This is a genomic window from Tardiphaga sp. 862_B3_N4_1 (genome assembly GCF_051811085.1).
GTDB lineage: Bacteria > Pseudomonadota > Alphaproteobacteria > Rhizobiales > Xanthobacteraceae > Tardiphaga > Tardiphaga robiniae.
Genome location: NZ_JBPWQB010000002.1, coordinates 2082402 through 2138803, shown reverse-complemented (window position 1 = coordinate 2138803; position 56402 = coordinate 2082402). Strand labels below are relative to the sequence as shown.

Below are 56402 nucleotides of genomic sequence, written 5' to 3'. Positions count from 1 at the left end.
GCCTGCCACTGCGCACCAAGGCGCTGGCAGCGGAGTAATCCTCTCACGGCCGTCATTGCGAGCGCAGCGAAGCAATCCAGAGGCCCGAAGCGAAGACTGGATTGCTTCGTCGCTATGCTCCTCGCAATGACGCGGAGAGAACGGCGCCCGCCTCAAACGAGTCACCATTATGGACATCATCTGGAAAGGTATTCTCGGCGGACTGCTCACCGCCCTGATTGCCTGGTTGTCCAAACGGGGCAACACGCTGCCCGGCATTCTGCCGTTGTTTCCGACCTTTGCGATCATTGCGCTCCTCATCGTCGGCGCAAAAGGCGACAGCGCAGGCTTCCGGGAAGCCTGCATGGCCGGCGCGAAGACCATTCCGGCCTATCTCGCTTTTCTCGGCATCTGCTATCTCACGGTCGGCACGTTCGATTACCGCCTCGCTCTGCTGGCCGGCGTGACCGCGTGGCTGTTCATTATCCTGATCGCCTTTTTCGGCCCGCGCTGGATTTAACGACAATCCGGCATTCCCCGGCGTCCGGCCAAATCCCTGTCGCCTGCACCGGCGCAACCGGCTAGATTTTCGCCTGACGGACGGGCTTGCGCCCGCCAAAGGGAGCACGCACGATGCTGCACGACTGGGGCGTGATTGTTGCCGCCCTCTGCTACATCGGATTTCTGTTTTGCGTCGCCAGCTATGGCGACCGGATCGCGCTGTTCCAGAGCGGCCGCGCCAAGGCCGTCATCTATCCGCTGTCGCTGGCGATCTATTGCACGTCATGGACGTTCTTCGGCTCGGTCGGCGTGGCCAGCCGGACCAGCGTGGATTTCCTCGCGATCTATGTCGGCCCGATCCTGTTCTTTGCCTTCTTCTCGCCCGTGCTGCGGCGTGTAATCCATCTCGCCAAGACCCAGAACATCACCTCGATCGCCGACTTTATCGCCGCACGTTACGGCAAGAGCCAGGCCGTCGCCGCCACCGTCGCCGTGATCGCCATCATCGGCTCGGTTCCGTACATTGCGCTGCAGCTGAAAGCCGTCGCATCGTCGCTGGAAACGATCCTCGGCGAGGACAAGGCCATTGCCGGCGTTCCCATCGTCGGCGATATGGCGCTGGTCGTGACTCTTGCCATGGCGATGTTCGCTGTCCTGTTCGGCACAAGGCAGACCAACGCGACCGAGCATCAGCACGGCCTGATGCTCGCCGTGGCTACCGAATCCATCGTCAAGCTGGTGGTGTTCATCATCGCCGGCGCCTTCGTGACATTCTGGATGTTCGGCCCCTCGGAGCTGGTCGAGCGCGCGATGAAGACACCGGAGGCGATGCGCGCCATCAACTATGTGCCGTCGTTCGGCAATTTCCTCACGATGGTGCTGCTGTCGTTCTGCGCCATCATGTTGCTGCCCCGGCAGTTCCACGTCAGCGTCGTCGAGAATTCCAGCGACTCCGAAGTGAGCCGCGCGCGCTGGCTGTTTCCCACCTATCTAATCGCCATCAACCTGTTCGTCATTCCGATCGCCCTGGCGGGCCTCGTGACCTTTCCGTTCGGCGCCGTCGACAGCGACATGTATGTACTGGCGCTGCCGATCGAGGCCGGCTCCAGCGCGCTCAGCATGGCTGTGTTCATCGGCGGCTTGTCGGCTGCCACCGCGATGGTGATCGTCGAATGCGTTGCGCTGGCCATTATGGTGTCCAACGATATCGTGTTGCCACTGGTCTTGCGGCGCGGGCCACAGACTCAGAATGAGCAGACCGACTTCGGCAACTTCCTGCTCAAGGCAAGACGGTTTTCGATCTTCGCCATCATGGTGATGGCCTATTTCTATTTCCGCGCACTCGGCAATACGCAACTGGCCGCCATCGGCCTGCTGTCATTTGCCGCCATTGCGCAACTAGCTCCAGCTTTCTTTGGCGGGCTGATCTGGCGGCGCGCGACCGCCCGCGGCGCCATGGGCGGCATGGTGGTCGGCTTCTTCGTGTGGGCCTATACGCTGTTCATCCCGAGCTTCCTTGAAGGCAGCACCGCAGGCGTCCTGTTCCTGCAGCACGGCCCGTTCGGCATCGAGGCGTTGCGGCCGCAGGATCTGCTCGGCACTGAATTGCCGCCGCTGCTGCACGGCACACTCTGGAGCCTGTCGCTCAATATCCTGACCTATATCGTGCTGTCGCTGATGCGGGCGCCGTCGTCGATCGAACGGCTGCAGGCCGATGTCTTCGTGCCGAATACGCTGGCGCCGATCACACCGGCATTCCGGCGCTGGCGGACCACAGTCACGGTGCAGGATATCCTCAGCACCGTGACCCAATATCTCGGCCCGGACCGCGCGCGCGAATCCTTCGATGCTTTCGCCACGCGTCGCCGTGTCGATCTCGATCCGGCCGCACCTGCGGATTTCGAACTGCTGCAGCATGCAGAATATCTGATCGCGTCATCGATCGGCGCAGCCTCGTCCCGGGTGGTGATGTCGCTGCTGCTGCGCAAGCGCACGGTGTCGGCCAAGGCGGCGCTGAAGCTGCTCGACGATTCGCATGCGGCGCTGCATTTCAATCGCGAGATCCTGCAGACTGCGCTCAATCACGTCCGCCAGGGCATCGCCGTCTTCAACCCCGACCTGCAGCTGATCGTCTCCAACCGGCAGTTCGGCGAACTGCTCGGCCTCCCACCGCAGATCGTGCAGATCGGCATTCCGCTCCGGGAGATTCTGGAATTCATCGGCATCCAGAGCGCGTCGCCTTATGGCGACAACGAAACCCTGACACAGGCGCGGCTGGCTGCCTACACCACCGAGGGCGAGCCTTATCTTGAACGTCTTCAGGATCGCCAGATCGTCATCGAAGTACGTACCAATAAAATGCCCGACGGCGGGCTCGTGCTCACCTTCTCCGACGTCACGCCCAGCTTCGAGGCAGCGGAAGCGCTGGAGCGCGCCAATGCTACGCTGGAAAAACGAGTCCGCGACCGCACCGAGGAACTGACACGGTTGAACTCCGAACTGGCGCTCGCCAAGAGCACTGCGGAAGACGCCAATATCTCCAAGACTCGCTTTCTGGCCGCCGCCAGCCACGACATTCTGCAGCCGCTCAACGCCGCAAGGCTCTATGTCACCAGCCTGGTCGAACGAAAGAGCGGCGGCGAGGATGCCCGGCTGGTCGAGAATATCGACGACTCGCTGGAGGCCATCGAGGAAATCCTCGGAGCGCTGCTCGACATCTCGCGCCTCGATGCCGGCGCCATGAGTCCCGCGATTTCCAGTTTCCGCATCGGCGACCTGATGCGCTCGCTTGAGATCGAATATGCACCGATTGCACACGCCCGCGGCGTCAAGCTCACATTCGTGCCGTGCTCATTGCCCGTGGAATCCGATCGCCTGATGCTGCGGCGTCTGCTGCAGAACCTGATCTCGAACGCGATCAAATACACGCCGCATGGCCGCGTCCTGGTCGGCTGCCGGCGCCGCGGCAAGGCCTTGCAGATCGGCATCTACGATACCGGCGTCGGCATTCCGATCCTCAAGCGCGGCGAGATTTTCAAGGAATTTCACCGGCTCGAACAGGGTGCGCGGATCGCGCGTGGCCTCGGGCTCGGCCTGTCGATCGTCAAGCGCCTCGCGCATGTGCTCAATCACGGCATCGCGCTGGACTCCAATCGCAGCGGCGGCTCGTTCTTCTCGGTGACGGTGCCGGTGGCCAAGGCGATCAATCACACCACCGCGGTCACCAGCGCGACGCCGCTGTCGAAGTCACCGATGTCGGGCACGCTCGTTGTCTGTATCGAGAACGACATGGCGATTCTCGATGGCATGAAGACGCTACTTCAGGCCTGGGGAGCCGAGGTCGTCGCAGTCCCTGATCCGGAAGCCGCGATGAACGCGATTGCCGAAATCCAGGGCTCGGGCCGCCGCCTCACGGGCCTCCTCGTCGATTATCATCTCGACCGCGGCAACGGCGTCGCCGCGATCCGGGAAATCCGCAACCGCTTCGGCAAGGAAATTCCGGCCATCCTGATCACTGCTGACCGCAGCCCGCATGTGCAGTCCGCCGCGCGCCAGGACAAGATCGCGGTGCTGAACAAGCCGGTCAAACCGGCGTCGCTGCGCGCACTGCTCGGGCAGTGGCGCACGCAGCAGATGATCGCGGCGGAATAGGGCTCTGCCCTCATCCTGAGGAGCGACATCTTCGTCGCGTCTCGAAGGATGGTGTCTTAGCATTTCATGGTTCGAGACGGCGCAAGTGCGCCTCCTCACCATGAGGCCGGAGCGATGTCGCTACTGCTGCGGCGTCTGTTCGCCCTGGCGCCACTGGCCGCCGGCTATTTTTGCCGCGGCGATCACCGCCTGGGTGCGGCTCTCGACGCCGAGCTTCTGCAGGATCGCCGAGACATGCGCCTTGATGGTCGCCTCGGACACGCCGAGCTCATAGGCGATCTGCTTGTTGAGCAGTCCTTGCGACAGCATCATCAGCACGCGGACCTGCTGCGGCGTCAGCGTCACCAGCCGATCGCGCAGTTTGCTCATTTCCGGATCGGCCGCTGCGGACATGTCGACGTCCGGTGGAACCCAGACGTCGCCATCCATCACGCGCACGATGGCATCGCGCAGCGTATCGACGCCGAAGCGCTTTGGAATGAAGCCTGACGCGCCAAAGTCCAGCGATTGGCGGATCGTACCGACGTCATCGCTGGCGGAGACGATAACCACCGGAATCGCGGGATACTGTGCTCGGAGGTAAATCAGTCCCGAGAATCCTGATATCCCGGGCATCGACAGATCGAGCAGGATCAGATCGACGTCGGAATCCTGTTCCAGCAGTTTGGTCAGATCCTCGAACGTACCGGCTTCCTCGACCGTGGTCGTCGGCAGCACACTACTGACCGCCTGCCGCAATGCACCGCGGAACAACGGATGATCGTCGGCAATAATGAGGCGCGAGGGAGCGATAACGGTCATCAAAATCCATGCAAAAATCTTGCGGCGAACCAGCGACCGCGTTGAGACGACGCGCAAAAGCGCATTTCGCCACAAGTGTCCCCCGCGCGACAACGTCTTGCAAGCATCTAATGCTGCCACGCGGTAAATTGGTGAACGCGGGCCATTGTGCGCCGCAATATTTCATATGCACGCGCACGTCCGGAAGGACGTTTTCGCCACTGCGACGTCTGCGCGCAGCCCCTTGCGCACGGCCTAAAGTCGTATTGGGTCGCATTTCCCCGCAATGCTACCTTTTGCATCGAAGTTCTCTGCAATGAGCCGACAGAAGTTCGGCGCAGCGAGCGAGAAGCCACAATAAATTTTGCAACGGATTTGGGGAGCGATTCAAACATGTCCACCATCGCAGCAACATCGGCGAAAGCCCAAGGGATGACGAAGGACGAACGCTTCGTCATCTTCGCGTCATCGCTCGGCACTGTTTTCGAATGGTATGACTTCTACCTGTTCGGCTCGCTTGCCGGCATCATCGGCGCGCAGTTCTTCGGCGTGATCGATCCCGCCACCAAGCTGCCGATGTTCAATCAGGCCACGCGCGACATCTTCGCGCTGCTGGCCTTCGCCGCGGGCTTTATCGTTCGTCCGTTTGGCGCCATCGTGTTCGGACGCGTCGGCGACATCGTCGGCCGCAAGTATACGTTCCTCGTCACTATCCTCATCATGGGCCTGTCGACCTTCATCGTCGGCATTCTGCCTAATGCAGCGACCATCGGCATCGCGGCTCCGATCATCCTGATCGGCCTGCGCCTGCTGCAGGGCCTTGCGCTCGGCGGCGAATATGGCGGCGCGGCAACTTATGTGGCGGAACACTCGCCGGCCGGCAAGCGCGGCTACTACACGTCGTTCATTCAGACCACGGCCACGCTCGGCCTGTTCCTGTCGCTGCTCGTGATCCTGTTCACGCGGTCGGCGCTAGGCGAGCCTGAATTCGCAGCCTGGGGCTGGCGCATTCCGTTCCTGGTCTCGGTGGTTCTGCTCGGCATCTCGGTCTGGATCCGTCTGCGCCTGAATGAATCGCCCGTGTTCCAGAAGATGAAGGACGAGGGCAAGGGCTCCAAGGCTCCGCTCACCGAAGCCTTCGGCAACTGGAGCAACGCCAAGATCGTGCTGATCGCACTGTTCGGCGGCGTGATGGGCCAGGGCGTGGTCTGGTACACCGGCCAGTTCTACGCGCTGTTCTTCATGCAATCGATCCTCAAGGTCGACGGTTACACCGCGAATCTCCTGATCGCGTGGTCGCTGCTGCTCGGCACCGGCTTCTTCGTGTTCTGGGGCGCCCTGTCCGACAAGATCGGCCGCAAGCCGATCATTCTGGCAGGCTGCCTGATCGCAGCGCTGACCTTCTTCCCGATCTTCCGGATGATCACCACCAACGCCAACCCGACTCTGGAAAAGGCGATCGAGACCGTGAAGGTGGAAGTCGTTTCAGATCCCGCGCTTTGCGGCGATCTGTTCAACCCGGTCGGCACCCGCGTGTTCTCCACGCCTTGCGATACGGCCCGCGCCTATCTGGCCCAGTCGTCGGTCAAGTACTCGACCGCGTACGGTGCAGCGGGCTCGGGCGTGAAGGTCGTCGTCAACGGCAAGGACGTGCCCTACACCGCGGCTGCAGCGTCGAACCCGCAGGTTCTCGCAGCGGTTCAGGCGGCGGGCTATCCCAAGGCGGGCGACGCGCAGATCGTGAAGATGGCGCATCCGTTCGATATCTTCCGTCCGCAGGTCGCGGCGGTGATCGGACTGCTGTTCGTCCTGGTGCTGTTCGTGACCATGGTCTACGGGCCGATCGCGGCAATGCTGGTCGAACTGTTCCCGACCAAGATCCGCTACACCTCGATGTCGCTGCCCTACCACATCGGCAACGGCTGGTTCGGCGGACTTCTCCCGGCGACCGCCTTCGCCATCGTGGCCTCGACCGGCGATATCTATGCCGGCTTGTGGTACCCGATCATCTTCGCGGCAATCACCGTGGTCGTCGGCTTCTTCTTCCTGCCGGAGACCAAGGACGTCGATATCAGCGCGAACTAATCTCGCCCAACCGGCAGCCTGGCTGCCGGCTGACACGACGACGACAAACCGGCCGCGGAGCAATCCGCGGCCTTTTTTTTGTTTCGGCAGATCTGCGAGCGTCAGGTCGCGCCGACGAACTGCAGCACCACCTCGCGGCGATGCGGGCGGGCGCGGTGTTCGATCAGATAGATCCCCTGCCAGGTTCCAAGCGCGAGCTTGCCTGACAGAACCGGGATGTGCAGCGAGGTTGCGGTCAGCATGGTACGAACATGCGCCGGCATATCGTCGGGACCCTCTGTATCGTGCGTCCAGTTAAAATCCTGAGGCGCAAGACGATCGAGCGTTGTCATGAGATCGACCAGCACGGAAGGATCGGCGTTTTCCTGGATGGTGAGCGACGCTGAGGTATGGCGGACGAACAGCGTCAACGCACCTTCACGGGCCCCGATCTCGCTCAGGAATTTGCCGGCCTCGCGGGTCAGATCGACGAAACCCGCACCGGATGTCTGCACCGTCAGTAGCGACGACACGACGGATTCGATGCGAACTGCAGACAGCGCGCTGTGCGTGATGGATCTGGCTGATGTCACGACGCGAACCTTTCGACTGGTGGATCTTCTGATGAACCAAAACGCCGAGATGGCGTTCCCACTTCAATCAGGATGGACAAGGGAAAACGCCATGAAGCTTAAAACATCAAGGGACATTCCGGGGCCGGGGCCACGCAAGGACGAACAGCGCGCGCAGGAGAAAGCGGTGATTAAGGACGCAGACAAGACCGATCAAGCCGACCGCGACGCCATCCATGGCGATGGCGACGATATCGGGCTCGACCGCAAATAAGAGCTGCGCACTGCGTTAATCGTCAGAGCTAACCACATCTGCGCGGTGAATTTCCTCGCCCTCTTCGTTGCGGACGGAAATGGCGAAGTGCTTGCCGCGGAGCTCGGGCCTGATCTTGTAAATATCGCCTGCGAGCTTGTCGGCGACCTCAGCGGCCAGCAATTCATTGCGCAAAATCTGCCCGGAAGCGTCGGGCACGGTCGTCCCATCGACGAGATCAAAATAAAATCTCGGCATCAAAGTGCTCCCTTAAGTCGAAAAACGTACGATTTGGCTCCTCTCTGCTAGTACCGAATTATTCTCGATATCGCGGCAAAAGGCGCTGCGCATCATACCAATCAACAATGTGAGCACTGCCATCCGGCGCGAAACTCGCAGCGCTCAGATTTTCCCGCTGGAATCGCGCTGGATGCGGCTTGCCATATCGACAAGGCGTCGCCACGCGTTTTCGACAAAGGCCATCACCCGATCGACATCGCGTTCGCTCGGCAGCGGAATCTCGATCTTCCTCTCGCCGTCCGCACTCCCTGGTTTTCCGGGCTTCAGCGAATCCTGCTTAGGGAGCGCTTCATCGGTCTTGCCGGCGACGGCTGGACCACGCTGGGCAAGCTCCGCCTTCAGTCTGTCGTTGTCCCTCTGCAGCCGCCCTATCTCGGTATCGAGCGCGGCACGTTCATCCGGCAAGACATAGCAGGCCCAGCCGGATCCCTTATCCGTGCATGTCGAAACCGTGCCGGTGCGGGTATCCAGGCGGATGACGCCTTCAGCGATCGGCGACAGCGAATAACGGCCATTCTCGATGTCCGGGAGGGCCTGCGCAGACGCACTGACGATCCCAGCCATCAGCACCGCGCCAACCCGCGCAGCGTACCGCATGGGCTGTCCGGGGGAGGCAAAACGCACCACAGCATTCTTCATGGAGATGCTCCGCGTTGCGAGTTCGGGGCGATAGCCGCCTTTACTCTCAGATGTGCTCAGATTTGAGATTTGAAAGGCGCTCGCTTCGTCTTCAACGCATCAGCCAGCAATTCGAGCCGGTCCTGGCCCCAAAATACTTCACCGTTGAGCACATAGGCCGGCGAGCCGAACACGTCAGCCGCAATCGCCTCCTGACGGTTCTGTTCGTATATCGCAGCCACATCGCTGGACGCTGCGCGCTCTAGCAGTTTCGCGCCCGGCAGCCCCGAATCATCCGCCAGCCTGGTCAGCACGGCCGTGTCGCCGAGATTGAGCTGACCTTCCCAGACCGCGGGAAATGCACGGCGCAGGAACGGGTCCGGATCGTGTCCAGCCTCGAGCGCCGCGATCACCAGACCATCAGCGAGTCGGCCATCGAATGGCCAGTTTTTCGGCTGCAGATGAAAATCGAGACCGCGTTTGTCGCGCCAGCGCTGCAATTCAAGCATCCGGTAGCGCTGCCGCACCGGATGACGCTTGCCGAGTGGAAGGCCGCCGGTTTCCGAAAACAGATCACCGAGAAATACCGGTTTATGATTCACCTTGAGATCATAAGTACTTACGAGATCGCGAAAGAGCGTGTGGCCGATATAGGCCCAGGGCGATGGCAGCGAAAAATAGTAGTCGATCTCTTGAGACATTCCGGGCTCCGGCGGGGCGTTTTCAAACTCTGCGGTACTCCAACAGAGCGCCCTGCGCCGTGCAAGATAGATCACCTCGAAAGTCATTCTTGCGCTGCGGCGATCCCGCGCAGCGGGATTCGAATTTCGTCAATAAAATCAAATGAATCAAAGCACTAACAGGCGATCAGCGAATCTTGACTTGGCAAGATGCGCTAAGTATGGTCCGCCCGGCTTTGAAGGGTGACGGGGCGTTATTTCCAGCATTTGCAGCGTTATTTCGAGTGTCGCAAGCATGACGAACGGCACACGGGACGATGACAGTGAACGCGGAAACGATGGCAAATCGTCTCCCGATGAGGCTGCGCTTTCCGCAAGGCTCGGAAGTCTGAATCAGCGTCTGTCCAAACTTCAGGATGAGCGCAAACTCCAGACTGACCAATCCGAAACTGGAAGCGGAAACGCGCAGTCCAGGGCATCGGCCATGGCAGTGGGTCTCCGTCTTTCTTCGGAACTGGTCGCGGGCGTCGTCGTCGGAACGATTCTGGGCTGGGGCTTCGATCGTTTGCTGTCGACATCGCCGTGGGGGCTGATCGTTCTCATGCTGCTCGGCTTCGTCGCCGGCGTGATGAACGTGATGCGCTCGGCTGGGGTCGGAAAAAAAGCGGAATAAGAAATTCGCGCCCAAGACCTCTGCGTCGTTGGCGCAGCATTTGAGTGCCGGCTGTCCGGCAAGGAAACGCCGGACGTTCCGGCCGAATTGAAAGACCGACGTGGATGGCCGATCCGATCCATCAATTTGAGATCCACAAGATCTTCACCCTGGGCCATATCGGCAATCAGGAAATCGCCTTCACCAACTCATCGGCCTATATGTTCGGCGCCGTCGCCGTCGTGTCGCTGCTGATGATCGGCGGCAGCGCCGGACGTGCGCTGATCCCGAGCCGCTTCCAGTCGGTCGCCGAGCTGTCCTTCGAATTCGTGTCGAATACGGTGCGCAGTAGCATCGGCGAAGAAGGCATGAAGTTCTTCCCGTTCGTGTTCTCGCTGTTCATGTTCATCCTCACGGCGAATCTGATCGGCATCATCCCCTATACCTTCACCGTCACCAGCCATCTGATCGTCGCCGTCGCGCTGGCATTGATGGTGTTCCTGACCGTGCTGCTCTACGGCCTCTACAAAAACGGTCTCGGCTTCTTCAAGCTGTTCGTGCCGCACGGTATTCCGATTTACATCCTGCCGCTGGTTACGGTGATCGAGGTGATCTCGTTCCTGTCCCGCCCGGTGTCGCATTCGGTCCGTCTGTTCGCCAACATGCTGGCCGGCCACATCACGCTGAAGGTTTTTGCCGGCTTCGTGACCTCGCTGAGCGCACTCGGCGCACTCGGCATTTTCGGTTCGGTGCTGCCGCTGGCCATGACCACGGCGCTGACCGCGCTGGAACTGCTGGTCGCCTTCCTGCAGGCCTATGTGTTCACGATCCTGACCTGCATCTATCTCAACGACGCACTTCATCCGGGCCACTAACCGCGTTTTAGTGTTCTGGCGGAATTCCACCCCTCAACTGTCTTAATCCCCTATCCCAAGAAGGAGTTTTACTATGGATCCCATCGCAGCGAAGTACATCGGCGCCGGCATTGCTTGTCTCGGCATGGGTGGCGCTGGCATCGGCGTCGGCATGATCTTCAGCCAGTTCCTCAACGGTGCGCTCCGCAACCCGTCGGCTTCCCAGGGCCAGTTCGCTAACCTGATCTTCGGCTTCGCCGTGACCGAAGCGCTCGGCATCTTCTCGCTGCTGATCGCGCTGCTGCTGCTGTTCGCCGTCTAAGCTGAAAACGGATCCGGTTGCCGCTCCGTCCTGGAGCGCTTCCGATCGATAAGGAGACTGCTGTGGCTGAAGGTCAGGGCAAATCCAAGGGCGCCGATCACGGGACTGCCGCACACACTGCGGCAGACGGTGGTCACAAGGCGTCGTTTCCGCCGTTCGAGAGCAACACCTTCGCTTCACAGCTGGTGTCGTTCGCGATCGCGTTCGGCTTGCTCTATCTGATCGTGTCGCGTCTGGCGCTGCCCCGCGTCGGCGGCGTGCTTGCGGCCCGTCAGCAGGTTCTCGATACGGACCTGAACGAAGCCGCCAAGCTCAAGGGCGATTCCGACGCTGCATTGAAGGCTTACGAAACCGAACTCGCCAATGCTCGCGCCAAGGCGCAGGCGATGGCGACCGAAGTTCGTGAGAAGCTCAATGCAGAACAGGAGCAGGCCAAGGCGAAGCTCGAAGAGAGCCTTGCCAGCAAGCTTGCTGCAGCGGAGCAGACCATTGCCACCACCCGCGCAACGGCGATGGGCAATGTGCGCAGCATTGCTGCGGACACGGCCTCGGCGATCGTCGAACGCCTGACGGGCATCAGCCCGGATGCAGGCGCCGTCAACGCCGCGCTCGACGCGTCGCTGAAAGGATAAACGGATGTTCGGACTTCAAGCTGAATTCTGGGTCGCCGTCGCTTTTGTCCTTCTGATGGCGGTGTTCGGCTGGTTCGGTATTCACCGCACCATCCTGACGGCGCTCGATCACCGCAGCGTCCGCATCAAGCAGGAACTCGACGACGCCCGTCGCCTGCGCGATGAAGCCGCCGCGCTGCTCGCAGACTACAAGAAGCGTCATGCAGCGGCCGAGCGCGAAGCGCAGGACATCATCACGTCCGCCAAGGAAGAGGCCGAGCGCATTGCCGCGGAAGCCAAGACCAAGATGGAAGATTTTGTCGCTCGCCGCACCAAGAGCGCAGAGGGCAAGATCGCGATGGCGGAAGCCCAGGCTATCGCAGATGTTCGCGCAGCCGCAGCCGAAGCCGCAGTGAATGCCGCAGCCTCGGTACTGTCGCAGTCGGTAAAGGGCTCGGTGGCCGACGACCTGATCGCCAAGGGTATCGGCGAAGTTCGCTCCAAGCTGAACTAAGCGAAAGACTTCAAACTAAAAAAGCCGGCGCGAGATGATCGCGCCGGCTTTTTTTGTTGGCTCGGATAACCCCTTAGCGCCGCTTGCGTGCGGGCGTCTGCGATTTCAGGGCCTGCGGATCGAAGCCGATATAGAAGATGTAGGAATCGCCTGCAGTGCCCGTCGGCACGGGATAGACGAGATCTTCGCCGACCAGGCTGAACGGCACGCTGGTCTCGCTGCCTATCTGCACATTGGTCTGGAACACCTTGGTGGCAATGGTCTTCGGCGTCACGCCTTCCTGCACCACGGCGACACGCAGCGGCACATCGACCACTGCTGGCGCGCCGGCCGGCCCGACGATGACGCGGCCCTGGATGCCGATCTTGACCGAGATCTGACCGCCATTGAGATCGCAGGAGCGCGCTGTCCGGGTGATGGTGGCCTGGAAAGCCAAATCGTTGCCGACCGCAGGCTTGCCCGCAGCGCCGACCGCATAGGTCGAGGCGCCCGGCCGGATGCTGACGCTCGGGCAGGTCAGATCGTTCTCATCGGTCTGCGGCGATTGCGGCGCGCCGACCTCGGTGGACTTGCCCGAAAACAACTGGGTGAAGCGATCGGTCATCGACGGGCTGCCGCCGCCGCTGCTGCTGCTCGGCGAACCGCCGCCGAACATGCTGCCGCCGCCGCAACCGGCCAGCGTCAGGCTTGCTGCAGTGATCACCAGCAGGCCGCGGAGCGCGCCGGTGCGGCCGCTGATCGGCATCGAACGAATGTTGCGCATTGTGAAGATATCCCCGGAAATTCAGTCGTTTGCGCTGCCCCGCCCAAGGCGTGCGCAGGGCCTTATAACAGCGCAATGGCGGCGAACCCAAGGCGCTTGAGACAGGACAGATGCGCGCCATTGCGCCACATCCGGACATCGCGTTGCAACACGACTACCCGCGGAAGTCCTCATGCAGCATGCCGTAAAGCAGGTGATCCTGCCAGATGCCATTGATGCAGAGATAACGCCGCGCCAGTCCCTCGCGCGAGAAGCCACACTTCTCCAGCACCCGCACCGACGGCAGGTTGCTGGGAATACAGGCCGCCTCGATGCGGTGCAGGTTCAACTCGCCAAACAAGGTCGGCAATAGCACCCGCAGCGCCGCGGTCATGACGCCCTGCCCGGTATAGGGCTGGCCGACCCAGTAGCCGATGGTGCCGGCCTGGACGATGCCCCGGCGCACGTTGGCGAGCGTCACGCCGCCCAGCAGCGTGCCATCGGACTCGCGAAACACCAGAAACGGATAGGCGCGATCGGCGGACGCATCGTCGGCATAGCGGCGCAGCCGGCGGCGAAAGCCGGAGCGCGTCAGGTCGTCTGACGGCCAGATCGGCTCCCACGGCGTGAGATAACCCCGGCTCAGCTCACGCAGATCGGCCCATTGCGGAAAATCGCTCATCACGGGCGCGCGCAATGCAACGCCGTAGCCGCGCGGCGCCAGCGCCGCCGGCATGCTTGATGGCAAACGAAACAGGGCCATAGGCTCGCTCCCTGATGCCTCGGACCTCACCTGCCTAGTGGAGCAGGCTCTTGTCCTTGGCGCGGGTCAATCCTTCCGCAAAAGCCACCGCCGTGTCCAGCCCCCGGCCGCTGCCGAGCGCCGCCACGGCCGGACGGCTGCGCGTCAGCAGGCCACGGGCGACGTTGCGGGTCGATTCCACGCTGACATCATCGATGCGCTGGACGAGCTCTTCCACGGTGAGCGGACGGCCATAGGCCAGCATGTGCCGCGCCAATTGCTCGGCGCGCGAGCTGCAGCTCTCCAGCGCCATGAGCAGACCGGCCTTCATCTGCGCCTTGGCGCGCGCGATTTCGGCTTCGGTCAATGTCTCCACCGACTCGTTGATGACATCGACGATGACTTCCATCATCTCCGGCGCATCGGTGGGATCGGTGCCGGTATAGAGGCCGAAGAAGCCGGTGTCGGTATAGGGCGCGTGGAAGGTGTAGATCGAATAGCAGAGGCCGCGCTTCTCACGCACTTCCTGGAACAGCCGCGAGGACATGCCGCCGCCGAGAATGTTCGTAAAGACCTGCAGGCTGAACAGCGACAGGTCCGATTGCGGCAAGCCTTCCAGCGCCAGCGTCAGATGCGCCTGTTCAAGATCGCGATTGACCACACGCGAGCCGCCCTTGCCGAACATCGCCGGCTGCGGCTTCGGCGCAGCCGTGCCTTCGAAGCTGGAAAAGCGATCAGCGGCTTCATGCACGACCTGGCGATGATTCACGGCGCCGGCTGCAGCTACCACCATGTCCGGCCCGCGATAATGCGTGGACAGGTAGCTCTGCAGCATGTCGCGGTCGAAACCTTTCAGCGTCTTGGCGGTGCCCAGAAGCGAACGGCCCATCGGCTGGTCGGGATAGCAGAGCTCGTTGAGGTGTTCGAACACGACATCGTCCGGCGTATCCTGCGCCGCGCCGATCTCCTGCACGATCACGCTCTTCTCGCGCTCCAGCTCATCCGGCACGAATGTCGGATTGGCGAGAATGTCGGAGAGCACGTCGAGCGCGAGCGGCACATCGGCCTTCATCACGCGGGCGTAATAGGCTGTGGTTTCGGTCGAGGTCGCGGCATTGAGATCGCCGCCAACCGCCTCGATCTCCTCGACGATCTCGCGCGACGAACGCTTCTTGGTGCCCTTGAACGCCATGTGCTCAAGCAGATGCGAGATGCCGTGCTCGTTAGGCTTCTCATCGCGGCCACCGACGCCGGTCCAGACGCCGAGCGCTGCGGTTTCCAGATGCGGCATGGTATCGGTGATAACCGTCAGGCCCGAAGGCAGTTTGGTAACTTCGACGGTCATCAGGATACTCCTTGCTTCGCAGCACGGCTGACCGACAGCACGAACTGCTCAATATCGCTTTGGTCATTCTTCATGACCTTAATATGCTCGGGCTTCGTCATCAGCCCTTCCAGATAGACCGGCAATGCCGGCCGCACGCCGCACGCCGCTTCCACCGCATCAGGGAATTTCGCTGCATGCGCTGTCGACAGCACGACATTGGGCACATGCATCTCGGTGGTGTCACGATCGGCGACGGCCAATGCCACGGCGGTATGCGGATCGATCAGATCGCCGGTTTCGCGCCATGCGGTCCGGATCGCAGCCGATGTCTCGTCCTCGTCGGCGCGGCCGGATTCGAAATCGGCACGGATCGCGGTCAGCACTTTCTCGGGCAGCACGAAACGACCAGACTGCTTCAGCGAATCCATCAGGCCACGCACCAGCGCAGCATCGCGGCCGGAGGCTTCGAACAGCAGACGTTCGAAATTCGACGACACCTGAATGTCCATCGACGGGGACGACGAGGCGTGCACCTCACGCACCTCGTAGATGCCGGTCTTGAGCGTGCGATCGAGGATGTCGTTGACGTTGGCAGCGACGCGCAGCTTGCGCACCGGCAGACCCATGCGCTTGGCCACATAACCCGCAAAGATGTCGCCGAAATTGCCGGTAGGTACCGTGAAATCAACGCTGCGTGCAGGCGCACCGACGGCGACTGCCGAGGTGAAGTAGTAAACCACCTGCGCAACGATACGCGCCCAGTTGATCGAGTTCACACCTGACAACGACACGGCGTCACGAAACTTGTGATGGTTGAACAGGCCCTTCACGATCGCCTGGCAATCGTCGAAATGGCCCTCGACGGCGAGCGCATGGACGTTCGACGCGCCGGTCGTGGTCATCATGCGACGCTGCACGTCGGAAATGCGGCCGTTCGGAAACAGCACGACGAGATCGACATTGTCGCGACCGGCGAAGGCATCGACGGCAGCGCCGCCGGTGTCCCCCGAGGTCGCGACCACGATGGTGGTGCGCTGATTGCGCTTGGCGAGAACATGATCCATCAGCCGCGCGATGAGCTGCATGGCGACGTCCTTGAACGCCAGCGTCGGGCCGTGAAACAGCTCGAGCACGAACTGGTTCGACGCGGTCTGGTCGAGCGGCACCACGGCGGGATGGCGGAAGGTGGCATAGGCCTCATTGGCCATGCGCCCGAGATCCTCGTCGGAAATCTCGCCGGCCACGAACGGCCGGAGCACCTCGACGGCGACTTCCCAATAGGGCCGGCCGAACAGCGACGCGATGGTCTCGGCTGACAACTGGGGCCAGACCTCGGGAATGTAGAGGCCGCCGTCGCGGGCAAGCCCGGTCAGCATGACATCGCAAAAACCGAGTTTCGGGGCCTCTCCCCGCGTCGAGATATAGGTCGTCAAGGCGTCCTCCAAAGGCGCGGAAACCGCCAAGCCTTTGATAATAATGGGGTTAAAACTTCGCTGGCAGCTAAGTCTGAGGGCACCATAATGGGTTTCGCCGAGTGGGGAAACCGCCAATGGGGCGGTCCGACGAACCAGGCACCCGAGCGTTAAGTTTCGCCGAACGCCCTCCGGATGACCGGCAGGATCGGGCTTCCTGGCTCAACCCATAGGGCCGCTACTCGCTTCAGAAATTCAATTTGGGAAGTTGGCCAATCGTTCGAAGCAAGGATTGGCCGGCTCTCAAACAGGACGGCACCAAGGTCATCCGGACTGTAAGCGTAGATGGCTCCGGAGCCGATACAGCATTCTCCATCAGCGAATAGAAGACTCTGATGTCCGCCATCCGCGATAAGGGAACGGTAGATTGGCACGGTCAGGTGAAGGACGTTTTCAATCGTGTTGATCGGCAGGTAGCTCACCGCTTTTTGGGGCCCAAGAGCCAGATGATGCTCCAGAATTCGCTTTCCTTCGGCGGCCAAAATGATGTCCCGGCTCTTCTCCACGATTTCCTCCGGAGCTGGCTCAAACAGCCCGCTGCCCCTTGATCCACGCTCCGAAAGCAATCACCACGGCGGCCGCGAGGCCAAACCATGTGATGGCATATTGCATGTGGTCATCCTTGAGATGGATTTCGAGCGGACCGGGCTTCGGAATGACGTTGGCCGGCACGGGACTTTCCAGATCGACATAGAACGGGGCCACAGCGCCCCAGCCGAGCGCCTGCGCCATGGCACGCTGGTCGCGGTTGAACCAGAGGCGCTTGCTGACGTCGTCATGGGGCGTCAACGTGCCCGCGGTTTCGGGAAAGCGCAGATAGCCGGTCAGGGTCACGGGGGTGCCGGTGATGAGCTTCTGCACGGCGCGGTCCTGCTGCGCGCGATCCTGCATCGTGTTCTGCACGAAGCCTGCATTGATCACGACGGTCTCGCCGGATGCCAGCTGCGCCGGCAGGAAGGCCCAGGTCACCGGGCCCGGCACATCGGGCCGCACCCCGGAGCCGGAGCTGTAGACCATGCCGTCCGGCACGGGTTTGTAGGTGGCCGAGAAGCTGACGCGGCGGAATTCGTCCTTCGCCGGGGTCAGCGTGCTCCATGTGGCTGGCGCGGGCAATGTGCCGGGCGCACCTGCAAGGCGCTCCGTGAGTGCGGCGATCAACGCGTGTTTCTCGGTACGGCGCTGCAACTGCCAGAAGCCGAGGCTGAGGAGCACACCGACGATGATGAGCGTGACGATGCCGAGACCGGTGATACTGCGCCGGCGCGCTGCAACAGTGTTCATTTCGGCGCGCGATCGATGAGTTGGCCTTCGGAAGCCTTGTGGTGGAATTGCAGGGCGATCAGCAGCGACTTCATTGAGCGCAACGGCAGCAGCGTGGTCGCGAGAATCAGCGGCAGCCATAGCGCGGCATGCAGCCAGAATGGCGGCTGGTACTTAACCTCTACCACCAGCGCGCAACCGACCACGATGGCACCGGCGAGCATGATGATGAAGATTGCAGGGCCATCACCGGTGTCGATGAAAGCATAGTCCAGTTCGCAACGCTCACAGCGCGGCGCCAGATTGATGAAGCCCGCATAGAGCTTGCCCGCACCGCAGCGCGGGCATTTGCAGGTAAGGCCGCGGATGACGGTCTGGCCGAGCGTGACGGGGGCAGCGAGTTGATCGGGCATCGAGTCGAATTCTTTCACGCCGCAGAGGCCAACGAAAAAGGGCGGCCCTGCGGCCGCCCTCTTGTAGCACCGAATGCGGTCAGTGCGCGGCTGCGCCGACGATAGGGCCGCCATAGCCCCAGACATAGATCGTGACGAACAGAAACAGCCAGACCACGTCCACGAAGTGCCAGTACCAGGCGGCGAATTCGAAGCCGAGATGCTGTTTCGGCGTGAAGTGACCGGCATAGACGCGGAACAGGCAGACCAGCAGGAAGATGGTGCCGACCAGCACGTGGAAACCGTGGAAGCCGGTCGCCATGAAGAAGGTCGCACCGTAGATGTTGCCCTTGAAGCCGAAAGCAGCGTGGGCGTATTCGAAGGCCTGCACGCAGGAGAAGGCTGCTCCGAGCAACACGGTGAGGATCAGGGCGTATTTCACCGCCTTGCGGTCACCTTCCAGCAGCGCGTGATGCGCCCAGGTCACCGTGGTGCCCGAGGTCAGCAGGATCAGCGTGTTGAGCAGCGGCAGATGCCAGGGATCGAAGGTCTGGATGCCCTTCGGCGGCCAGACGCCACCGAACAGCGCCTCGCGTGTGGCGTGCACGGGATCGCCGGGGAACAGCGACGAATTGAAGTAGGCCCAGAACCAGGCGACGAAGAACATCACTTCCGAGGCGATGAACAGGATCATGCCGTAGCGATGGCTGATCTGCACCACGCGGGTGTGGTCGCCCTTGTACTGGGCTTCGCGAACCACGTCGGTCCACCAGCTTGCGAACACATAGAGCACGCCGATAGTGCCGACGCCGAACACGATGGGCGCCGCCGCATACATGTGATGCATCCAGCTGACAGCGCCGACCGCCATGATGAAGGCGAACAGCGAGCCTACCGCCGGCCACGGCGAGGGATCGACGAGGTGATAGTCGTGGTGCTTAGCTTGCGCCGTAGCCATTGCGGTTCTCTCCGTCAGCTGCGCCGGTTGAAGCCGGTGCGAGTTCTCTCAATTTTATAACTCGGAACGCTCCGGGATTTCTCTCAGAGCTTTCTCTTAGAGGTTACCCTTGCGCTTGTCAGTCTCCGTCGCCGCTAGCGGCTTCGGCGCCGGATCGCGCAGGGGGTAGAACGTGTAGGACAGTGTGATCGACTTCAGTCCGTCATTCTCGCTATCCGCGGCCAGCGCAGGATCGACATAGAATACGACGGGCATTTCGCGCTTCTCACCGGGCGCCAGGGTCTGGTCAGTGAAGCAGAAGCAATTGATCTTCTGGAAATACGCACCCACCGTCAGCGGCGCCACATTATAGGCAGCCTGTGCGGAGGTGGTGCGGGCGGACTGGTTGGTCACGGTGTAGAATACAGTCACGACCTCGCCGATCTTGACCTCGATCTCACTCTGCTCCGGGACGAATTTCCATGGCAGGCCGCCGGACACGTTGGCGTCGAAGCGGACGGCGATCTTGCGTGCGATCGGGCCCGTCGCGGGTGCCGAACTCGCCACCATCGTGGTGCCGTTGAAGCCGGTGGCGCGGCAGAACCAGTTATACAGTGGCACGGCGGCGTAGGACGCGCCGACCATGAAGGCCACGAGCAGACCGCACGCCGCAGCCACAGTCGCATCGCGACCCAGACCGCGGCGCGCATTCTTATCGCTGCGCGGGCTGCTCACTTCGACTGGCTGGATCTGCGGCTGATCGGTCATGTCACTCAGCTTTTGTCATTACATGGGCCGGATGAGAACGGCCGGCCCTTTGACCATGGTGACGGCAAAGAACAGCACGACGAGGATGCCGAGCGCCCAGGCGATGGCCAGGGAGCGTTCGCGCCGGCTCTTCTTCTGCGCCTCGGTGAGGACGATGCCCTCTGGCTCGGTAGGCTTGCGCTCATTGTCCATGGGATCATGCGCCCCTCTACCAGACCATCGGGAGGATGGCCTTCACGACCACCTCGAGCAACAGAATGGCAAACAGCGCGAACAGATAGACGATCGAGAAAGCAAACAGCTTGCGCGTCGCGCGATTGGCAGGCGTGCCTTCGCGCAGACAATAGACCTGCACGGCGAGATACATCATGCCGGCGCCGAGGATCAGCGACGCCACGCCGTAGACGGCCGAGAAATAGCCAAGCGGCCACGGGGCCACGGCGGTCGCAACCAGCACGACAGTGTAGAGCAGAATCTGCAGCCGGGTCGCATCGGGACCGGCGACCACCGGCAGCATCGGCACGCCGGCGCGGGTGTAATCGTCGTTGCGGAACAGGGCCAGCGCCCAGAAATGCGGCGGGGTCCAGAAGAAGATGATCAGGAATAGCAGGACCGGCTCCATCGAGAGCGTTCCTGACGCCGCAGCCCAGGCAACGACTGGCGGCAGCGCGCCGGCTGCACCGCCGATGACGATGTTCTGCGCGGTCCAGCGCTTCAGAGCGATGGTGTAGATCACGACATAGAAGAAGATGGTGAAAGCGAGCAGCGCGCCGGCGAGCCAGTTGACGAGGATGCCGAGCGTCATCACCGAGAAGAAGGCCAGCACCAGACCGAAGGTCAGTGCTTCCGGCCGGGTGATGCGACCGCGCGGAATCGGGCGGTTGGCGGTGCGCGACATCAGGGCGTCGATATCGGCTTCGTACCACATGTTCAGCGCGCCGGAGGCGCCGCCGCCGACAGCGATACAGAGGATCGAGGTGATCGCCAGCACCGGGTGATGATCGCCCGGCGCCAGGAAATAACCGACCATCGCCGTGAACACGACCAGCGACATCACCCGCGGCTTGAGCAGCGCGATGTAGTCGGCAACACCCGCTTCGGAGATGCGGGGGGCAGACAGGTCGATGGTATGGTGGTCGAGGACGGACAAGATCATTCTCACTTTTGTTACGAGCACTCCGCCGAAACCCTTGCGAGTTCGGCGGAGGCATTAACTCGGTGCGGCACCCAGGAGCGCCGCACGAAAACCACTTACTGAACGCGCGGCAGCACTTCGAACTGATGGAACGGCGGTGGCGAGCTCAGGGTCCATTCCAGCGTGGTCGCGCCCGAACCCCACGGATTGTTCGCAGCCTGTTCCTTGCGGACGAAAGCTTCGATCACGCCGTAGATGAAGATCAGCACGGCAAAGCCGGAGATGTAGGAGCCGATCGACGAGACCAGGTTCCAGCCGGCGAAGGCATCCGGATAGTCGACATAACGGCGCGGCATGCCCGACAGACCCAGGAAGTGCTGCGGGAAGAACACCAGATTCACGCCAATGAAGGTGACCCAGAAATGCGCCTTGGCGATGGTTTCCGAATACATGTAGCCGAACATCTTCGGGAACCAGTAATACCAGCCGGCGAAGATGGCGAACACGGCGCCCAGCGACAGCACGTAGTGGAAGTGCGCCACCACATAGTAGGTGTCCTGCAACACGCGATCGACGCCGGCATTGGCCAGCACGACGCCGGTGACGCCGCCGAGGGTGAACAGGAAGATGAAGCCCACGGCCCACAACATCGGCGCCTTGAACTCGATGGAACCGCCCCACATCGTGGCGATCCAGGAGAAGATCTTCACGCCGGTGGGCACCGCGATGACCATCGTGGCGGCAACGAAGTAGGCCTGCGTCGCCGACGACATGCCGACGGTGTACATGTGGTGCGCCCAGACGACGAAGCCGATGCCGCCGATGGCGACCATCGCATAGGCCATGCCGAGATAGCCGAACACCGGCTTCTTCGAGAAGGTCGAGATGATCTGCGAGATCATGCCGAAGCCGGGCAGGATCAGGATGTACACTTCGGGGTGACCGAAGAACCAGAACAGATGCTGGAACAGGATCGGATCACCGCCGCCGTCTGCGGCGAAGAAGGTCGTGCCGAAGTTACGGTCCGTCAGCAGCATGGTGATGGCGCCCGCCAGAACCGGCAGCGACAGCAGCAGCAGGAACACGGTGACCAGGATCGACCACACGAACAGCGGCATCTTGTGCAGGGTCATGCCCGGCGCGCGCATGTTGAAGATGGTGGTGATGAAGTTGATGGCACCGAGGATCGACGATGCACCGGCGATATGCAGTGCCAGAATCGCGAAGTCGACGGCGGGACCCGGATGGCCCGATGTCGAGAGCGGCGCATACATGGTCCAGCCGGCGCCGACGCCGTTGGCGCCGGGCTCGCCCTCCACGAAGGTCGAGATGATGAGCAGCGCGAAAGCAGCCGGCAACAGCCAGAACGACACGTTGTTCATGCGCGGGAACGCCATGTCCGGTGCGCCGATCATCAGCGGCACCATCCAGTTGCCGAAACCGCCGATCATCGCGGGCATCACCATGAAGAAGATCATGATCAGACCGTGCGAGGTGACGAAGACGTTGTAGGTGTGGCTCTCGTGGAAGATCTGGACGCCCGGATACATCAGCTCGATACGGATCAGGATCGACATGATGCCGCCGATGACGCCCGCCGCGATCGCGAAGATAAGGTACATCGTGCCGATGTCCTTATGGTTCGTCGAATAGACGTAGCGCCGCCACCCCGTCGGATGCGCATGCGCATGATCGTCGTGGGCGTGATCGTCGTGAGCCGGTGTTGCCGCGGTCGTTGCCATTTTCAAATCCTGCTTTGTCTTCTTCTGGCAGTCTTTGGACCTTGCGGTCCCCTCGCCCTAATTTCTTACAGTGCGTGCGGAGCCTCGCGGCTCCGCCACCCGCTTACTGCGCCACAGCAGTTCCGGCCGAAGCGTAGGAATTCGCCGGATTGGACGCGAACTTCTTCTTCGCGGTCTCGACCCATGCGGTGAATTCCTGATCGCTGACGACGCGGATCGCGATCGGCATGAACGCGTGATCCTTGCCGCACAGTTCCGAGCACTGACCGTAGAACATGCCGGTCTTGGTGGCCTTGAACCAGGTCTCGTTCAGACGGCCCGGAACGGCGTCGATCTTGATGCCGAAGGACGGGATCGCGAAGGAATGGATGACGTCCGCGGCGGTCGTCTGCACGCGCACGACCTTGTTCACGGGAACGACAACTTCGTTATCAACGGCAAGCAGGCGCGGCTGCTTGTCAGCGGCCATCAGCGAGTCGAATTCGAACGGGCCGTTGTCGGGATAGCTGTAGGTCCAGAACCACTGCTTGCCGGTTGCCTTGATGGTCAGGTCGGCTTTTGGAATATCGAGTTCCAGGAACAGCAGACGGAACGACGGCACCGCCACAGCGACCAGAATCAGAACCGGGATGATGGTCCACGCCACTTCGATCAGCGTGTTGTGCGTGGTCTTGGATGCGACCGGGTTGGCCTTGGAGTTGAACTTCATCACCACGATGACGAGAAGTACAAGCACGAACAATGTGATGGCGGTGATCAGCCAGAGCAGGAAATTATGAAACCAGGTGATGTTCTCCATCACCGGCGTGGCGGCTTCCTGCAGCTTGAATTCCCACGGCGCGGGCTGGCCCATCACCTCTGCGAATGCAGCACCGCCAAAAGCAAGCCCGGCCCCAACAACTGCTAACCCCAGCAACCGGCGGCCAATCTGGCCCCTCGACATCCTCATGCCGCTCGCGCTCCCATATTTACTGTCGCATTTCGGCCTGTCGCCGAATTATGCCGCCCGATCCGCACCCTGCCAATTTGCCAAAACGCCCAAGTGATTGGCCTGGAGGCAGTTGTTAGAATGCGTCGAAATCTAGCCTCTCAAACCATAATTCGCGGTCTGTCGCAATGCAGGAGTGGCGCATCCCGTAATGCATTCGGCGGTATTGAACGAAGGTCGCAATTGCTGCATGAAATCAGGCATAAACAGGCATGCGGCAGCCGAACGGCGCTTGACAGCGGAATTGTCCGATGTAGGCACAGATCAGGCGATCGGCAGGATGCTGATTCGCGCCTGCGAGCGCTTTCGTGGCTCCGTGGATGCCTTCAAGGCGCCGTCATTGCCGTATCATTCCGTGGTCTGGAAAAATCCTCCGGACAGACAGCGTCAAGCGTGCTGCCCTGGACTACGACCACCACGTCACCGCCTAAGGAATCGACCCGGATGGGGCACTCGAAGTTGCAGTATAAACCGACCCTGAACCGCCCGGCCCGCGGGATCGCAGGCTGGCGCCGGCTGGCGCTCGGTTGTCTCGCCCTGGCGGCGATCGCCGCCGTCCCGACTACCGCCAGCGCCCAGGGTGCGGTGCGCTCGGTTCATGGCGACTGGCAGATCCGCTGCGACACCCCGCCCGGTGCCCAGGCCGAACAATGTGCCCTGATCCAGAGCGTGGTGGCGGAAGACCGCTCCAATGCCGGCCTGACCGTGATCGTGCTGAAGACCGCCGACCAGAAGAGCAAGCTGATGCGCGTGGTGGCGCCGCTCGGTGTGCTGCTGCCCTCCGGCCTCGGCCTCAAGCTTGACAATCAGGACGTCGGCCGCGCCGGCTTCGTGCGCTGCCTGCCCAATGGCTGTGTTGCCGAAGTCGTGATGGACGACAAGCTGCTCGCCCAGCTCCGCACCGCCAAGACTGCCACCTTCATCATCTTCGAAACGCCCGAAGAAGGCATCGGCTTCCCGCTCAGCCTCAACGGCATCGGCGAGGGTTACGACAAGTTGCCATAGGCCTTGAACCCGGCAGCATCAGCCGGAACCGCGCCCTCTGTAATAGTCCAGCAATCGCCGGGCATCTTCAGATGTCCAGTCGGCCTCTCCTGCAAGATATCCCTCGACCTGCCCCGTCGTCCCGATCAGATACGAGATAGGCATCGCGTAGAGGCTGAACGGAGTATCCGGAGCAGCAACCTCGCCGGCACGCGCGACCAGTCCACCAGGGTCGATACCGACATCGAGGTGTCTCAGCTTCAGGTTGCGCACAAACGAAGCAACGTCTGCGCGATCGGTGGCGATCGCGATAACCTGCAGATTTGCGCGTGTCTCGATGTCCTGAAGCCGATCAAGAATCGGCAACTCGGTCTTGCAGGCCGGGCACCATGTCGCCCAGAAATTGACCAGAACGACCTTTCCTGGAAACGCGGTCAGATCAACCGGCTTGCCAACTAGGCGAGGCACCGCAACGGACGGGATCGGCCGCGCTCCCCGGATGACAGTGAACTGATGCCGGGTGGTGCCAAAGGGCGGCGGCCCATCTGGCCGCGCATCCACGGCAGCGCCCCCCGCCGCCAATGCGGCCGTCGTGGCCAATGCCCCTTTGAGCAGCGTACGTCGCGAGATTAGCGAGCGAGCGACAGCCCGTGCGCGGTGCGGTGTTGTCACGGTCCAGCCTCCGATGGGCATCAAATAGGGTAGCGAAGCGTGCCGCTCAGGATCGGATATAGGACCAACCCGCTTCCTGTAGCTCGATGATCCGTCCAGGCCCGCTCGGAACCATCTGAACGTTATCGATAAACGAAATCGGATGGCCCTCGCTGCGCTCCATACCGAGCTTAGTCGCTTCGCAGACCACAAAGCGAATGTCAGGGGTCAGAGCCTGAACGACCTTCAGCAGTTCCTTGACCGGCGACGTGTCCACTCGAAACATATGAATGCCGGCGTTGTAAGCGACGATTTCGATCGAGAAGTCCTGCTTCGTCTCCCGGTAGTATTTCGGCAGGTTCAGCGACGTCGAAATCAGCGCTCTCATGACGGTCGGGTCGTCAGTGTTGATCTGCAGTACGAGACGATGTGCCTTGGCCGCCGCAGGCTTCGTCTCCGGCGCCCACGGCTTTGAAATGGCGGACCCCGCATCCGTCAAAGCCAGCGTGACGAATAACGGTGCCGCAAACGCCAGACCGAACGCCACCATGGCCAAGGCCTTGCCGCTATAACTCCGCATTGAAATCATCACTTGCACTCGAGCACACTGAAAGTGTTCGGCTTTTTTCAACGGCAATCCGTGGATGGCCGGATGAGAGCGTGAGCGCTCGCTACCTGAGGATCATGCTGCGCTTGGCGTAAGCCACGATAGCGCTCAATGCGAGCAGCACGATCGCAGGAAGCGGTGAGCCGCCGATGACAAACACATGCGTGAAAATCGCACCGATCATGATGCAGCACAGGAGGACCGCGCCAAACGCGACCGTTGACGGAACGATGATCAGGGCCGCTCCGAAGATTTCGAGCGTGCCGGTCAGATAGCGGAACCATTGCCCAAGGCCGATATGTTCGAACTCCTCGACGAGCATCGGCACGCCGTAAAGCTTGGCAGTCCCCGCAGCGGCGAACGCAAGAGCGAGCAAGCCCCTGACGGCCCAGAGACTGATGGAGGTCCAGCGCCGCGGTGCTGAGGAGGTGACGGAAGACGATGACATGGGCAGCTCCGAAGATGGTCAAAACGGTTTCGGCGACGCGGCTGACGGCAAAGTCTGCTTCAGATCCACGGGGCGCTTTCGAAGCACAAATTTCGGCAGTAAGATGAAAAAGACAAGTAGAATGCTTTTTCTGAGATAGTATGAAAAACATGACCAATGGAAAAACAGGCGATATCGCGCTCCCCGAATGTCAGCAGGGACGGGACGTAGAAGATTTTCATCGGGCGCTGGGGATGATTACCGGCAAATGGAAATGTGAGATCCTCTGGCAACTGGTCCAGAGCAAACACCGGTTCGGAGAACTGCAGCGCGCGATTCCGAATGTGACGCAACACATGCTGACGACACAACTGCGCGATCTCGAGTCCAACGGACTCGTCAAGCGCACGGTCTTCGCCGAGATCCCTCCGAGGGTGGAATATGAAATCACGGAATCGGCGAGAGCGCTCAGGCCGGTCTTCGAGGAACTGTTCCGATGGTCGCAGGCGCATTTCTCTGCGATGCAGGCCCGATCCACGACCTCACCCGGCTCCGACGAGAGCGCAGCGCCCCTGACTCATCCTTAATCCAGAAATGGAGCGACTTACTCGCCGGGCACCAGCCCGACCGCATGACGGCGCCCGGGCTTCGATGCCGCACGCAGGCGGCGGCGCGAGAAATACAGGATGAAGCCGGTCACGGTGAACAGCGGCATCAAGGCCGCGGCCAGCAAGAACACAATGCGACCGGGCAGTCCCAGGAACGCACCGGTGTGGATGTGCAGCACCGCGGCCAAAATGCGCTCACCGAATGTCTTGTCGTTGTAGAGCTCTGCCGACACCATGCGGCCGGTCACGCCATCGATGCGGAAATCGTCGCGCGCTTCATCGAATGACGCATCCTTTGCCACCGAGCGGATACGCACGACACTGCCCGGTCCGTTCGGCACCTGCATGATCGCCATCGCATAGCGGCTGCCTTGATCAGCCAGAAACGTCGACCAGACCTTGTCGAGTGACGGAGGCGCATCGGCGGCAGGTGCTTTGGCGCCCCCCTTTGCTCCGCGCATTGCCGGCGCACTCGCAGCGGGCTTGCTCGACAGAAGCCAGGTCGCGCTGGCCTTGTACCAGTCGAACGACCACCAAAGGCCGGTGAGAATGGTCACCAGATAGACCGGCAGCAACCACGTGCCGACGACGCTGTGCAGCGACCTGTGAAACGGACGGCCGGGCATCGCCAGATTCGGCCTCAGCCAGGCCTTGATGCTGCGGACACGGCGCGGCCAGCGCAGCACTATCCCGGAGATCAGCAATACGAACAGGCCGAGCACGGCGACGCCGGTGATCAGACGGCCATAGCCATTGCCGTTGCCCGGCAGCAGCAGAAAGCGATGCAGGTTGCGCAGGGTCGCAAAGAAGCCCTCCCCCTGCATCGCCGAGACGACGCGGCCGTCATAGGGATCGACATAAACCGACGACCGCTCCCCAGTCTCGCTGCGGGCAAAGCGCATCCGCACCGCCGTGCCGGGCTCGCTCGAAAAGACAATGAGACCAACCTTGCCCGCCCCTGGCACCGCCTGAACCCGCGCCACCAGCTCATCAGGTCCGAGCACAGGTGCGGGGCGCGGATCCACCTTCGTCACATCGCGATTCAGCGCAGCGACGATTTCGTCCTCGAAGCTCAGCATGGCGCCGGTCAGACCGATCAGGCCCAGGATCAGCGAGATCGCCAGGCCGATGATGGAATGGACTTGCAGGAATGCGGATTTGGTTCGTGAGGCCATGAAAAGCGATAACTGCCAGAAGAGATTAGTCCTGCAAGGAATACCGTTCGCACAGGATGGTGCTCGGAGGTCTACCGCACCGCAGCCTGAGGCGCATCGGAGCGCAGTTTGTAATAGCTCCAAGGTAGCCCATCATGGCTGGCACGGTTGCCCCCAGAGGATCTCGCCCCGGCGATGTGCAGGCCTCCCTTTTTGTCAAAACAGCACCTATCTTGGTTTGAATCGCCTGTTTCGCCGCAGGTTACGCCATTGTAAGGCGACCCACCCCCGGGTTGTCGCTACAAATTGAAATCGTGGCCCCGCGCCTGGCGCCGGGGCCGCGCCGCTGACATTGGAGCCTGCATGACCAGCCCAGCCACTACCTCCCTGATCGACCGCGCCAATCTGGACCGCGACGAGGTTCGCCGCGAGCTGATGCGGGGGCTTCAGGGAGCTGACGATGGCGAGCTGTTTCTCGAATATAGCCAGTCCGAGGCACTCGGTTTCGACAACGGCCGGCTGAAGCAGGCGACCTATGACACCGCGCAGGGTTTCGGCCTTCGCGCCGTCAAGGACGATGCGGTCGGCTATGCGCATTCCTCCGATGTATCAATCCCGGCGCTGATCCGTGCGGCTGATGCGGTCAATGCGGTCCGTGGCGGCTATGCGGGCACCTTTGCCGCAGCGCCCTCGCACACCAATGTGCGGCTCTATAGTGACGACAATCCGCTGGACGCGCCGGGCTTCGAGGCCAAGGTCAAGCTGCTGGCCGAAATCGACGCCTATGTCCGCGACAAGGACCCGCGCGTCCGCCAGGTCTCCGTCTCTCTCGGCGCCACCTGGCAGGTGGTCGAAATCCTGCGCCCGGACGGCGAGAGCTATCGCGACATCCGTCCGCTGGTCCGCGTGAATATCTCGGTCGTCGCCGGTCAGGGCGATCGACAGGAGAGTGGTTCCAAGGGCTATGGCGGCCGCGAGGGCTATGCGCGCTTCATCGAGAGCGGTTCGTGGCGCACGGCAGCCGACGGCGCGCTGCGCGAGGCGCTGGTGAACCTGGAATCGATCCCGGCCCCTGCCGGCGAAATGGATGTGGTGCTCGGCCCCGGCTGGCCCGGCGTGATGCTGCATGAAGCCGTCGGCCACGGGCTCGAAGGCGATTTCAACCGCAAACAGACCTCGGCCTTTGCCGGCCTGATGGGCCAGCAGGTTGCCGCCAAAGGCGTGACTGTCGTCGATGACGGCACGATCTCGTCACGCCGCGGCTCGCTGTCGATCGACGACGAAGGCACGCCGACCAATCGCACCACACTGATCGAGGACGGCATCCTTGTCGGCTACATGCAGGACCGCCAGAACGCGCGCCTGATGGGCATGAAGCCGACCGGCAACGGCCGTCGTCAGGGCTATGCCCATGTGCCGATGCCGCGCATGACCAACACCTACATGCTCGCTGGCCAGCGCGATCCCGCGGAAATCCTCGCCTCGGTGAAGAACGGCATCTATGCGGTGAACTTCGGCGGCGGCCAGGTCGACATAACCTCCGGCAAATACGTGTTTCAGTGCACCGAGGCCTACAAGATCGAGAATGGCAAGATCGGTGCGCCGCTGAAGGGCGCGATGATGATCGGCAACGGTCCGACCGACCTGCACCGCATCAGCATGATCGGCAACGATCTCGCGCTCGATGACGGCATCGGCACTTGCGGCAAGCATGGCCAGGGCGTGCCGGTCGGCGTCGGCCAGCCAACTTTGCGCATGGACAAGGTGACCATCGGAGGAACGGGCCAGTGACCACGGACACGGAAACCACAACCGTCGCATCGACCGCAAAACGCTGGTCCGGTCAGCTGGCACAGATCGTCGCGATCGTCGGCATCGTCTTCGTCGCCAAGGGCGCGCTCGCCGAACCGTTCTATGTGCCGTCCGCCTCCATGGAGCCGACGCTGCTGATCGGCGATGCATTGCTGGCGACCAAGTTTCCCTACGGCTATTCGACAGCCTCGCTGCCGATCCATGTCTCCCTTCCCGAGACCGGCCGCGTCTTCGCGACCACGCCGAAGCGCGGCGATGTCGTGGTGTTTCGCTGGCCCGGCGATCGCTCCCAGGTCTGGGTCAAGCGGGTGATCGGCCTGCCCGGCGATCGCGTCGAACTGCGCGGCGGTCAGGTCTGGCTCAATGGCGTCGCGACGTCCGTGAAGGCCGACGGCATCGGTGCCGCGGAAGACGATAGCGGCGGCTCCGAACCGGCGCATCGTTATGTCGAAACCCTGCCCGGCGGCGTGTCGCATCCGATCTTCAAGCTGCGTGACAACGGCCGCCTCGACAACACGCCGGAAGTCGTCATTCCCCCTGACCATCTGTTCGTGATGGGCGACAACCGCGACAACTCCGCCGACAGCCGCGTACCGGTAAGCCAGGGCGGTGTCGGCCTGCTGCCGATGGATAATCTCGTCGGCCGCGTCGACGCCATTGTCGGTTCATGGGATCTCGGCATGCGCAGCCAGCCGGTGACCAACTGGCTATCGGGCTTCCGCATGGCGCGGTTCTTCACCGGGGTACATTGAGCGCCGCGACAGCAGCTCAGAAGTAAGCAATCGCACGGCCGCATATGGCAACCGTGAACCAGATGGCCATTGATGCCAGAGCGCCTTGCCGCGCACCCGCAGGCATCGGTGACAGCGGCGGCAACGCTGCGATCCTGGGCATGATGATCGCCTCAACCCAGACGACATTGAGCAAGCCCAGCGCGATCAGAGCCGCCTTGATCTGAAACACGCGGTTCAGCACGACATGACTCGCTTCGGCGGTAAACAGAATGCCGCCGGTGAGCACGAGGCCGAGAAATCCGGCAATGGCAAAACGGCGCGCCCTGCGCAGCAGCGGACCAGGCGCCGTTGCAGCTAACCCGCCCGCGAGCCGGACATCCATCACCGCAATGGCACCGGCGAAGAACATCAGCGCGACGATGTGACCGATATTGGCGGACATATAGAGCCAGCGCGATTGCCGGATCGCAGCGCCAATTGCGGACGCTTCCATCGCCATGAAGATCGCGGGTGCGCCCTCAGTCATGAGCCGGCGCTATCGCAATTCGTAGGTCTTGCCGTCCACGGTGATGCGTTCGGCGCGCATCTCGTCCTTGTCGACGGTGGATGGATAGCCGAAGGCCGAGACGGTCTTGCCGACAGCCACGATATCGGCAGACGCCCCGCGCGCCGTCATGCGGGAGGTCGGCGCAAGAGTGACGGTCCAGGCCTTGTCGGCCCCCTTGATCACGATCGTCGCGTGCGGGTTCTCGAATTTGCTGTTTTCGACAGGACCGTTCACGGTGACCGGATTGGCAGCGTCGTAGCTGCCCCAACCGTGATGGGCGACGGCGGCGACCGTCGTAACAGCAATCAGTAATCCAGCGAATGTTACTGCGGGCAGGAGACGCGTCATGGCTCAACTCCCTTTATTGCCGGAATGCTACCTCACAACGCCCGAGATGAAACCCGGTTTTCGCCGCGGCGGCTTGATGTCGTTCTTCAGGAAGCAGCGCGCATTCTTGCCGGCATAACCGGGCCGCGCAAAGGTCCAGGCGCGGCATTTGTTGTCGCCCTGGCAGGCATCGCGACATGCATCGCCGTGCTCGGCCTTGTCGTCGTTCTTGATCTCGAACGAACGATAGTCGCCGCCAAAACGATCTGTCGAAGTTTCCACCGGACCGGTGCGCGGCTCAATGACACCGGCGCCACGCACGCCGGAGACGCAGCAATAGCTCTCGACCCGCGGCGGGACCTTGTCTTTCAGCCAGCACACCGCGTTTTCGGAATTATCGCTCGGATAGTTGAAGCTCCAGGCGCGGCACTTCTTGTCGCGCTCGCAGATCAGCGCGCATTCCGCGGGATCGCCGGACAGCGAGACCGAGCGCGAATAGTCACCGCCGGGACGATCGAAATTGGTTTGCGCCTGAGCAGATGCAACGGCTGCGACCAACAGCATGGCGAGGGCTGTCAGACACGCTCTGAACAGGTTCCTCGGCATGCAGGATGACTTTCAGCGGTTTGCAAATGGCGTAAGAAGGACGCCATTGGAACGCCGGTCACCTGTACCGCTGATGAACAGATTTTCAGCTTCGCCAAGCCGCTGATCTAGAAGCAGTATTCCTTATAGGCCGGCGCCACCGAGCCACCCCAGGCGCCATGGAACCTGTCGAGCATCTGCTCGGCCGGAGTCTTGCCGGAATCCAGGATCCGATCGAGTGCCTCCAGATGGTGGGACTCATCGCGGCCGTGCGCGTCGAGCTTGCCGCGCCGGCGCAGGCCACCATGGGCCAACTGCAGACACTCTTTGGCGATTTCGAACAGATACCGATCCTTGATCTTCGCCTTGAAACCCAACTTCGGCACGTCGTCGCGCAGCGCCTGTCGCTCCGCCGCAGTCCAGTTCTTGACGATATCCCAAGCCGCATTGAGGGCGCTGTCGTCATAAAGCAATCCGACCCAGAACGCCGACAGCGCCGGCAAACGATCCGACGGCACGCCATCGGCGCCGCGCATTTCGAGATAACGCTTCAGGCGGACTTCCGGGAAAATCGTCGAGAGATGATTGGCCCAATCCGAGAGAGTGGGTCGCTCGCCGGGTATCTTTTCGTTCTTGCCCGCGAAGAAATCGCGGAACGACGAGCCGGACACATCGATGTAAGTGTCCCCGCGCTTGACGAAATACATGGGAACATCCAGCGCGTAATCGACCCAGCGCTCGAAGCCCATGCCGTCTTCGAACGCCCACGGGATCATGCCCGAGCGCGCATTATCGGTGTCGCGCCAGACTTCGGACCGGAACGACAGGAAGCCGTTCGGCTTGCCTTCAGTGAACGGGGAGTTCGCGAACAGCGCTGTCGCGATCGGCTGCAATGCAACGGAAACACGGAGCTTCTTGACCATGTCGGCTTCGGAGGAGAAGTCGAGATTGGTCTGCACCGTGCAGGTCCGGTACATCATGTCCAGACCGTACTGGCCAACTTTGGGCATGTAGTTGGTCATGATCTTGTAGCGGCCCTTGGGCATCACCGGAATCTGCGCGCGCGACCACGACGGCGTGAGACCGAGGCCAAGAAAGCCGATGCCGAGCGGCGTCGCCACTTCACGCACCTGCGCAAGATGCGCCATCAGTTCGGACTGCGTCTGGTGGACTGTCTCCACCGGCGCGCCCGACAATTCAAACTGGCCGCCGGGCTCAAGCGAAATCGCGCCGCCGCCGGTGACGTCATAGAGGCCGATGATATTGCCGGCTTCCATGATCGGCTCCCAGCCGAGCAGATGCTTCATACCGTCGAGTACCGCGCCGATGCCGCGCGGACCTTCGTAAGGCACGGGATTGTGACCGACGAGCGTGAACGGCGTCTTCTCGTGTTCGGTGCCGATGCGGAAGTCCGATGGCGGCTTCACGCCCGCCGCCAGCCACGCCACGAGTTCGTCGCGCGACTGCAGCGGCGTCATATCGATTTGGTCACGCGCCATGGAAATTCCGAATGAAAGGCGCTGCAATCTGTTGCGCGCGGTGTCGGGAACGCCCGCGGCCCGTGCGGGTCGCGAACGCAGGCAAAAATTTAAGGTTCATCGCGCCGGCGCGGCGTCTCTGGCGGCCGGCGATGTCACTGTCGATGCCGCTTCTTGGCACGCGCAGCCGAGCCGGTCGAGCAGGCCGCACAGTTTTGCTGCATCTGCGTCGGACAGTTTCGAGCCGACATGTTTCTCGATCGCCGTTGAATAGGCGCAGCCCATCTTCTTGTGCAACTCGCGCCCGGCCGCCGTGATCTCGACGAACAGGCCGCGCTTGTCCATCTTGCATTCGCGGCGTGCAGCCAAGCCTTCGTCGACCAGGCGGTCGATCAGCCGCGATGTCGAATATTGCGGTATCAGCATCTGCTTTTCGAGCTCGACCGGGCGCATCTCGCCGGTCGGCGAGCGCGACAGCTCGGCCAGCGCGTCGTACCATGCGAGCGGCGGAAAGCCGGCGCGCTTGAGGTCCTGCTCGACGCCGTCCAGCACCCGGCTCTGGATTCGCATCAGGCGGATCCAGGCGGCTGTCGCCTCAAGGGAAGGTTTACGTTTCATGGCTCAGTCCAAATGGTGGCGGCACCCTAGCCCACTTGATGCAGCTGCATCAATCTTGACTCTTTCATGCATATGCATTTAGTCACCCGCGTGGTTAAACCAATGTCCTCAGGGAGGAATTTTCGATGAAGCTGTATTATTCGCCAGGCGCCTGTTCGCTCTCGCCTCATATCGCACTTCTCGAAGCCGGCCTGCCTTACGATCTCGTGAAGGTCGACCTCAAAGCCAAGAAGCTGGAAAATGGCGACGACTATCTCGCCATCAACCCCAAGGGCCAGGTGCCAGCCCTCGGCCTCGACAGCGGTGAGCTCGTTACCGAAGGTCCGGTCATCGTGCAGTACATTGCCGACAAGGCTGCTGCCAAAAATCTGGCGCCGGCCAATGGCAGCGATGCGCGCCGTCAGCTGCAGGAATATCTTGGTTTCATCAACGGCGAACTGCACAAGAACTTCAGCCCGCTGTTCCAGCCGGTGTTCGATGACGAGGTAAAGGGCTTCTTCAAGACCCGTCTGATGGGCAAATTCAAATATCTCGATGGCCAGCTCGCAGGCAAAGACTACCTGCTCGGCAAGGATTTCAGCGTCGCCGACGGCTATCTTTTCGTGATGCTGAAATGGGCCGACCGGATGAGCATCGACCTCTCCGAGTTCAAGAACCTGATGGCCTACAAGGATCGCGTCGCTGCCCGCCCGCAGGTGCAGGCCGCGCTGGAAAAGGAAGGCCTGATGAAGGCGGCGTAAGCTGCGGTTTCATTGAGCGAGAATGCGAAAGGGCCGGATCATTGATCCGGCCCTTTTTGTTTGTGTTGGATGCCGCGTTGATCACGACACGATGGGCTTGCGCTGTCGTCCCCTCTCCCCTTGCGGGAGAGGGGTGGCCGCAAATCGCGACGCCCGAGTTCTGGGCACCCCTCTCCCCGGCCCTCCCCCGCAAGGGGGGAGGGGGCACTCCTGTCTGTGTTTGTGACTTACGCCGCCGCGAGCTTCTTCGGCGGAAAGCGGCCATAGAACGTCTCGCCCTTGGCGGCCATCTCTTCGAGCAGCTTCGGCGGGGTGAAGCGCGAGCCGTATTTGGCTTCAAGCTTGTGGCAGAGTTCGACGAACTTCTTGGTACCCATGAAGTCGATATAGCTCAGCGTACCGCCGGTGAACGGTGCGAAGCCGAAGCCGAGGATCGAGCCGACATCGGCCTCGCGCGGATCGACGATCACGTGATCCTCGACGGTGCGCGCGGCTTCTACCGCCTGCACCACCAGGAAGCGCTGTTTCAGCTCCTCCACATCGAGCGTATCGGGATCGACCGGTTTCGGCAGCAGCGGGGCGATACCCTTCCAGAGAGCTTTCGAGCCCTTGCCCTTCGGCGGATACTCGTAGAAGCCCTTGCCGTTCTTGCGACCGAAGCGCTCCTGCTTCTCCACCATCTCGACGATCAGCTTCTTCTGCGCCTGATCGACGGCCTGCGAACCGAGATCGGCTTCGGTGGCCTTCATGATCTTCAGCACCAGATCGAGCGCGATCTCGTCCGACAGCGACAGCGGCCCGACCGGCATGCCGGCCATCTTGGCGGTATTCTCGATCATCGCCGGTGGCACGCCCTCGAGCAGCATTTCGAGGCCTTCGGCGGTGAAGCGCAACACGCAGCGATTGGCGAAGAAGCCGCGGGAGTCATTGACGACAATGGGAGTCTTGCCGATGACGCGGACGTAATCGAGCGCGGTGGCGAGCGCGACATCGCCGGTGTTCTTGCCGACGATGATCTCCACCAGCATCATCTTCTCGACCGGCGAGAAGAAGTGGATGCCGATGAATTTGGACTGGTCCGCGAACTCTTCGGCGAGCGAGTTGATCGGCAGCGTCGAAGTGTTCGACGCGATGATCGCACCTTCCTTCAGCAGCGGCTGCACCTTCTTGTAGATCTCGGCCTTGACCGCGCGATCCTCGAACACGGCCTCGATGACGAGGTCGCATTCCCGGATCACCTCAAAGTCTGCGGTCGCGGTGATCTTCGCCATCAAAGCGGTCTTGTCGGCCTCCTTGGCGCGGCCCTTAGCGATCAGGCCATCGATTGCCGCGATGCAATGACCGAGGCCCTTATCGGCACTCGCCTGGTCGCGGTCGATCAGCACCACGTCCATGCCGCCGCGTGCAGAGACGAAGCCAACTGACGCGCCCATGAAGCCGGCGCCGATGACGGCGAGCTTCTTGACCTTGGTCGGCGGCACGTTCTGTGGACGACGCGCACCCTTGTTGAGTTCCTGCATCGACAGGAACAGGCTGCGGATCATCGCCGCCGCTTCCTTGGTCTGCAGGATATGTGCGAACTGACGGGACTCGACGCGGAGCGCCGCATCCATCGGCAGCTGCAGGCCTTCATAGACGCACTGCATGATGGCGCGGGCCGCCGGATAATTGTCGAAGGTCTCGCGGCGATAGATCGCGTTGCCCGCGGGAAACATCATCATGCCCTGCTTGGAATAGACGGGGCCACCGGGCAGCTTGAAGCCCTTCTCGTCCCAGGGCGCCACGGGTTTGCCGCCAGCCTTGATCCATTCTTTCCCCGCCGTGATGAGATCGGCTGCCGGCACCACCGCGCCGACGATGCCCATCGCCTTCGCCTTGACGAGATTGATCGCGTCGCCCTTCAGCAGCATCTGCATGGTGTCCTGCGGCTGCAGCATGCGTGCGAGGCGCTGCGTGCCGCCGCCACCGGGGAACAGGCCGACCTTGATTTCAGGCAAGCCCAGACGCGTCTTCGGATTTTCAGCCGCAACGCGATAGTGGCAGGCCAGCGTCAGTTCGAACGCGCCGCCGAGTGCGACGCCATTGATGGCCGCGACCCATGGCTTGCCCGATGTTTCAATCTTGCGCAGCGTCAGCGACAGCTTGCGGCTCTCGTCGAACAGCATCTGCTGCGCGGCTTCCTCGCCCTTGGCTGCCTTGGTCTCGGCGAAGACCTTGCCCATGCCTTCCAGCATCGACAGATCGGCACCGGCCGAGAAAGCTTCCTTGCCGGAGGTGATGACGACGCCTTTCACGGCGGCATCCGCAGTCGTCTGATCGACGATCGCGCCGAGTTCCTCGATGGTCGCCACGTCGAGCACGTTCATCGAACGGCCGGAGATGTCCCAGGTAACGAGCGCGATGCCGTCGGCGTCGGTCTCAACCTTGAAATTCTTGAAGGTCATGTTGGCCGCTCCTTACACGCGTTCGATGATGGTGGCGGTGCCCATGCCACCGCCGATGCAGAGGGTAACGAGGGCCGTCGATTTGTTGGTGCGCTCGAGTTCGTCCAGCACGGTGCCGAGAATCATTGCGCCGGTGGCGCCGAGCGGATGGCCCATGGCGATGGCGCCGCCGCAGACATTGATTTTCTCATTGTCGATATCGAAGGCCTGGATAAAGCGCAGCACCACCGAGGCGAAAGCTTCGTTGAGCTCGAACAGATCGATGTCCGACAGCTTCATGCCGGAACGCTCCAACACCTTCTTGGTGACGTCCACCGGACCGGTGAGCATCATCGCCGGCTCGGAGCCGATATTGGCGAAAGCGCGGATCTTTGCGCGCGGCTTGAGGCCAGCCTTCTTGCCGGCCGCCTCGCTGCCGAGCAGCACGGCGCCAGCGCCATCGACGATACCCGACGAGTTGCCGGCGTGATGGACGTAGTTGACGCCTTCGATTTCCGGATGCGACTGGATCGCCACAGCATCGAAGCCGCCCATCTGCGCCATCGTCACGAAGGACGGCTGCAGCGCGGCCAGCGACTGCATCGTCGTGGACGGGCGCATGTGCTCGTCCTTGGCCAGAATGGTGAGGCCGTTGATGTCCTTCACCGGAATGACCGAATTCTTGAAGCGACCTTCGTCCCAGGCCTTGGCAGCGCGCTGCTGGCTCTGCACCGAATAGGCATCGACGTCGTCGCGGGAGAACCCATATTTGGTCGCGATCAGATCGGCCGAGACGCCCTGGGGCATGAAGTAAGCAGGCACGGCGATCGAGGGATCGACCGGCCATGCGCCACCGGCGGCACCAATGCCGACGCGGCTCATGCTCTCGGCACCGCCGCCAATGGTCATTTCGTGCTGGCCAGACATGATCTGCGCTGCGGCGAAGTTCACGGCGTCGAGGCCGGAAGCGCAGAACCGGTTGATCTGAATGCCCGGCACGTCATTGCCGTAGCCGGCCGAGAGGGCCGCCATGCGTGCGATGTCGCCGCCGGCTTCGCCGACCGGATCGACCACGCCGAGGATGACGTCATCGATGGTGCCCGGCTGCAGGTTGTTGCGCTCCTTCAGCGCCTTCAGCGGCGCAGTGGCGAGCGCCAGCGCGGTCACCTCATGCAGCGAGCCATCGGCCTTGCCGCGGCCGCGCGGCGTGCGAACGTGATCGTAGATATATGCCTCGGGCATGGTGTCTCCCTCAGAGTGGTCGTGTTGTTCGAATTTCTAAAACGCCGTCATGGCCGGGGCAAAAGCGCGAAGCGCGGCTTCGCTAGATGTCCCGGCCATCCACGTCTTCTCTCGCGCGCCGCCAAGGCGTGGATGCCCGGCACAAGGCCGGGCATGACGGCGCATATAGTGACTAGAACGCTTCCGCAGGAAGCTCCATCGTCGTCGCGCTTCCCGTCTGGATGCGGGCGAGATGGAGTGCGGTTTCGGGCAACATCCGCTCCATGAAGAAGCGGCCGGTGACCAGCTTGGTGGTCAGATAGGGTGTCGCGCCATCAGTGGCAATCTTGTCCTGCGCCACCTTGGCCATCTTCGCCCACATATAGGCGAAGGCGGTGAGGCCGAACAGCTGCATGTAATCGGTGGCGCCGGCACCGGCATTATCGGGCTTCATCATGGCGTTGTTCATCAACCACATGGTCGCCTGCTGCAGATGACCGAGCGCGTTCGAGAGCGGATCGACGTAAGGCTTCATGGCTTCGTCAGCGCCATGCGCCTTCGCAAATGCGCCGACCTCGCCGAAGAACGCCATCGCAGCACGGCCACCGTCGCGCGGCAGCTTGCGGCCGACCAGATCCAGCGCCTGAATGCCGTTGGCACCTTCATAGATCATGGCAATACGCGCGTCGCGCACGAACTGCTCCATGCCCCATTCGGCGATATAGCCGTGGCCACCGAACATCTGCTGCGCCGACACCGCGTTGGCAAAACCGCCATCGGTGAGCACGCCCTTCAGCACGGGCGTCATCAGGCCCATATGATCGTCGGCAGCCTGACGCTCCTTCGGATCGTCCGAGCGATGCGCGACGTCGCTCTTCAGCGCGGTCCACACCACCATGGCACGGGCGGCTTCGTTGAAGGCGCGGATGGTGAGCAGCGTGCGGCGCACGTCCGGATGAACCATGATCGAATCGGCCGGCTTGTCCGGCGACTTCGGCCCGGTCAGCGAGCGGCCCTGCAGGCGATCCTTCGCATAGGCAACCGCGTTCTGATAGGCGACTTCGGACTGCGCGAGACCCTGCACGGCAACACCGAGACGGGCTTCGTTCATCATCACGAACATGCCCTGCATGCCCTTGTTCTCTTCGCCGATCAGCCAGCCGGTGGCGCCGTCGTAATTCATCACGCAGGTGGAATTGCCGTGGATGCCCATCTTGTGCTCGATCGAGCCACACATCACGCCGTTGCGTGCGCCGATCGATCCATCGGCATTGACCATGAACTTCGGCACGACGAACAGCGACACGCCCTTGATGCCGGCTGGTGCGCCCTCGATGCGGGCCAGCACCAGATGGATGATATTGTCGGCAAGGTCGTGCTCACCGGCCGAGATGAAGATCTTGGTGCCGGAAATCTTGTAGCTACCGTCCGCCTGCGGCGCGGCCTTGGTGCGCAGCAGACCCAGATCCGTGCCGCAATGCGGCTCGGTGAGGTTCATGGTGCCGGTCCATTCGCCGGCGACCATCTTCGGCAGGAACATCGACTTCTGCTCGGGCTTGCCGTGCACGATGAGTGCTGCGGTCGCGCCCATGGTAAGGCCGCCATACATCGAGAACGCCATATTGGCGGAGATCTGGAATTCAGCGACGGTCTGCGACAGCGTCACCGGCAGACCCTGACCGCCGAATTCAGCGGGAGCCGAGAGGCCGAGCCAGCCGCCCTCGGCGACCTGCTTATAGGCTTCCTTGAAGCCTTTCGGCGTCGTCACGCTGCCGTCGTCGTTGCGCTTGCAGCCTTCGAGATCGCCGACACGATTCAGCGGCTGCAGCACTTCTTCGCTGAGCTTGGCGGCTTCGCCCAGAATCGCTTCGCGCACATCGGCGGACGCGTCAGCAAAGCCGGGCAGATTGTTGTAGCGATCGAACTGAAACACGTCGTTGAGCAGGAAGCCGACGTCTTCGAGCGGGGCTTTGTAGCTGGGCATGGAATTCTCTCGGTTTGAATTCGATTGATCGGATGATACGGCGCCGCCGTGTCAGATTTACGCGATTGTTATCGGAGATGAAGCAGGCAGCTGGCGGCTCATTGCCGCGCCAATTCCTCGCCCATCAACCGGTGCAACAGGTTGATGGCCTTAAGCGGCCTGACCATCACCTTGAAGTGGGTAATGCGCCCATCATCGGCGAAGGTGATCATGTCGACGCCATTGATTTTGATGCCTTCGATCTCGTTCTCGAATTCGAGCACCGCGCCGTTGTCGCTGCGCCATTCGCCTTTGTAAGCGAAGCCAGCGCCACCCAGCACTTTCTCTGCAGTCGTCAGATACTTGAACACGATCTCACGGCCCCGCTGCGGCGCATGCACGACCGGGCTTTCGAACACGGCGTCCGAATGCAGCAGGTCCCACAGCATCGCCCGATCATGAGACCGCATGAAGCTGTACCATCTATCGAGGCCGCTCACGCTCATCGGCTCTCCCTCCCGCATCGGGCACTGTTCGGCCAGCGCCACTCCATACACTTCTGCATGGACGTTAACGCCAGAGCGTGGATTTCGTCAATACACATGTGTATGGTCGGGGAATGGATGACCAACTGACCAAAGACCGCCTGACGCGCTCGGCCTGGCTCGACCACGGGCTGAGGATCCTCGCGCGGCAAGGCGCCGACGCGCTGAAGGTCGGCGCACTGGCCACTGGGCTGAATGTGTCACGCGGAAGTTTCTATTGGCATTTCAAAGACATATCTGAATTTCGACTACAGCTTCTGCAGCGCTGGCAGGAGCGGACGACCGATCAGGTGATCGAGGGGATCGACGCCTCGGTCGCTGGCGCCGCACGTCTGACCCACCTGATGAAGCTCGCTTTCAACGAAGATCGCAGCCTGGACCGTGCCATCCGCGCCATGGCCTCGACCGACACAGACGTCGCCAAAATGGTCGCCTCGGTGGATGCGAGGCGGGTCGGCTATATGGCGAAATGGTTGATTGAGGCCGGGGTGGAAAGCCAGCGGGCACTGCCCCGCGCCGAGTTTCTCTATTGGGCCTATATCGGCCAGTCCGCGGTGATGGATCCGCGCCACAGCGCCATCACCGAACTGGATGTCGACGATTTGAGTGCGCTGTTTACGCGCTGACGCCAAAGCCAGAGACATCCGATCCTACCTGCAAATCGGCGCAAGTGTATCAGCGAGTTAACTTTTAAGGCTGGCCGAGCCCGATCCTTAACCCGTTATTTACCCTAACCCTGAAAAGTCCGGATCAGAGGCAGACGACCCGCGCACGTTACGATTGTCTTCACAATGGGACGCGCGGGGGAGGCTGCAGGCGCTGGTGGGCGTCAAGCTCGGAACCGGACCAAAGCATGAATTCGCGCGTATCGTGGAGTGTTGACGGGATTGAGCCATCGGTTCGCGAGCGGGCCGAAGCTGCGGCGCGCCGTGCCGGCATGTCGCTCGGCGACTGGCTGAACTCGACCATCGGCGAAGCTCCCCCGCGCTACAACTCGCCCAACGCACGCCCGCGTGACCAGGAACGCCTCCTCACCCCGCGTGCGGCGCTGCCGCAGCGCGACGCTGCCGATGTCGTCGAAATCCACGAGCGGCTCGACGCCATTGCCCGGCAGATCGAACTCTTCTCAAAGCCTGCACAGCGCAACAGCGAGCCCGGCGTCGCGCGCCAGCTCAATGACGCGATCTCGCGGCTCGATGCGCGCCTGTCGCAGATCAGCGAGCCGGTCCATCGGCAGCCTCAGATGCCGCCGCAGCAGCCGCGCATCGATATGGTCGAGCGCGCTGCCAATCAGGTCTATAGCGCCTCACCGCCGATCGATCCGTTCTCGCTGGATTTCGCCATCGCCGAGATCGCCGCCCGCCAGGGCGAACTCGACGGCACGCCGCGCATGGCCCCGCGCAACGCCCCGCCGATTGCGCCGTCCTTCGTGCAGCCTCCTTATGCGCAGCCCGCCGCGCCACCGCAGAGTTTCATGCCGGATATGTCTGGCCTGGAACGCCAGCTATTCCAGATCACGACCAAGATCGATGCGCTGCAGCGCCCGGACAATAATATCGAGCAGTCGATCGCGGCCTTCCGCAGCGAGCTTGCCGACATCCGCAACGTCATCACCGAAGCGATGCCGCGCCGCGCCATCGAGTCGATCGAGAACGAGATCCGTGAACTCGGCCGCCGCATCGACGACAACCGCCACAGCGGTATCGACGGCGACGTGCTGGCCAATCTCGAACGCGCACTGGCCGACATCCACAAGACGCTGACCACGCTGACCCCGGCCGAACAGCTCGCCGGCTTCGACGAGGCGATCCGCAATCTCGGCGGCAAGATCGACTTGATCGTGCGCTCGAGCAACGATCCCGGCACCATGGAACAGCTGCAGGGCGCGATCGCTGCGCTGCGCGCCATCGTTTCCAACGTCGCCTCCAACGAAGCGCTCGGCCGTCTCAGCGACGACCTGCAGACGCTGTCGTCGAAGGTCGATCAGCTCGCACGCGCCGACAACAGCGATTCCTTTGCCGCGCTTGAGGTGCGCATCATGACGCTGACGGCAGCGCTGGAAAATCGCGAGCGCCCGGCTGTCATGGCCAGCTCGGATCATCTGGAAACCGCATTGCGGACGCTGTCCGAGCGTCTCGACCATATGCCGGTCGGCAATGACTCGTCGTCGGCCTTCGCGCATCTCGAACAGCGCGTCTCCTATCTGCTCGAGCGGATGGAGAACATCACCGATACGCGCGGCAACAATCTCGGCCGCGTCGAGGACGGGCTGCAGGACATCCTGCGCCATCTCGAACGCCAGCAGTCGATGTTCGCCGCGCTGGACAATCCCCGCAGCAAGGCGCCATCGGTCGATCCCGGCCTGGTGGACACGATCAAGCGCGAACTGTCCGACATGCGCTTCAGCCAGTCGGAAACCGACCGCCACACGCAGGATTCGCTGGAAGTCGTTCACTCCACGCTCGGCCATGTGGTCGATCGCCTCGCAAGGATCGAGGGCGATCTGCGCGCGGTCGGCGCCGCGCCTGCCAAGCAATCCGCGCCTGTTGCAACACCCGCTCCGACCTCGCGCCCGGCGAGTGCACCAGCCGTTTCGGTGCCGGCTCCGACGCGTCCGCAGATGCCCAATCCGGTGAAGCCACAGGCTGCGCCGTCGCAGGTCGCGGTGCGTCCGCCGCAGGTTCATTTCGACGCCGCGCCGCGCGACTTCGCAGCAACCGCGATCTCTCACGAACCGGCATCGGCCTTCCCGATGCCGAAGGCGATCAGCGATATTCTCGATCCACCGCCCGCGGCAAAACCTGTCGCGCAGTCTGCACCCGCTGCCGAGCGTCCGTCGCCGCGCCCGATGGTTGACCCGGCGCTGCCGCCGGATCATCCGCTCGAACCCGGCACGCGTCCGCAAGGCCGCGGCGCATCGCCATCCGAACGCATCGCTGCGTCGGAAGACGCGATCAGCGAAATCGCCGTCGATGCCCCCGAACAGGCCACCGCGTCCAGTTTCATTGCTGCCGCGCGCCGCGCCGCACAGGCTGCCGCCGCAACCGGCAACGACAAGTCCAGGTCTGACAAATCCAGGACCGACAAATCGAAGGCCACCAGACCCGGGCCGCAGCTCGCGGATAGCGAAAAGTCATCCTCCACGATCGGCTCGAAGATCCGCTCGCTGCTGGTCGGCGCCAGCGTGGTCGTGATCGTGCTCGGCTCGTTCAAGATGGCGATGACGCTGCTGGACAGCGGCTCGCCGGCGCCAGTGGCCGAGAATATTCACTCGGCACCGCCGCTGCAGCTGAACGCGCCCGAGCCGGCCGAAATCCAGAGCAAGCCTGCTGCACCCGCGCCGGCCACGCCGTCGATGACATCGCCAACCCCGATCGGCAAGCAGTCGCTGATCGCCCCGCCGCCCGCCGCCGTCGAGCCTGCGCCGCAGCCAGTGCCACAGGCCGCGCCCGTGCCTTATGTGTCACCCGACGTGACCGGCAGCATTGCCGCGCCGCAGGCCAGCGCCACCGGGCCAGTGCTGCCGTCGAGCGGTCAGAAGATCACCACGGCCTCGATCCCCGCCGGCGAGCGCCTGCCCGAGACTATCGGCAGCACCGCGTTGCGCAACGCGGCGCTCAAGGGCGACGCCTCTGCCGCGTTCGAAATCGGCGTCCGCTATGCCGAGGGCAAGGGCGTAGCGCAGAACTACGACGAAGCCGCCAAGTGGTATGACCGCGCGGCACAGGCCAATGTCGTGCCGGCCATGTTCCGCCTGGGCGCGCTGTTCGAGAAGGGCCTCGGCGCGAAGAAGGATCTCGACGTCGCCCGCCGCTATTACGTGCTCGCCGCCGACCGTGGTAACGCCAAGGCGATGCACAATCTCGCCGTGCTCGATGCCGATGGCGGCGCCAAGGGTGCCAACTACAAGAGCGCATCGTACTGGTTCCGCAAGGCTGCCGATCGCGGCGTGGCCGACAGCCAGTTCAATCTCGGCATTCTCTATGCCCGCGGCATCGGCGTCGAACAGAACCTTGCCGAGAGCTTCAAGTGGTTCAGCCTCGCCGGAGCCCAGGGCGACGTCGATGCCGGCCGCAAGCGCGATGACATCGCCAAGCGCCTCGATCCCCAGTCGCTGGCCGCCGCCAGGCTGGCGGTCCAGACTTTCGCGCCGGAAGGCCAGCCCGAAGACGCCATTAACGTGGCCACTCCCGCGGGCGGTTGGGATGCCACGCCGGCACAGGCCGGGGCGAAAGCATCGATGGGCAAGCGGGCTGCGCGCTAGGCCAGATTTCTGGATCGCCGGATCGAACCGGCGGTCTTATTTCCTCAACAAACCTTCAGCAGACTTGCCGCGGTGAAGTGCGCGCCGAGCCGGACTGAACGACGAGGAAATTGATTTGTCTTTTCGGAATGACGACACACCGGGGGACGCGGAACGCCCATCAGGGATCCCTACGGTCAACCCCTGGGCCGCACGTCCCGCCGAGCCGCCTGCCCCATCGCAGCCCCCGCCGCCCGAGGCACCGCGCAGCAAATGGTTCAACTGGCCCTCGGTCGCATTCGCGGTCGTGATATTCGGCGGCATCGGCGCGCAGGCCTATCAGGAGCTCTCCAAACCGGAGGCCTGGGCCTATTGGAAAGACCTCTATGTCTCGCCGAGCATGGCGTCTTCGGAGGTCGCCAATCTCGATCCGGACAATTCGGGCCGCGGTCGTCCAGCGCTGGCGATCACGGGCGAGATCGGCCCGGCCACTGCGAGCTGGTTTCGCGAAAAGCTCGATGACGCCAAACTCGCGCCCGGCGATACCGTGCTGCTGTCGTCTCCGGGCGGAAATGTCGGCCAGGCCATCATCATGGGCGAGATCATCCGCGCGCGCGGGCTGACTACGGCGGTGGGCACGGTGGATTCGGCCGGCCGGATCAAACCATCCTATTGCGCCAGCGCCTGCGTGATGACCTATGCCGGCGGCAAGGCCCGCATCGGTGTCGAGGGCTCAAAGCTGGGCGTTCACCGCTTCGTGTCGCCCAAGCCGGGGGCAGATCCTGTTGCGTCCGCGCAGCGCACCATGGGCTATGTGCTCAGCTACATGACCAAGATGGGCGTGGCCTCGTCGGTCGTGGAAGCCATGTCAGCCACCGAGAAAATCCGCTGGCTCGGCACCAGCGAGGCCGCCGCCATGAACCTCGTCACCGATCCGGGCAGGAAGTCGTGACACCGCCGGCCTGCGCCTGGCCCAACAAAATTTACCACCTTGAAAGGTGCATCATCGGTGGAGGCGGAAAACCGCGCCTTTACCGAATTCTTTAATCCCATCAACGGACGATATCGTCTAAGACGGGGACGCGGCTCGCAATCCGCGCCGCCTCCAGAACCACGCCGTGAGCGGTTTCGGCCCAACTCAGGGCCAGAATTCCGAAGCGAACGCGCGTGCAACTGTATCTCCCGATCGCCGACATTCCGATCAATGTGTTGCTCATCCTGGCGATGGGCGCTGCAGTCGGCTTCGTCTCCGGCATGTTCGGGATCGGCGGCGGCTTCCTGATGACACCGCTGCTGATTTTCGTCGGCATCGCCCCCGCGGTGTCGGTCGCGTCAGTTGCAAGCCACATTGCAGCCTCGTCTTTCTCCGGCGCGCTGTCCTACTGGCGACGCCGCGCCATCGATCCCGCGCTTGCGAGTGTGCTTCTGACCGGCGGCGTGGTCGGCACGGCGCTCGGGGTGTGGGCCTTCACGCAGCTGCGCAATCTCGGCCAGCTCGACCTCACCATCTCGCTGTCCTATGTGATCCTGCTCACCGCCGTCGGCAGCTTGATGTTCTGGGAGGGCCTGCGCGCGCTGCTGCGCATCCGGCGCGGTGATCCCGTGAACTTGCGCCGGTCCGGCAGCCATAGCTGGGTTCACGGCCTGCCGCTCAAGATGCGGTTCAAGCGCTCCAAGATCTATCTCTCCGTGATCCCGGTGATCGCCGTCGGTCTCCTGATCGGCTTCATCGGCGCCGTGATGGGCATCGGCGGCAGCTTTATCCTGATCCCGATCCTGATCTACTGGCTGCGCATTCCGACTTCGACGGTCATCGGCACATCCATGGTGCTGACGCTGGTCACCATGGTGATCGCGACATTGCTGCACGCCATCACCAATCATCTGGTCGATGCGGTGCTGGCCCTCATCCTGATGGTCGGCGGCGTCACCGGCGCACAATTCGGCGCCCGCGCCGGGCAGAAGATTCGCGGCGAGCATTTGCGCCTGCTGCTGGGCCTGCTGATCCTGGCGGTCGGCGTCCGCTTCGCGGTGGAACTGGTCGTTCGCCCCGCGGATCTGTTCACGATCCGCGATACCGGAGGCGTCGCTCCATGATACGCGCGCTCCCGATCATCGCCGCACTCGGCATCGGAATGCTCGCCCCGGCCCGCGCCGAGCAACTGATCGTTTCGGTGTCGAACCATCGCGTGACCGTGACGCCGAATTATGCCGGCGAGGAACTGGTGCTGTTCGGCGCTGTCGAGAAAGACGACAAGACACCGCCCGGCCGCAACAACTACAATCTCGTCGTCACCGTCAACGGACCGCGCACCGACCTCATGACCCGGCGCAAGGAGCGCCGCTTCGGCATCTGGATCAACACGGATTCGCGCCAATTCCTGCAGGTGCCGTCCTATCTCGCCGTGTTTTCCAACCGTCCTATGGACGCCATAGCGCCTGCCGACGTACAGCGCCGCCAGCAGCTCGGAATCAATAACGTCCTGCTGACCCAGCGCGTCGGCACCGACTATGCGGACGTCGTGGCCACAGACCCGTTCCGGAGCGCCTTTGTGCGACTGCGCAAGGAACACGGACTGTATCGCGAGGAGACCTCAGCGGTGACATTCCTGACACCGACGCTGTTCCGAACCAGCATTCCGCTGCCCGCCGAAGTCCCCATCGGAACCTATGATGTCGAGATCAAATTGTTCGCCGACGGTGCGCTGATCTCGAAAGCGGAGACGGCGTTCGATATCGTCAAGGTCGGCTTCGAGCAGTTCGTCGCCAATGCCGCGCGCAATCACGGTTTCATCTACGGGCTGCTCACCGCCGCGATGGCGCTGATGTCCGGCTGGGCCGCGTCGATCGTGTTCAGGCGGGATTAAAGAAAGATTCCGGCGACCATCGCCACCACGCTGACGGCCATTGCTGCAGTCGACAGCCAACCGAGCCAGTGCAACGGCCCCTTGATCACAAAATCGCCCATCACATCCTTGCGGCGCGACATCACCATCAGCAGCACCATCACCGGCACGGCGAGCACGCCGTTGATGACCGCGCTCCAGTACAGCGCCGAGATCGGGTTGATCGAGGTGAAATTCAGCGCGATCCCGATCGCCGCGGACAGTGCCAGAACCGAGTAGAACGCCACGGCCTCGCGCGGCTTGCGATCGAGTCCGACCAGCCAGCGCTGACCTTCGCCGACAGCATAAGCAGTTGAGCCTGCGAGCACCGGGATCGCCAGCAGACCCGTGCCGACGATGCCCAGCGCAAATATCCACTCTGCGAATACTCCGGCGATCGGACGCAAGGCTTCAGCCGCCTGCGCCGAGGTCTCGATATCCGTCTTGCCGGAGGCATTGAGCGTGGCCGCAGCCGTGATGATGATCGACAGCGCGATCAGGTTCGAAAATGCCATGCCGACGATCGTGTCGGCCCGAATGCGCGAAAACTCCATCGCGGCACCAATCGGCCTCTCGATCAACGGAGCTTTGGCGGGATCGATACGTTCGTCCTCCGCCTCCTGCGAGGCCTGCCAGAAGAACAGATATGGCGAAATCGTCGTCCCGAGAATGGCGACTATGGTGGTGAGATACGAGCCGCTCCAGGTGATTTGCGGCAGCAGGATGCCTGTGAGAGCCGCGCTCCAGTCGACCTTCACGACCGCAAGCGCGGCGACATAGGAGAATAGGCAGAGCGTCAGCCACTTCAGCACCGAGACGTAGCGCTTGTAGTCGAAGAAAATCTGCGCGCCCACCGAGAGCGCGCCGAACAGAACGACATAAATGATGCCGTGACCGCCAACGAGCAGCTTGGTGGCATCGGCCATGGCGCCGAGATCGGCCGCGATGTTGATCGTGTTGGCGATGAACAGCAGCGACACGATGAGATGCAGCAGCGATGCCGGATAGTGCCGGCAGACATTTCCGGAAATGCCACGACCGGTCACGCTGCCGACGCGTCCGGAAATTTCCTGGATTGCGACCATCAGCGGAAAGGTCAGCAGCATGGTCCAGCCGATGCCGTAGCCGAGCTGCGCCCCGGCCTGGCTATAGGTGCCGATGCCGGAAGGATCGTCGTCGGAAGCGCCGGTGATCAGACCAGGACCAAGCCGTTTCAGAAAGCCTTTCGGACCAGTAGCTTCTTCCTTCTGATCATCAGGCTTCTCGCTGGACTGGTCCGACATCTGATCTCTGCCATCTCACCGCTCGGCAACGTGCCGTCGCAGCTAACGTTCCGAAGCAGGGACTGGCAATGGGCTAGATCAAGGTTCGCACACCCGGTTCGAGGATACGCAGACGGGCACCGAAGCCGAGCGTATCGAAGGATGCGCGCAGATCGCCGGCGCTCTGTTTGAAATGCGCCCATCCGTCGGTGTGCACCGGCACAATCGTCGCATCGGGAAATGCGCGCGCCGTCTCGATCGTGTCGTTGGTGTCCATGGTGAGGTGGAATGGCCCGCGGGTTTGCGCCGCGCCGGCGAAGGGCAGCACTACGCCGGCCGGAAAACGCCGCGCGACCTCGGCGACACCATCGAACCAGACCGTGTCGCCTGTAATGTAGATCGGCCTGCTCCCTGGCGCGTTCGAGCTCAGCACGAATCCGATGACATCGCCCGACAGCGGCTCGATGCCGGCCGGGCCATGACGCGCCGGGGTCGCGGTGATCGTCAGCGACTGACCATCCTTGCCTGTAAGCTCAGTGCTGTCCCATGGCGCGAGACCTTCAACATCCCCACCGAGGCGCCTGGCGCCCGCAATGGTTGTCAGCACGCGCGGCGCGTGGCGCAGGAAATCGCGCCCGGAATTATCAAGATTGTCGGAGTGCTGATCGTGACTGAGCAACACCGCATCAACCGCGCCGACTTGCGCAGCGGAGATCGCGGGGCCGACGAGTTTCTCCAGCGTGACATGCGGCAGCTTGTAGGCGCCCGGATGATCGAAGGTCGGATCGGTGAGCAACCGGAAGCCGTCGATTTCGATCAGCGCGGTGGGGCCGCCGATCAGGGTGATAGTGAGGGACATGAATTACTCCTGTCGCAAGGGTACTGGTAAAGCGGCCGGTCTGGTGACGAGATAGATACCGAGGGCGACCGGGACGATCCCCAGGAGATCACGACTTTCGACATGCTCGCCGAGCACCATCCAGGCGAACAGCATGCCGAGGGGCGGCATCAGGAAGTGATAGGCGCTGGCAGCAGTGGCGCCGCAGGTCTTCAGGAGATGAAACCACAGTAGATAACCGAGGATAGAACCGCCCAATGTCAGGAATGCAAACGAAGCGATCAATCGCGCACTCGGCACGATCGCGCCAATATCGGAAAACGTGAGCGCCACCGGGATCAGCACCACGCCGGCCACAAGATTCTGCACGCCGTTGCCGAGCCACAGGCTGCCCTTCGGAGCCAGCAGCTTGAACAGGATCGTCCCGGTCACGATGGACGCGAGCGACGCCAGCGTGAATACGATGCCCTGCGCGCTGTCGGTGCCCACCGATATGCGGTGCCAGACGATCGAGGCGACGCCGGCGATGCCGAGCAAGAGCCCGGCGACCTTGCGTCCGGTGAGCGGCTCCTTCAGCAACAGTGCTGCGAACACAGCCGTAAACACCGGGTTTGCGCTGACGACCAGGCCACCGAGACCGGCGGAGATGGTTTGCAGGCCGGTATAGCCGAGGCCGAGATACAGCGCGTTATTGGCCAGACCGATGACGGCGTAAGCCGCAACATCGCGCCAGGACAGCGACCAGGCACCGCGGCGCAGGGCGGAAATGCCAAGGATCAGAACACCAGCGAGCGAGAACCGCGCGGCGAGCAAAATGAGCGGCGGGCAATCGGTGACGGCGATCTTCCCTGCGACGAAGGAGAAACTCCAAAGCAGACAGAAGATGCCGATATAGATCGGCAGCGGATTGAAGGCGGCACGAGGAACCGCGACTGACGGCGCGAGGGACATCGGAAATCTCCTTTGCCACCGGTCTATGCGCCCGCCTTCTCATTTGGAAATTAAATGATATACTTGTTGTCAGTTGAAAAACGAATGGACAGCCGATGCTGGATCTCGAACTCCTGCGCAGCTTCGTCTCGGTGGTCGATGCCCGCGGCTTTACCCGCGCCGGCGAGCGCGTTCACCGCACCCAATCCACCGTCAGCCAGCAAATCAAGCGACTGGAAGAGGATATCGGCCAGCCGCTGCTGAACCGCGCCGGCAAGGACGTGACCCCGACCGAAGCCGGCGAGCGGCTGCTGTCCTATGCGCGACGACTGCTGGCGCTGGCGGAGGAAGCTCGCGACGTACTGGCGCGCCCGACCAATGAAGGCGCTGTCAGGCTCGGCATCCCCGAGGATTTCGCGGCCTATCGCCTGACCGAATTGCTGGCGAATTTTTCGCGGTCGCGGCCCGGCTTGCGGCTCGACGTGCGCGCCGACCAAAGCACGTATTTGCGCCGCGATCTCGAACGCGGCGAACTCGACCTGGCACTGTTCAAGCGCGCCGCCGGTGAGAAAGGTGGCATTGCGGTGTGGCCCGAGCGGATCCATTGGGTCACGAGCAAGGCGCATCCGATCGACCCCGCCATCCGGTCGGTCCCGTTGATCGGCTTTCCCGCCGGCTGCCTTTACCGGACCCGCGCGATCCATGCCATCGAGGCGGCAGGCCGCAGCTGGCATATGGCCTATACGAGCTCCGGCCTCGCCGGCATCCAGGCCGCGGTCGCCGCCGGACTTGGCCTCAGCATCCTGTCCGACATGGCTATCCAGGCCGATCATCGCATTCTGACAGCGAAGGAAGGCTTCGCGCCGATCGACCAGACTGAAGTGACGCTGATGGCCGCGCCCGACGCGAGCCCGGCAACGCTGCGGCTTGCCGACCACCTCGCCGCGTTCTGCGATAGCGTGCAGGCGAAGGCGGCGTAAGGCCGCTCTTTCTTTTAATACTCGTCGGTTTGCAGGGCCATGAAGCCATGCTTCGGACGGGAGCCTCAGGAGCCCTCCATGCCGACATCCAACGCTGTTACTGTCGAGGCTCTGAGTCCCACATCGTTCGAGCCCTTCGGGTGGGTGCTCGGCAAAACCGATCCACTCAAAAAAGACGCGGTCGGTTTTCGAAGCCCGGCGAGCGATTTCTGGCACGAACACTTCTTTGATCCCGGCACGGGAGGCAACACCGAGGTCTTGTGGGTCGAGTATCGTGACAACAATCCGCTTGTCTCAAAGCTCGAAGTCCATCACATGACCCAGCAGGCGGTCGTGCCTCTCACGAAAGAGATCGTTCAAATCCTTTGCTTGAGTGACGCAAACCAGACGCCGGACCTGTCGACCCTCCGAGCTTATCGTTTGTCTCCCGGCGTCGGAATCTGCATGCGCGCCGGCGTTTGGCACGCAACGCGCGCCGACAATGCGACCTGCCTGATGCTGACCCGAAGCTCGACGACTGAGGATCTTATCGACCATCTCGTCAACAGCCAGCCCGCAAAGGAGACTGCCATCCTGGAAATCCCGCAGGTTCGCCTTCTCCTGGACGGGTAGAACGACGATGTATGAAATGTTGCTCTAGCAGCAGCGCGAGGCAGCAATGGCGTGCATACGCCGGTCGCCGAGCACATGGGCAACAAAGCCAAGGGTCTGGAAGATCCGCGCGAATGCCGCATCGCGGATGTTGAGCCCGCCGGCATAGGCGCCGAAGGCCGGCATCACCGCGCGGGCGCCGTCGCTCGCAAAGCAACGCCGTTCGACCGCGCGACCGCGCGTGCTGACGCGCGCCTTCGGATGCAAATGACCGGCAATCTCGCCTGCAGCACCGGTCGGCTCATGACGAAAGGTGATCGGGCCGATGGCGACTTCTTCCGCGACGGTGCCGCCGAGATCCGGCGGCAATGCGGGATCGTGATTGCCTGATATCCAGATCCAGTCACGGCGCATCTGCAATGCGGACAGCACCTCGCGATTGGCCGGGGACAACCGCTCATGGGCGTCAAGGTCGTGGAAACTGTCGCCGAGCGCAATCACAATGCGCGGATCGTGACGCGCGATCACCGCACCGAGGCGACCGAGTGTTGCGATCGTATCGTAGGGCGGCAGCAGCACCCCGCGATTGGCATAGCTCGAGCCCTTTTCGAGATGCAGGTCGGACACTACGAGAAGTTTCTGCTCTTCCCAATACAAGGCGCCCGACAGGTCCGCAGCCAACGTGACGCCGGCGATGCTGACGGTGCTCATATCGGCGGTGATGATCGAATCGGCGTGCATGGTTCTTTTGTAGGATGGGTAGAGCAGTTGCGAAACCCATCAATAGCGCGGAACTGCAGCATGGGTTTCGCTTCGCTCTACCCATCCTACTGTCCAGAGGCCTCTTTCACGAGTTCCTCGGCGGCTTCCGCCAGGAGCTCGTCCGACGCTTCGCCGTATACCGCTTCACGGCCGATTTCCAGCATCACCGGCACCGCCAGCGGCGACACGCGATCGAGTTCCCGGTGAATGATACGGCCCTGGATGCGCGTCAGCATGTCGCTCAATCGCCGAATGTCCAGCAATCCCGTCGCAGCATCGGCCCGCGCGGCGCGCAACAGCACGTGATCGGGTTGATGCTTGCGCAAAACGTCGTAGATCAGGTCGGTGGAGAACAGCACCTGACGGCGCGATTTCTCCTCGCCGGTGAAACGCGTATGGATCAGCCCCGAGATCACCGCGCAGGTGCGGAACGTCCGCTTCATCAGCGCCGATTCCGCGAGCCAGGCTTCGAGATCGTCGCCGAGCATGTCGGGATCGAACAAAGCGGCGAGATCAAGCCTGTCCTGCCTGATCATGTGCGACGTGTCGCCGAGGCCCCATATGGCCAGCGCATATTCGTTGGCGACAAAACCCAGCGGCCGCGCGCGGGCGCGTTCAAGACGGCGCGTCAACAGCATGCCCAATGTTTGATGCGCGAGGCGGCCTTCGAACGGATAGCAGACGAGATAATGCTTGTCGGCGCGCGGAAAGGTCTCAACCATCAGTTCGCGCGTACCAGGCACATGCGAGACATGGGCCTGCAGCAACAACCATTCGCGCACCTGGTCGGGCAGGCCTTTCCAGGCGCGCTCATCGTCCAGCAGTTTGCGCACGCGTTCCGCGAGGTAGGTCGAGAGCGGAAACTTGCCGCCCATATAGGACGGCACTTTCGCGTCCTTGTCATGGGCGCGCGAGACATCGACCTGATCCTCGACCAGGGATTCATAGCGGACGACTTCTCCGCCGAAGACGAAGGTGTCGCCGACCACGAGGCCTTCGATGAAATATTCCTCGATCTGACCGAGCATGCGTCCCCCGCGCGCCAGCGCACCAGTGACACCCTTTTTGGCTTTTCCGCTGCCTCCGCGCACCAGCCGCACCTTCAGCATCGTGTCCTCGACGATGGTGCCGACATTCATGCGATACATCTGGCGCACCTTGGGATTGGTGACGCGCCATTTGCCCGAGGCGTCCTGCTTGATACGGGCGAAACGCTCATAGATTTTCAGCGCATAGCCGCCGGACGCCACGAACTCCACGGTATCGTCGAAGTCGACACGCGACAGTTCGGCATAGGGCGCCGCCGAGCGCACTTCGTCATAGAGATCGTCCGCGCGAAACGGTGCGCCGCAGGCGCAGCCGAGCACGTGCTGCGCCAGCACGTCGAGCGAGCCAGTCCGCAACGGCGGAGTATCCTGTGCATTTTCGGCAACGGCATCGATGGCGACGCGACATTCCAGCACCTCAAAACGATTGGCCGGAACCAACACGGCGCGCGAAGCTTCGTCGATGCGGTGATTGGCGCGGCCAATGCGCTGCATCAGCCGCGATGCCCCCTTGGGGGCGCCGACATTGATGACGAGATCGACATCGCCCCAGTCGACGCCGAGATCGAGCGACGAGGTACAGACCACACCGCGTAGTTTCCCGGCCGACATCGCGTCCTCGACCTTGCGGCGCTGCGCGACGTCAAGAGAGCCATGATGGAGCGCGATGGCGAGACCGTCGTCATTCATGCGCCAGAGATCCTGGAACAGCATCTCGGCCTGACTACGGGTGTTGACGAAGACCAGCGTCGTCTTGTTGGCCTTGATGAGATCGTAGATTTCGCCAAGCGCATGGCGCGCGGAGTGGCCGGCCCAGGGCAGACGTTCCCTGGTGTCGAGCATCTCGACCACCGGCTCGGCCGCGCCGCCGGCGACGACGATATCGGCCGAGACGCTTTCACCAACAGGCTGCGGCACCAGAAAGCGTGCCAGTGATTCAGGCTCGGCAACCGTTGCCGACAAGCCGATGGCGCGCATGTCGGGCGCGAGCTTCCAGAGGCGCGCAAGGCCGAGCGACAGTAGATCCCCGCGCTTCGACGTCACCAGCGCATGCAACTCGTCGAGCACGACGCGCTTGAGTGACGAGAACAGAAACGGCGCGTCGTCGGACGACAACAGCAAGGCCAGCTGTTCCGGCGTGGTCAGCAGGATGTCCGGCGGATAACGCCGCTGCCGCGCGCGGCGCGACACCGGCGTGTCGCCGGTGCGGGTCTCGACCTTGATCGGCAGCATCATCTCCGCGATCGGTGTTTCCAGGTTGCGCGCGATGTCGACGGCGAGAGCTTTGAGCGGGGAAATGTAGAGCGTGTGCAGGCCACCGGTGCGCTGAACGCCGCGGCCGGTGGAGACAAGGGCGTTTTTCCCCTCGCCCCGCTTGCGGGGAGAGGGTGGCGCGGACGCAGTCCGCGACGGGTGAGGGGGAGCTTCGGCGAACTCGGGAGTTTCAATTATGCGCTCCCCCTCACCCGACTTGTTCGCTGCGCTCTCAAGCCGACCTCTCCCCGCAAGCGGGGAGATGTTAGACAGTTCCACCAGCGTCGGCAGGAAGCCGGCCAGCGTCTTGCCTGCGCCGGTCGGCGCGATC

58 protein-coding genes (2 of these 58 cut by a window edge) are annotated in these 56402 nt (G+C 62.4%); 22 read left to right on the top strand and 36 right to left on the bottom strand.

The window, feature by feature from the left end; all coding sequences use genetic code 11:
- From hemA to AB8B02_RS27370, 3 genes are all read left to right on the top strand, one after another.
- A protein-coding gene (gene hemA / locus AB8B02_RS27380) for a 5-aminolevulinate synthase (RefSeq protein ID WP_089266846.1) crosses the window boundary here: on the top strand, positions 1-38 show its 3' end. 1192 nt of this gene lie to the left of the window's left edge; only the last 38 of its 1230 coding nucleotides appear in the window; its start codon lies beyond the left edge, outside the window; its stop codon occupies positions 36-38.
- A gap of 131 nt (positions 39-169) precedes the next feature.
- Entirely contained in the window at positions 170-499 is a 330-nt protein-coding gene (locus AB8B02_RS27375) for a GlpM family protein (protein WP_068732644.1), read from the top strand.
- Positions 500-612: 113 nt separating this feature from the next.
- On the top strand, positions 613-4131 hold the full coding sequence (locus tag AB8B02_RS27370) for a NahK/ErcS family hybrid sensor histidine kinase/response regulator (RefSeq protein ID WP_439065687.1): 3519 nt from the start codon (positions 613-615) through the stop codon (positions 4129-4131).
- 120 nt (positions 4132-4251) lie between these two features.
- Here AB8B02_RS27370 and AB8B02_RS27365 read toward each other — a convergent pair whose 3' ends face one another.
- Positions 4252-4932, bottom strand: a complete 681-nt coding sequence (locus tag AB8B02_RS27365) for a response regulator (RefSeq protein WP_439065686.1) — start codon at positions 4930-4932, stop codon at positions 4252-4254.
- Between the two features lie 411 nt (positions 4933-5343).
- Here AB8B02_RS27365 and AB8B02_RS27360 point away from each other — a divergent pair, with 411 nt between their 5' ends.
- Entirely contained in the window at positions 5344-6996 is a 1653-nt protein-coding gene (locus AB8B02_RS27360) for an MFS transporter (protein WP_374725619.1), read from the top strand.
- 101 nt (positions 6997-7097) lie between these two features.
- Here AB8B02_RS27360 and AB8B02_RS27355 read toward each other — a convergent pair whose 3' ends face one another.
- Positions 7098-7568, bottom strand: a complete 471-nt coding sequence (locus AB8B02_RS27355; RefSeq protein ID WP_439065685.1) for a secondary thiamine-phosphate synthase enzyme YjbQ — start codon at positions 7566-7568, stop codon at positions 7098-7100.
- Between the two features lie 31 nt (positions 7569-7599).
- Between AB8B02_RS27355 and AB8B02_RS27350 the strand changes: the two genes are divergently transcribed.
- Positions 7600-7821: a hypothetical protein gene (locus AB8B02_RS27350; RefSeq protein ID WP_439065684.1), complete on the top strand. Its 222-nt coding sequence runs from the start codon at positions 7600-7602 to the stop codon at positions 7819-7821.
- 15 nt (positions 7822-7836) lie between these two features.
- Here AB8B02_RS27350 and AB8B02_RS27345 read toward each other — a convergent pair whose 3' ends face one another.
- From AB8B02_RS27345 to AB8B02_RS27335, 3 genes are all read right to left on the bottom strand, one after another.
- Positions 7837-8058: a DUF6894 family protein gene (locus AB8B02_RS27345; protein WP_089266842.1), complete on the bottom strand. Its 222-nt coding sequence runs from the start codon at positions 8056-8058 to the stop codon at positions 7837-7839.
- Between the two features lie 144 nt (positions 8059-8202).
- Positions 8203-8697, bottom strand: a complete 495-nt coding sequence (locus AB8B02_RS27340; RefSeq protein ID WP_089266934.1) for a hypothetical protein — start codon at positions 8695-8697, stop codon at positions 8203-8205.
- 98 nt (positions 8698-8795) lie between these two features.
- Entirely contained in the window at positions 8796-9419 is a 624-nt protein-coding gene (locus tag AB8B02_RS27335; protein ID WP_320446429.1) for a 2-hydroxychromene-2-carboxylate isomerase, read from the bottom strand.
- A 274-nt stretch (positions 9420-9693) separates the two neighbouring features.
- Between AB8B02_RS27335 and AB8B02_RS27330 the strand changes: the two genes are divergently transcribed.
- From AB8B02_RS27330 to AB8B02_RS27310, 5 genes are all read left to right on the top strand, one after another.
- Entirely contained in the window at positions 9694-10071 is a 378-nt protein-coding gene (locus AB8B02_RS27330; RefSeq protein WP_068732630.1) for an AtpZ/AtpI family protein, read from the top strand.
- 104 nt (positions 10072-10175) lie between these two features.
- The gene (locus AB8B02_RS27325) at positions 10176-10925 is read left to right on the top strand and encodes a F0F1 ATP synthase subunit A (RefSeq protein WP_089266839.1); all 750 of its coding nucleotides are present in this window, start codon (positions 10176-10178) and stop codon (positions 10923-10925) included.
- A 73-nt stretch (positions 10926-10998) separates the two neighbouring features.
- Positions 10999-11226 (top strand): F0F1 ATP synthase subunit C, encoded by a 228-nt coding sequence (locus tag AB8B02_RS27320; RefSeq protein ID WP_068732626.1) that lies wholly within the window; start codon positions 10999-11001, stop codon positions 11224-11226.
- Positions 11227-11288: 62 nt separating this feature from the next.
- A complete protein-coding gene (locus tag AB8B02_RS27315; protein WP_120289077.1) occupies positions 11289-11858 on the top strand; it encodes a F0F1 ATP synthase subunit B family protein in 570 nt (189 codons plus the stop codon).
- Between the two features lie 4 nt (positions 11859-11862).
- Entirely contained in the window at positions 11863-12351 is a 489-nt protein-coding gene (locus AB8B02_RS27310; protein ID WP_068732624.1) for a F0F1 ATP synthase subunit B family protein, read from the top strand.
- A 73-nt stretch (positions 12352-12424) separates the two neighbouring features.
- Here the strand turns inward: AB8B02_RS27310 and AB8B02_RS27305 are convergent, their stop codons facing one another.
- The 13 genes from AB8B02_RS27305 to coxB all read right to left on the bottom strand — a co-directional run bounded on the left by AB8B02_RS27305 (position 12425) and on the right by coxB (position 23817).
- Positions 12425-13114, bottom strand: a complete 690-nt coding sequence (locus tag AB8B02_RS27305; RefSeq protein ID WP_439065683.1) for a hypothetical protein — start codon at positions 13112-13114, stop codon at positions 12425-12427.
- 154 nt (positions 13115-13268) lie between these two features.
- Positions 13269-13856 carry a GNAT family N-acetyltransferase gene (locus tag AB8B02_RS27300; protein ID WP_175365935.1) on the bottom strand — a complete coding sequence of 196 codons (588 nt, stop codon included), beginning with the start codon at positions 13854-13856 and terminating at the stop codon, positions 13269-13271.
- Positions 13857-13890: 34 nt separating this feature from the next.
- A complete protein-coding gene (locus AB8B02_RS27295; RefSeq protein WP_093761650.1) occupies positions 13891-15180 on the bottom strand; it encodes a M16 family metallopeptidase in 1290 nt (429 codons plus the stop codon).
- Complete coding sequence (gene thrC, locus AB8B02_RS27290; RefSeq protein WP_231078354.1) at positions 15180-16595, bottom strand: threonine synthase; 1416 nt, start codon at positions 16593-16595, stop codon at positions 15180-15182. The genes AB8B02_RS27295 and thrC overlap by 1 nt, the downstream gene beginning before the upstream one ends.
- Before the next feature lie 149 nt (positions 16596-16744).
- A complete protein-coding gene (locus AB8B02_RS27285; protein ID WP_231078355.1) occupies positions 16745-17140 on the bottom strand; it encodes a hypothetical protein in 396 nt (131 codons plus the stop codon).
- 19 nt (positions 17141-17159) lie between these two features.
- Positions 17160-17915: an SURF1 family protein gene (locus AB8B02_RS27280; protein WP_439065682.1), complete on the bottom strand. Its 756-nt coding sequence runs from the start codon at positions 17913-17915 to the stop codon at positions 17160-17162.
- Positions 17912-18307, bottom strand: a complete 396-nt coding sequence (locus tag AB8B02_RS27275) for a DUF983 domain-containing protein (protein ID WP_439065681.1) — start codon at positions 18305-18307, stop codon at positions 17912-17914. Before AB8B02_RS27275 ends, AB8B02_RS27280 begins: the two co-directional genes overlap by 4 nt.
- A 79-nt stretch (positions 18308-18386) precedes the next feature.
- Positions 18387-19244 (bottom strand): cytochrome c oxidase subunit 3, encoded by an 858-nt coding sequence (locus AB8B02_RS27270; RefSeq protein WP_089266832.1) that lies wholly within the window; start codon positions 19242-19244, stop codon positions 18387-18389.
- A gap of 96 nt (positions 19245-19340) precedes the next feature.
- A complete protein-coding gene (locus tag AB8B02_RS27265; protein WP_175365930.1) occupies positions 19341-19991 on the bottom strand; it encodes a cytochrome c oxidase assembly protein in 651 nt (216 codons plus the stop codon).
- Positions 19992-20009: 18 nt separating this feature from the next.
- On the bottom strand, positions 20010-20183 hold the full coding sequence (locus tag AB8B02_RS27260) for a CoxF protein (RefSeq protein ID WP_120288167.1): 174 nt from the start codon (positions 20181-20183) through the stop codon (positions 20010-20012).
- Between the two features lie 16 nt (positions 20184-20199).
- Entirely contained in the window at positions 20200-21141 is a 942-nt protein-coding gene (locus AB8B02_RS27255) for a heme o synthase (RefSeq protein WP_439065949.1), read from the bottom strand.
- A gap of 101 nt (positions 21142-21242) precedes the next feature.
- Positions 21243-22868, bottom strand: a complete 1626-nt coding sequence (gene ctaD / locus AB8B02_RS27250; protein ID WP_439065680.1) for a cytochrome c oxidase subunit I — start codon at positions 22866-22868, stop codon at positions 21243-21245.
- Positions 22869-22971: 103 nt separating this feature from the next.
- Positions 22972-23817: a cytochrome c oxidase subunit II gene (coxB, locus tag AB8B02_RS27245; protein ID WP_175365929.1), complete on the bottom strand. Its 846-nt coding sequence runs from the start codon at positions 23815-23817 to the stop codon at positions 22972-22974.
- 483 nt (positions 23818-24300) lie between these two features.
- Here coxB and AB8B02_RS27240 point away from each other — a divergent pair, with 483 nt between their 5' ends.
- The gene (locus tag AB8B02_RS27240; RefSeq protein WP_439065679.1) at positions 24301-24861 is read left to right on the top strand and encodes an invasion associated locus B family protein; all 561 of its coding nucleotides are present in this window, start codon (positions 24301-24303) and stop codon (positions 24859-24861) included.
- Positions 24862-24879: 18 nt separating this feature from the next.
- Here the strand turns inward: AB8B02_RS27240 and AB8B02_RS27235 are convergent, their stop codons facing one another.
- The 3 genes from AB8B02_RS27235 to AB8B02_RS27225 are packed head-to-tail and all read right to left on the bottom strand — an operon-like array spanning position 24880 to position 26546.
- Positions 24880-25512, bottom strand: a complete 633-nt coding sequence (locus AB8B02_RS27235; protein ID WP_439065678.1) for a TlpA family protein disulfide reductase — start codon at positions 25510-25512, stop codon at positions 24880-24882.
- A 46-nt stretch (positions 25513-25558) separates the two neighbouring features.
- Positions 25559-26122: a DsrE family protein gene (locus AB8B02_RS27230; RefSeq protein WP_439065677.1), complete on the bottom strand. Its 564-nt coding sequence runs from the start codon at positions 26120-26122 to the stop codon at positions 25559-25561.
- 40 nt (positions 26123-26162) lie between these two features.
- On the bottom strand, positions 26163-26546 hold the full coding sequence (locus AB8B02_RS27225) for a DoxX family protein (protein ID WP_120288163.1): 384 nt from the start codon (positions 26544-26546) through the stop codon (positions 26163-26165).
- Between the two features lie 149 nt (positions 26547-26695).
- Here AB8B02_RS27225 and AB8B02_RS27220 point away from each other — a divergent pair, with 149 nt between their 5' ends.
- Positions 26696-27112 (top strand): winged helix-turn-helix transcriptional regulator, encoded by a 417-nt coding sequence (locus AB8B02_RS27220; RefSeq protein WP_120289072.1) that lies wholly within the window; start codon positions 26696-26698, stop codon positions 27110-27112.
- Positions 27113-27129: 17 nt separating this feature from the next.
- On the opposite strand, the gene AB8B02_RS27215 is transcribed toward AB8B02_RS27220, so the two are convergent.
- On the bottom strand, positions 27130-28308 hold the full coding sequence (locus AB8B02_RS27215) for a PepSY-associated TM helix domain-containing protein (RefSeq protein WP_439065676.1): 1179 nt from the start codon (positions 28306-28308) through the stop codon (positions 27130-27132).
- 342 nt (positions 28309-28650) lie between these two features.
- Between AB8B02_RS27215 and tldD the strand changes: the two genes are divergently transcribed.
- Together tldD and lepB are read left to right on the top strand one after the other, a co-directional pair.
- Complete coding sequence (tldD, locus tag AB8B02_RS27210) at positions 28651-30078, top strand: metalloprotease TldD (protein WP_089266822.1); 1428 nt, start codon at positions 28651-28653, stop codon at positions 30076-30078.
- The gene (gene lepB / locus AB8B02_RS27205; RefSeq protein ID WP_089266821.1) at positions 30075-30851 is read left to right on the top strand and encodes a signal peptidase I; all 777 of its coding nucleotides are present in this window, start codon (positions 30075-30077) and stop codon (positions 30849-30851) included. The genes tldD and lepB overlap by 4 nt, the downstream gene beginning before the upstream one ends.
- A gap of 16 nt (positions 30852-30867) precedes the next feature.
- Here the strand turns inward: lepB and AB8B02_RS27200 are convergent, their stop codons facing one another.
- The 5 genes from AB8B02_RS27200 to AB8B02_RS27180 all read right to left on the bottom strand — a co-directional run bounded on the left by AB8B02_RS27200 (position 30868) and on the right by AB8B02_RS27180 (position 34388).
- Positions 30868-31359, bottom strand: a complete 492-nt coding sequence (locus tag AB8B02_RS27200; protein WP_439056948.1) for a DUF6644 family protein — start codon at positions 31357-31359, stop codon at positions 30868-30870.
- 9 nt (positions 31360-31368) lie between these two features.
- A complete protein-coding gene (locus AB8B02_RS27195; RefSeq protein WP_439065675.1) occupies positions 31369-31728 on the bottom strand; it encodes a DUF6152 family protein in 360 nt (119 codons plus the stop codon).
- A 27-nt stretch (positions 31729-31755) separates the two neighbouring features.
- The gene (locus AB8B02_RS27190; protein ID WP_439065674.1) at positions 31756-32271 is read right to left on the bottom strand and encodes a PAN domain-containing protein; all 516 of its coding nucleotides are present in this window, start codon (positions 32269-32271) and stop codon (positions 31756-31758) included.
- Between the two features lie 149 nt (positions 32272-32420).
- Positions 32421-33791 carry a glutamate--cysteine ligase gene (locus AB8B02_RS27185; RefSeq protein ID WP_439065673.1) on the bottom strand — a complete coding sequence of 457 codons (1371 nt, stop codon included), beginning with the start codon at positions 33789-33791 and terminating at the stop codon, positions 32421-32423.
- A 96-nt stretch (positions 33792-33887) separates the two neighbouring features.
- A complete protein-coding gene (locus AB8B02_RS27180) occupies positions 33888-34388 on the bottom strand; it encodes a MarR family winged helix-turn-helix transcriptional regulator (protein ID WP_315840319.1) in 501 nt (166 codons plus the stop codon).
- A 125-nt stretch (positions 34389-34513) separates the two neighbouring features.
- Between AB8B02_RS27180 and gstA the strand changes: the two genes are divergently transcribed.
- Entirely contained in the window at positions 34514-35128 is a 615-nt protein-coding gene (gstA, locus tag AB8B02_RS27175; protein ID WP_116664685.1) for a glutathione transferase GstA, read from the top strand.
- A 227-nt stretch (positions 35129-35355) separates the two neighbouring features.
- Here gstA and AB8B02_RS27170 read toward each other — a convergent pair whose 3' ends face one another.
- The 4 genes from AB8B02_RS27170 to AB8B02_RS27155 all read right to left on the bottom strand — a co-directional run bounded on the left by AB8B02_RS27170 (position 35356) and on the right by AB8B02_RS27155 (position 41241).
- Positions 35356-37572 (bottom strand): 3-hydroxyacyl-CoA dehydrogenase NAD-binding domain-containing protein, encoded by a 2217-nt coding sequence (locus tag AB8B02_RS27170; protein WP_439065672.1) that lies wholly within the window; start codon positions 37570-37572, stop codon positions 35356-35358.
- Between the two features lie 12 nt (positions 37573-37584).
- Positions 37585-38793, bottom strand: coding sequence for an acetyl-CoA C-acetyltransferase (locus tag AB8B02_RS27165; RefSeq protein ID WP_184513022.1), 1209 nt, complete (start codon positions 38791-38793; stop codon positions 37585-37587).
- A gap of 172 nt (positions 38794-38965) precedes the next feature.
- Entirely contained in the window at positions 38966-40756 is a 1791-nt protein-coding gene (locus AB8B02_RS27160) for an acyl-CoA dehydrogenase C-terminal domain-containing protein (protein ID WP_439065671.1), read from the bottom strand.
- 98 nt (positions 40757-40854) lie between these two features.
- Positions 40855-41241, bottom strand: a complete 387-nt coding sequence (locus AB8B02_RS27155) for a nuclear transport factor 2 family protein (protein ID WP_439065670.1) — start codon at positions 41239-41241, stop codon at positions 40855-40857.
- 77 nt (positions 41242-41318) lie between these two features.
- Here AB8B02_RS27155 and AB8B02_RS27150 point away from each other — a divergent pair, with 77 nt between their 5' ends.
- From AB8B02_RS27150 to AB8B02_RS27130, 5 genes are all read left to right on the top strand, one after another.
- Entirely contained in the window at positions 41319-41906 is a 588-nt protein-coding gene (locus AB8B02_RS27150; RefSeq protein ID WP_349636628.1) for a TetR/AcrR family transcriptional regulator, read from the top strand.
- Positions 41907-42133: 227 nt separating this feature from the next.
- Entirely contained in the window at positions 42134-45544 is a 3411-nt protein-coding gene (locus AB8B02_RS27145) for a hypothetical protein (protein WP_439065669.1), read from the top strand.
- 115 nt (positions 45545-45659) lie between these two features.
- The gene (locus AB8B02_RS27140; RefSeq protein ID WP_439065668.1) at positions 45660-46475 is read left to right on the top strand and encodes a hypothetical protein; all 816 of its coding nucleotides are present in this window, start codon (positions 45660-45662) and stop codon (positions 46473-46475) included.
- A gap of 215 nt (positions 46476-46690) precedes the next feature.
- Positions 46691-47620 carry a sulfite exporter TauE/SafE family protein gene (locus tag AB8B02_RS27135; protein WP_439065667.1) on the top strand — a complete coding sequence of 310 codons (930 nt, stop codon included), beginning with the start codon at positions 46691-46693 and terminating at the stop codon, positions 47618-47620.
- Positions 47617-48390, top strand: a complete 774-nt coding sequence (locus AB8B02_RS27130; RefSeq protein WP_068737508.1) for a TIGR02186 family protein — start codon at positions 47617-47619, stop codon at positions 48388-48390. Before AB8B02_RS27135 ends, AB8B02_RS27130 begins: the two co-directional genes overlap by 4 nt.
- On the opposite strand, the gene AB8B02_RS27125 is transcribed toward AB8B02_RS27130, so the two are convergent.
- The 3 genes from AB8B02_RS27125 to AB8B02_RS27115 form a co-directional block, all read right to left on the bottom strand.
- A complete protein-coding gene (locus AB8B02_RS27125) occupies positions 48387-49691 on the bottom strand; it encodes an NRAMP family divalent metal transporter (protein ID WP_439065666.1) in 1305 nt (434 codons plus the stop codon). The genes AB8B02_RS27130 and AB8B02_RS27125 overlap by 4 nt on opposite strands.
- A 73-nt stretch (positions 49692-49764) precedes the next feature.
- The gene (locus tag AB8B02_RS27120) at positions 49765-50529 is read right to left on the bottom strand and encodes an MBL fold metallo-hydrolase (protein WP_439056938.1); all 765 of its coding nucleotides are present in this window, start codon (positions 50527-50529) and stop codon (positions 49765-49767) included.
- A gap of 3 nt (positions 50530-50532) precedes the next feature.
- On the bottom strand, positions 50533-51459 hold the full coding sequence (locus AB8B02_RS27115) for a DMT family transporter (protein ID WP_439056937.1): 927 nt from the start codon (positions 51457-51459) through the stop codon (positions 50533-50535).
- A 95-nt stretch (positions 51460-51554) separates the two neighbouring features.
- Between AB8B02_RS27115 and AB8B02_RS27110 the strand changes: the two genes are divergently transcribed.
- Together AB8B02_RS27110 and AB8B02_RS27105 are read left to right on the top strand one after the other, a co-directional pair.
- A complete protein-coding gene (locus tag AB8B02_RS27110; protein ID WP_439056936.1) occupies positions 51555-52418 on the top strand; it encodes a LysR substrate-binding domain-containing protein in 864 nt (287 codons plus the stop codon).
- 78 nt (positions 52419-52496) lie between these two features.
- Positions 52497-53030: an ureidoglycolate lyase gene (locus AB8B02_RS27105; RefSeq protein WP_439065665.1), complete on the top strand. Its 534-nt coding sequence runs from the start codon at positions 52497-52499 to the stop codon at positions 53028-53030.
- A gap of 24 nt (positions 53031-53054) precedes the next feature.
- Here the strand turns inward: AB8B02_RS27105 and pdeM are convergent, their stop codons facing one another.
- Positions 53055-53750, bottom strand: coding sequence for a ligase-associated DNA damage response endonuclease PdeM (gene pdeM, locus AB8B02_RS27100; protein ID WP_439065664.1), 696 nt, complete (start codon positions 53748-53750; stop codon positions 53055-53057).
- Positions 53751-53836: 86 nt separating this feature from the next.
- Positions 53837-56402: the 3' portion of a ligase-associated DNA damage response DEXH box helicase gene (locus AB8B02_RS27095; protein WP_439065663.1), read on the bottom strand. Its footprint extends 140 nt past the window's final position; 2566 of the gene's 2706 nt are visible here — the last part of the coding sequence; the start codon falls outside the window, past its right edge — the gene reads right to left on this strand; its stop codon occupies positions 53837-53839.

Excerpts from the sequence above, each read along its gene's own strand:
- AB8B02_RS27335 (WP_320446429.1), bottom strand. The coding sequence starts at position 9,419 with ATGTCTCAAGAGATCGACTACTATTTTTCGCTGCCATCGCCCTGGGCC.
- AB8B02_RS27265 (WP_175365930.1), bottom strand. The coding sequence starts at position 19,991 with ATGACCGATCAGCCGCAGATCCAGCCAGTCGAAGTGAGCAGCCCGCGC.
- AB8B02_RS27130 (WP_068737508.1), top strand. The coding sequence starts at position 47,617 with ATGATACGCGCGCTCCCGATCATCGCCGCACTCGGCATCGGAATGCTC.
- AB8B02_RS27105 (WP_439065665.1), top strand. The coding sequence starts at position 52,497 with ATGCCGACATCCAACGCTGTTACTGTCGAGGCTCTGAGTCCCACATCG.
- AB8B02_RS27145 (WP_439065669.1), top strand. The coding sequence starts at position 42,134 with ATGAATTCGCGCGTATCGTGGAGTGTTGACGGGATTGAGCCATCGGTT.
- AB8B02_RS27110 (WP_439056936.1), top strand. The coding sequence starts at position 51,555 with ATGCTGGATCTCGAACTCCTGCGCAGCTTCGTCTCGGTGGTCGATGCC.
- AB8B02_RS27370 (WP_439065687.1), top strand. The coding sequence starts at position 613 with ATGCTGCACGACTGGGGCGTGATTGTTGCCGCCCTCTGCTACATCGGA.
- AB8B02_RS27115 (WP_439056937.1), bottom strand. The coding sequence starts at position 51,459 with ATGTCCCTCGCGCCGTCAGTCGCGGTTCCTCGTGCCGCCTTCAATCCG.
- AB8B02_RS27160 (WP_439065671.1), bottom strand. The coding sequence starts at position 40,756 with ATGCCCAGCTACAAAGCCCCGCTCGAAGACGTCGGCTTCCTGCTCAAC.
- AB8B02_RS27165 (WP_184513022.1), bottom strand. The coding sequence starts at position 38,793 with ATGCCCGAGGCATATATCTACGATCACGTTCGCACGCCGCGCGGCCGC.
- AB8B02_RS27345 (WP_089266842.1), bottom strand. The coding sequence starts at position 8,058 with ATGCCGAGATTTTATTTTGATCTCGTCGATGGGACGACCGTGCCCGAC.
- tldD (WP_089266822.1), top strand. The coding sequence starts at position 28,651 with ATGACCAGCCCAGCCACTACCTCCCTGATCGACCGCGCCAATCTGGAC.
- AB8B02_RS27310 (WP_068732624.1), top strand. The coding sequence starts at position 11,863 with ATGTTCGGACTTCAAGCTGAATTCTGGGTCGCCGTCGCTTTTGTCCTT.
- AB8B02_RS27300 (WP_175365935.1), bottom strand. The coding sequence starts at position 13,856 with ATGGCCCTGTTTCGTTTGCCATCAAGCATGCCGGCGGCGCTGGCGCCG.
- AB8B02_RS27170 (WP_439065672.1), bottom strand. The coding sequence starts at position 37,572 with ATGACCTTCAAGAATTTCAAGGTTGAGACCGACGCCGACGGCATCGCG.
- AB8B02_RS27360 (WP_374725619.1), top strand. The coding sequence starts at position 5,344 with ATGACGAAGGACGAACGCTTCGTCATCTTCGCGTCATCGCTCGGCACT.
- AB8B02_RS27350 (WP_439065684.1), top strand. The coding sequence starts at position 7,600 with ATGAACCAAAACGCCGAGATGGCGTTCCCACTTCAATCAGGATGGACA.
- AB8B02_RS27260 (WP_120288167.1), bottom strand. The coding sequence starts at position 20,183 with ATGGACAATGAGCGCAAGCCTACCGAGCCAGAGGGCATCGTCCTCACC.
- AB8B02_RS27270 (WP_089266832.1), bottom strand. The coding sequence starts at position 19,244 with ATGGCTACGGCGCAAGCTAAGCACCACGACTATCACCTCGTCGATCCC.
- AB8B02_RS27305 (WP_439065683.1), bottom strand. The coding sequence starts at position 13,114 with ATGCGCAACATTCGTTCGATGCCGATCAGCGGCCGCACCGGCGCGCTC.
- AB8B02_RS27365 (WP_439065686.1), bottom strand. The coding sequence starts at position 4,932 with ATGACCGTTATCGCTCCCTCGCGCCTCATTATTGCCGACGATCATCCG.
- AB8B02_RS27190 (WP_439065674.1), bottom strand. The coding sequence starts at position 32,271 with ATGCTGTTGGTCGCAGCCGTTGCATCTGCTCAGGCGCAAACCAATTTC.
- AB8B02_RS27220 (WP_120289072.1), top strand. The coding sequence starts at position 26,696 with ATGACCAATGGAAAAACAGGCGATATCGCGCTCCCCGAATGTCAGCAG.
- ctaD (WP_439065680.1), bottom strand. The coding sequence starts at position 22,868 with ATGGCAACGACCGCGGCAACACCGGCTCACGACGATCACGCCCACGAC.
- AB8B02_RS27225 (WP_120288163.1), bottom strand. The coding sequence starts at position 26,546 with ATGTCATCGTCTTCCGTCACCTCCTCAGCACCGCGGCGCTGGACCTCC.
- AB8B02_RS27340 (WP_089266934.1), bottom strand. The coding sequence starts at position 8,697 with ATGCGGTACGCTGCGCGGGTTGGCGCGGTGCTGATGGCTGGGATCGTC.
- AB8B02_RS27330 (WP_068732630.1), top strand. The coding sequence starts at position 9,694 with ATGACGAACGGCACACGGGACGATGACAGTGAACGCGGAAACGATGGC.
- AB8B02_RS27295 (WP_093761650.1), bottom strand. The coding sequence starts at position 15,180 with ATGACCGTCGAAGTTACCAAACTGCCTTCGGGCCTGACGGTTATCACC.
- AB8B02_RS27200 (WP_439056948.1), bottom strand. The coding sequence starts at position 31,359 with ATGACTGAGGGCGCACCCGCGATCTTCATGGCGATGGAAGCGTCCGCA.
- AB8B02_RS27280 (WP_439065682.1), bottom strand. The coding sequence starts at position 17,915 with ATGAACACTGTTGCAGCGCGCCGGCGCAGTATCACCGGTCTCGGCATC.
- AB8B02_RS27120 (WP_439056938.1), bottom strand. The coding sequence starts at position 50,529 with ATGTCCCTCACTATCACCCTGATCGGCGGCCCCACCGCGCTGATCGAA.
- gstA (WP_116664685.1), top strand. The coding sequence starts at position 34,514 with ATGAAGCTGTATTATTCGCCAGGCGCCTGTTCGCTCTCGCCTCATATC.
- AB8B02_RS27215 (WP_439065676.1), bottom strand. The coding sequence starts at position 28,308 with ATGGCCTCACGAACCAAATCCGCATTCCTGCAAGTCCATTCCATCATC.
- AB8B02_RS27185 (WP_439065673.1), bottom strand. The coding sequence starts at position 33,791 with ATGGCGCGTGACCAAATCGATATGACGCCGCTGCAGTCGCGCGACGAA.
- AB8B02_RS27275 (WP_439065681.1), bottom strand. The coding sequence starts at position 18,307 with ATGCCCGATCAACTCGCTGCCCCCGTCACGCTCGGCCAGACCGTCATC.
- coxB (WP_175365929.1), bottom strand. The coding sequence starts at position 23,817 with ATGAGGATGTCGAGGGGCCAGATTGGCCGCCGGTTGCTGGGGTTAGCA.
- AB8B02_RS27325 (WP_089266839.1), top strand. The coding sequence starts at position 10,176 with ATGGCCGATCCGATCCATCAATTTGAGATCCACAAGATCTTCACCCTG.
- AB8B02_RS27195 (WP_439065675.1), bottom strand. The coding sequence starts at position 31,728 with ATGACGCGTCTCCTGCCCGCAGTAACATTCGCTGGATTACTGATTGCT.
- AB8B02_RS27320 (WP_068732626.1), top strand. The coding sequence starts at position 10,999 with ATGGATCCCATCGCAGCGAAGTACATCGGCGCCGGCATTGCTTGTCTC.
- AB8B02_RS27125 (WP_439065666.1), bottom strand. The coding sequence starts at position 49,691 with ATGTCGGACCAGTCCAGCGAGAAGCCTGATGATCAGAAGGAAGAAGCT.
- pdeM (WP_439065664.1), bottom strand. The coding sequence starts at position 53,750 with ATGCACGCCGATTCGATCATCACCGCCGATATGAGCACCGTCAGCATC.
- AB8B02_RS27180 (WP_315840319.1), bottom strand. The coding sequence starts at position 34,388 with ATGAAACGTAAACCTTCCCTTGAGGCGACAGCCGCCTGGATCCGCCTG.
- AB8B02_RS27155 (WP_439065670.1), bottom strand. The coding sequence starts at position 41,241 with ATGAGCGTGAGCGGCCTCGATAGATGGTACAGCTTCATGCGGTCTCAT.
- AB8B02_RS27375 (WP_068732644.1), top strand. The coding sequence starts at position 170 with ATGGACATCATCTGGAAAGGTATTCTCGGCGGACTGCTCACCGCCCTG.
- AB8B02_RS27240 (WP_439065679.1), top strand. The coding sequence starts at position 24,301 with ATGGGGCACTCGAAGTTGCAGTATAAACCGACCCTGAACCGCCCGGCC.